The 54,714-nt window shown below is 68.1% G+C and carries 54 protein-coding genes and 1 tRNA gene (1 of these 55 only partly in view); 18 read left to right on the forward strand and 37 right to left on the reverse strand.

From position 1 onward, the window contains the following. From ACK4FB_RS12480 to ACK4FB_RS12500, 5 genes are all read right to left on the reverse strand, one after another. The coding region (locus ACK4FB_RS12480; RefSeq protein ID WP_409752715.1) for an RluA family pseudouridine synthase at positions 1–675 on the reverse strand (675 nt) is incomplete at its 3' end. A 39-nt stretch (positions 676–714) separates the two neighbouring features. After that, on the reverse strand, positions 715–1,167 hold the full coding sequence (locus ACK4FB_RS12485) for a hypothetical protein (protein WP_409752718.1): 453 nt from the start codon (positions 1,165–1,167) through the stop codon (positions 715–717). 63 nt (positions 1,168–1,230) lie between these two features. Next, positions 1,231–2,541 carry a replication-associated recombination protein A gene (locus tag ACK4FB_RS12490; protein ID WP_409752721.1) on the reverse strand — a complete coding sequence of 437 codons (1,311 nt, stop codon included), beginning with the start codon at positions 2,539–2,541 and terminating at the stop codon, positions 1,231–1,233. A gap of 39 nt (positions 2,542–2,580) precedes the next feature. Continuing rightward, positions 2,581–4,020 (reverse strand): Do family serine endopeptidase, encoded by a 1,440-nt coding sequence (locus ACK4FB_RS12495; protein WP_409752724.1) that lies wholly within the window; start codon positions 4,018–4,020, stop codon positions 2,581–2,583. A 119-nt stretch (positions 4,021–4,139) separates the two neighbouring features. After that, positions 4,140–5,360, reverse strand: coding sequence for an ectonucleotide pyrophosphatase/phosphodiesterase (locus ACK4FB_RS12500; RefSeq protein ID WP_409752727.1), 1,221 nt, complete (start codon positions 5,358–5,360; stop codon positions 4,140–4,142). A 99-nt stretch (positions 5,361–5,459) separates the two neighbouring features. Here ACK4FB_RS12500 and ACK4FB_RS12505 point away from each other — a divergent pair, with 99 nt between their 5' ends. The 3 genes from ACK4FB_RS12505 (at position 5,460) to ACK4FB_RS12515 (ending at position 9,223) form a co-directional block, all read left to right on the forward strand. Continuing rightward, entirely contained in the window at positions 5,460–6,365 is a 906-nt protein-coding gene (locus ACK4FB_RS12505; protein WP_409752730.1) for an ABC transporter ATP-binding protein, read from the forward strand. After that, the gene (locus ACK4FB_RS12510) at positions 6,355–7,212 is read left to right on the forward strand and encodes an ABC transporter permease subunit (protein WP_409752733.1); all 858 of its coding nucleotides are present in this window, start codon (positions 6,355–6,357) and stop codon (positions 7,210–7,212) included. Before ACK4FB_RS12505 ends, ACK4FB_RS12510 begins: the two co-directional genes overlap by 11 nt. Before the next feature lie 73 nt (positions 7,213–7,285). Continuing rightward, a complete protein-coding gene (locus ACK4FB_RS12515; RefSeq protein ID WP_409752736.1) occupies positions 7,286–9,223 on the forward strand; it encodes a M61 family metallopeptidase in 1,938 nt (645 codons plus the stop codon). 124 nt (positions 9,224–9,347) lie between these two features. Here the strand turns inward: ACK4FB_RS12515 and ACK4FB_RS12520 are convergent, their stop codons facing one another. The 3 genes from ACK4FB_RS12520 to rpoB form a co-directional block, all read right to left on the reverse strand. After that, positions 9,348–9,698 carry a hypothetical protein gene (locus ACK4FB_RS12520; RefSeq protein ID WP_409752739.1) on the reverse strand — a complete coding sequence of 117 codons (351 nt, stop codon included), beginning with the start codon at positions 9,696–9,698 and terminating at the stop codon, positions 9,348–9,350. A 103-nt stretch (positions 9,699–9,801) separates the two neighbouring features. Further along, positions 9,802–14,004, reverse strand: a complete 4,203-nt coding sequence (gene rpoC, locus ACK4FB_RS12525; RefSeq protein ID WP_409752742.1) for a DNA-directed RNA polymerase subunit beta' — start codon at positions 14,002–14,004, stop codon at positions 9,802–9,804. Positions 14,005–14,137: 133 nt separating this feature from the next. Beyond that, a complete protein-coding gene (gene rpoB, locus ACK4FB_RS12530; RefSeq protein WP_409752745.1) occupies positions 14,138–18,259 on the reverse strand; it encodes a DNA-directed RNA polymerase subunit beta in 4,122 nt (1,373 codons plus the stop codon). A gap of 315 nt (positions 18,260–18,574) precedes the next feature. Here rpoB and ACK4FB_RS12535 point away from each other — a divergent pair, with 315 nt between their 5' ends. Beyond that, a complete protein-coding gene (locus ACK4FB_RS12535) occupies positions 18,575–19,084 on the forward strand; it encodes an FKBP-type peptidyl-prolyl cis-trans isomerase (protein ID WP_409752748.1) in 510 nt (169 codons plus the stop codon). On the opposite strand, the gene ACK4FB_RS12540 is transcribed toward ACK4FB_RS12535, so the two are convergent. The 9 genes from ACK4FB_RS12540 to ACK4FB_RS12580 form a co-directional block, all read right to left on the reverse strand. Next, positions 19,068–19,979: a LysR substrate-binding domain-containing protein gene (locus tag ACK4FB_RS12540; protein WP_409752751.1), complete on the reverse strand. Its 912-nt coding sequence runs from the start codon at positions 19,977–19,979 to the stop codon at positions 19,068–19,070. The two genes, ACK4FB_RS12535 and ACK4FB_RS12540, sit on opposite strands and share 17 nt — an antisense overlap. Positions 19,980–20,231: 252 nt before the next feature. Next, on the reverse strand, positions 20,232–20,651 hold the full coding sequence (gene rplQ, locus ACK4FB_RS12545; protein ID WP_409752754.1) for a 50S ribosomal protein L17: 420 nt from the start codon (positions 20,649–20,651) through the stop codon (positions 20,232–20,234). Positions 20,652–20,706: 55 nt separating this feature from the next. Continuing rightward, the gene (locus ACK4FB_RS12550; RefSeq protein WP_409752757.1) at positions 20,707–21,726 is read right to left on the reverse strand and encodes a DNA-directed RNA polymerase subunit alpha; all 1,020 of its coding nucleotides are present in this window, start codon (positions 21,724–21,726) and stop codon (positions 20,707–20,709) included. Between the two features lie 85 nt (positions 21,727–21,811). Further along, entirely contained in the window at positions 21,812–22,201 is a 390-nt protein-coding gene (gene rpsK, locus ACK4FB_RS12555) for a 30S ribosomal protein S11 (RefSeq protein WP_122468702.1), read from the reverse strand. Between the two features lie 9 nt (positions 22,202–22,210). Then, complete coding sequence (rpsM, locus tag ACK4FB_RS12560) at positions 22,211–22,579, reverse strand: 30S ribosomal protein S13 (RefSeq protein WP_196838680.1); 369 nt, start codon at positions 22,577–22,579, stop codon at positions 22,211–22,213. A 133-nt stretch (positions 22,580–22,712) separates the two neighbouring features. Further along, the gene (locus tag ACK4FB_RS12565) at positions 22,713–23,432 is read right to left on the reverse strand and encodes an energy transducer TonB (RefSeq protein ID WP_409752760.1); all 720 of its coding nucleotides are present in this window, start codon (positions 23,430–23,432) and stop codon (positions 22,713–22,715) included. A gap of 59 nt (positions 23,433–23,491) precedes the next feature. Further along, on the reverse strand, positions 23,492–25,810 hold the full coding sequence (gene clpA / locus ACK4FB_RS12570; protein ID WP_409752762.1) for an ATP-dependent Clp protease ATP-binding subunit ClpA: 2,319 nt from the start codon (positions 25,808–25,810) through the stop codon (positions 23,492–23,494). Positions 25,811–25,822: 12 nt separating this feature from the next. Then, positions 25,823–26,161 (reverse strand): ATP-dependent Clp protease adapter ClpS, encoded by a 339-nt coding sequence (gene clpS, locus ACK4FB_RS12575; RefSeq protein ID WP_409752765.1) that lies wholly within the window; start codon positions 26,159–26,161, stop codon positions 25,823–25,825. A gap of 201 nt (positions 26,162–26,362) precedes the next feature. Then, positions 26,363–26,821, reverse strand: a complete 459-nt coding sequence (locus ACK4FB_RS12580) for a phasin family protein (RefSeq protein ID WP_409752768.1) — start codon at positions 26,819–26,821, stop codon at positions 26,363–26,365. Positions 26,822–27,104: 283 nt separating this feature from the next. Here ACK4FB_RS12580 and ACK4FB_RS12585 point away from each other — a divergent pair, with 283 nt between their 5' ends. Beyond that, entirely contained in the window at positions 27,105–28,502 is a 1,398-nt protein-coding gene (locus tag ACK4FB_RS12585; RefSeq protein ID WP_409752771.1) for a serine hydrolase, read from the forward strand. Here ACK4FB_RS12585 and ACK4FB_RS12590 read toward each other — a convergent pair whose 3' ends face one another. The 3 genes from ACK4FB_RS12590 to ACK4FB_RS12600 all read right to left on the reverse strand — a co-directional run bounded on the left by ACK4FB_RS12590 (position 28,503) and on the right by ACK4FB_RS12600 (position 30,526). Next, complete coding sequence (locus tag ACK4FB_RS12590) at positions 28,503–28,925, reverse strand: molecular chaperone DnaJ (protein ID WP_409752774.1); 423 nt, start codon at positions 28,923–28,925, stop codon at positions 28,503–28,505. It abuts the gene before it with no gap. Between the two features lie 12 nt (positions 28,926–28,937). Further along, complete coding sequence (locus ACK4FB_RS12595) at positions 28,938–29,774, reverse strand: division plane positioning ATPase MipZ (RefSeq protein ID WP_409752777.1); 837 nt, start codon at positions 29,772–29,774, stop codon at positions 28,938–28,940. Between the two features lie 107 nt (positions 29,775–29,881). After that, positions 29,882–30,526, reverse strand: a complete 645-nt coding sequence (locus tag ACK4FB_RS12600; protein WP_409752780.1) for an SPOR domain-containing protein — start codon at positions 30,524–30,526, stop codon at positions 29,882–29,884. Positions 30,527–30,601: 75 nt separating this feature from the next. Here ACK4FB_RS12600 and panC point away from each other — a divergent pair, with 75 nt between their 5' ends. Beyond that, positions 30,602–31,459, forward strand: a complete 858-nt coding sequence (panC, locus tag ACK4FB_RS12605) for a pantoate--beta-alanine ligase (protein WP_409752783.1) — start codon at positions 30,602–30,604, stop codon at positions 31,457–31,459. Positions 31,460–31,487: 28 nt separating this feature from the next. Here panC and ACK4FB_RS12610 read toward each other — a convergent pair whose 3' ends face one another. Next, the gene (locus ACK4FB_RS12610; RefSeq protein WP_409752786.1) at positions 31,488–32,504 is read right to left on the reverse strand and encodes a polyprenyl synthetase family protein; all 1,017 of its coding nucleotides are present in this window, start codon (positions 32,502–32,504) and stop codon (positions 31,488–31,490) included. A gap of 114 nt (positions 32,505–32,618) precedes the next feature. On the opposite strand from ACK4FB_RS12610, the gene ACK4FB_RS12615 reads away from it, so the two are divergent. Continuing rightward, a complete protein-coding gene (locus tag ACK4FB_RS12615) occupies positions 32,619–33,374 on the forward strand; it encodes a tRNA1(Val) (adenine(37)-N6)-methyltransferase (RefSeq protein ID WP_409752789.1) in 756 nt (251 codons plus the stop codon). A gap of 199 nt (positions 33,375–33,573) precedes the next feature. Here the strand turns inward: ACK4FB_RS12615 and ACK4FB_RS12620 are convergent, their stop codons facing one another. The 4 genes from ACK4FB_RS12620 to ACK4FB_RS12635 all read right to left on the reverse strand — a co-directional run bounded on the left by ACK4FB_RS12620 (position 33,574) and on the right by ACK4FB_RS12635 (position 36,753). Then, the gene (locus ACK4FB_RS12620; protein ID WP_409752792.1) at positions 33,574–34,665 is read right to left on the reverse strand and encodes a Glu/Leu/Phe/Val family dehydrogenase; all 1,092 of its coding nucleotides are present in this window, start codon (positions 34,663–34,665) and stop codon (positions 33,574–33,576) included. Between the two features lie 93 nt (positions 34,666–34,758). Further along, on the reverse strand, positions 34,759–35,913 hold the full coding sequence (locus tag ACK4FB_RS12625; RefSeq protein ID WP_409752795.1) for an alpha/beta fold hydrolase: 1,155 nt from the start codon (positions 35,911–35,913) through the stop codon (positions 34,759–34,761). After that, the gene (locus ACK4FB_RS12630) at positions 35,910–36,503 is read right to left on the reverse strand and encodes a uracil-DNA glycosylase family protein (RefSeq protein WP_409752798.1); all 594 of its coding nucleotides are present in this window, start codon (positions 36,501–36,503) and stop codon (positions 35,910–35,912) included. The genes ACK4FB_RS12625 and ACK4FB_RS12630 overlap by 4 nt, the downstream gene beginning before the upstream one ends. Next, positions 36,487–36,753: a DUF3253 domain-containing protein gene (locus ACK4FB_RS12635; protein WP_409752801.1), complete on the reverse strand. Its 267-nt coding sequence runs from the start codon at positions 36,751–36,753 to the stop codon at positions 36,487–36,489. Before ACK4FB_RS12635 ends, ACK4FB_RS12630 begins: the two co-directional genes overlap by 17 nt. Positions 36,754–36,802: 49 nt before the next feature. On the opposite strand from ACK4FB_RS12635, the gene ACK4FB_RS12640 reads away from it, so the two are divergent. After that, positions 36,803–37,237 carry a PaaI family thioesterase gene (locus ACK4FB_RS12640; RefSeq protein ID WP_409752804.1) on the forward strand — a complete coding sequence of 145 codons (435 nt, stop codon included), beginning with the start codon at positions 36,803–36,805 and terminating at the stop codon, positions 37,235–37,237. Between the two features lie 2 nt (positions 37,238–37,239). Here the strand turns inward: ACK4FB_RS12640 and ACK4FB_RS12645 are convergent, their stop codons facing one another. The 4 genes from ACK4FB_RS12645 to ACK4FB_RS12660 form a co-directional block, all read right to left on the reverse strand. After that, entirely contained in the window at positions 37,240–37,617 is a 378-nt protein-coding gene (locus tag ACK4FB_RS12645; RefSeq protein WP_409752807.1) for a type II toxin-antitoxin system VapC family toxin, read from the reverse strand. Then, a complete protein-coding gene (locus ACK4FB_RS12650; RefSeq protein ID WP_409752810.1) occupies positions 37,614–37,904 on the reverse strand; it encodes a type II toxin-antitoxin system Phd/YefM family antitoxin in 291 nt (96 codons plus the stop codon). The genes ACK4FB_RS12645 and ACK4FB_RS12650 overlap by 4 nt, the downstream gene beginning before the upstream one ends. Positions 37,905–37,984: 80 nt before the next feature. Beyond that, entirely contained in the window at positions 37,985–38,602 is a 618-nt protein-coding gene (locus tag ACK4FB_RS12655; RefSeq protein WP_409752812.1) for a glutathione S-transferase family protein, read from the reverse strand. A gap of 32 nt (positions 38,603–38,634) precedes the next feature. Beyond that, positions 38,635–39,909 (reverse strand): NupC/NupG family nucleoside CNT transporter, encoded by a 1,275-nt coding sequence (locus ACK4FB_RS12660; RefSeq protein ID WP_409752815.1) that lies wholly within the window; start codon positions 39,907–39,909, stop codon positions 38,635–38,637. A gap of 127 nt (positions 39,910–40,036) precedes the next feature. Here ACK4FB_RS12660 and ACK4FB_RS12665 point away from each other — a divergent pair, with 127 nt between their 5' ends. Continuing rightward, positions 40,037–41,929 carry a caspase family protein gene (locus ACK4FB_RS12665; protein ID WP_409752817.1) on the forward strand — a complete coding sequence of 631 codons (1,893 nt, stop codon included), beginning with the start codon at positions 40,037–40,039 and terminating at the stop codon, positions 41,927–41,929. A 101-nt stretch (positions 41,930–42,030) separates the two neighbouring features. On the opposite strand, the gene ACK4FB_RS12670 is transcribed toward ACK4FB_RS12665, so the two are convergent. Further along, a complete protein-coding gene (locus ACK4FB_RS12670) occupies positions 42,031–42,636 on the reverse strand; it encodes a hypothetical protein (protein ID WP_409752820.1) in 606 nt (201 codons plus the stop codon). Between the two features lie 190 nt (positions 42,637–42,826). Beyond that, on the reverse strand, positions 42,827–43,732 hold the full coding sequence (locus ACK4FB_RS12675) for a hypothetical protein (RefSeq protein WP_409752823.1): 906 nt from the start codon (positions 43,730–43,732) through the stop codon (positions 42,827–42,829). A gap of 37 nt (positions 43,733–43,769) precedes the next feature. Between ACK4FB_RS12675 and ACK4FB_RS12680 the strand changes: the two genes are divergently transcribed. Next, on the forward strand, positions 43,770–44,357 hold the full coding sequence (locus ACK4FB_RS12680) for a hypothetical protein (RefSeq protein WP_409752826.1): 588 nt from the start codon (positions 43,770–43,772) through the stop codon (positions 44,355–44,357). Between the two features lie 136 nt (positions 44,358–44,493). On the opposite strand, the gene ACK4FB_RS12685 is transcribed toward ACK4FB_RS12680, so the two are convergent. Then, complete coding sequence (locus ACK4FB_RS12685; protein WP_409752830.1) at positions 44,494–45,372, reverse strand: branched-chain amino acid aminotransferase; 879 nt, start codon at positions 45,370–45,372, stop codon at positions 44,494–44,496. 82 nt (positions 45,373–45,454) lie between these two features. Here ACK4FB_RS12685 and ACK4FB_RS12690 point away from each other — a divergent pair, with 82 nt between their 5' ends. From ACK4FB_RS12690 to ACK4FB_RS12700, 3 genes are all read left to right on the forward strand, one after another. Continuing rightward, complete coding sequence (locus ACK4FB_RS12690) at positions 45,455–46,195, forward strand: response regulator (protein WP_409752833.1); 741 nt, start codon at positions 45,455–45,457, stop codon at positions 46,193–46,195. Beyond that, positions 46,195–47,556, forward strand: coding sequence for an ATP-binding protein (locus tag ACK4FB_RS12695; RefSeq protein ID WP_409752836.1), 1,362 nt, complete (start codon positions 46,195–46,197; stop codon positions 47,554–47,556). The genes ACK4FB_RS12690 and ACK4FB_RS12695 overlap by 1 nt, the downstream gene beginning before the upstream one ends. Positions 47,557–47,660: 104 nt before the next feature. Next, positions 47,661–48,146 carry a hypothetical protein gene (locus ACK4FB_RS12700; protein ID WP_409752839.1) on the forward strand — a complete coding sequence of 162 codons (486 nt, stop codon included), beginning with the start codon at positions 47,661–47,663 and terminating at the stop codon, positions 48,144–48,146. Positions 48,147–48,149: 3 nt separating this feature from the next. On the opposite strand, the gene proC is transcribed toward ACK4FB_RS12700, so the two are convergent. From proC to ACK4FB_RS12715, 3 genes are all read right to left on the reverse strand, one after another. Further along, a complete protein-coding gene (gene proC, locus ACK4FB_RS12705; protein WP_409752842.1) occupies positions 48,150–48,953 on the reverse strand; it encodes a pyrroline-5-carboxylate reductase in 804 nt (267 codons plus the stop codon). A gap of 4 nt (positions 48,954–48,957) precedes the next feature. Beyond that, positions 48,958–49,461 (reverse strand): YbjN domain-containing protein, encoded by a 504-nt coding sequence (locus tag ACK4FB_RS12710; protein WP_409752845.1) that lies wholly within the window; start codon positions 49,459–49,461, stop codon positions 48,958–48,960. Positions 49,462–49,555: 94 nt separating this feature from the next. Beyond that, on the reverse strand, positions 49,556–49,846 hold the full coding sequence (locus tag ACK4FB_RS12715; protein ID WP_409752848.1) for an accessory factor UbiK family protein: 291 nt from the start codon (positions 49,844–49,846) through the stop codon (positions 49,556–49,558). A gap of 136 nt (positions 49,847–49,982) precedes the next feature. Between ACK4FB_RS12715 and msrB the strand changes: the two genes are divergently transcribed. Both msrB and ACK4FB_RS12725 read left to right on the forward strand, forming a co-directional pair. Then, positions 49,983–50,468 carry a peptide-methionine (R)-S-oxide reductase MsrB gene (msrB, locus tag ACK4FB_RS12720; RefSeq protein WP_409752851.1) on the forward strand — a complete coding sequence of 162 codons (486 nt, stop codon included), beginning with the start codon at positions 49,983–49,985 and terminating at the stop codon, positions 50,466–50,468. A 51-nt stretch (positions 50,469–50,519) separates the two neighbouring features. Then, a complete protein-coding gene (locus ACK4FB_RS12725; protein ID WP_409752854.1) occupies positions 50,520–51,092 on the forward strand; it encodes a hypothetical protein in 573 nt (190 codons plus the stop codon). Between the two features lie 6 nt (positions 51,093–51,098). Here the strand turns inward: ACK4FB_RS12725 and ACK4FB_RS12730 are convergent, their stop codons facing one another. Next, positions 51,099–51,491 (reverse strand): hypothetical protein, encoded by a 393-nt coding sequence (locus tag ACK4FB_RS12730; RefSeq protein ID WP_409752857.1) that lies wholly within the window; start codon positions 51,489–51,491, stop codon positions 51,099–51,101. A gap of 291 nt (positions 51,492–51,782) precedes the next feature. Then, positions 51,783–51,857, reverse strand: a tRNA-Thr gene (locus ACK4FB_RS12735). Between the two features lie 357 nt (positions 51,858–52,214). Between ACK4FB_RS12735 and ACK4FB_RS12740 the strand changes: the two genes are divergently transcribed. The 3 genes from ACK4FB_RS12740 to ACK4FB_RS12750 all read left to right on the forward strand — a co-directional run. Then, a complete protein-coding gene (locus ACK4FB_RS12740) occupies positions 52,215–52,802 on the forward strand; it encodes a hypothetical protein (RefSeq protein WP_409752860.1) in 588 nt (195 codons plus the stop codon). Between the two features lie 167 nt (positions 52,803–52,969). After that, positions 52,970–54,256 (forward strand): UDP-N-acetylglucosamine 1-carboxyvinyltransferase, encoded by a 1,287-nt coding sequence (gene murA / locus ACK4FB_RS12745; protein ID WP_409752862.1) that lies wholly within the window; start codon positions 52,970–52,972, stop codon positions 54,254–54,256. Continuing rightward, a protein-coding gene (locus tag ACK4FB_RS12750; protein ID WP_409752865.1) for a DUF2948 family protein crosses the window boundary here: on the forward strand, positions 54,246–54,714 show its 5' portion. The gene runs 23 nt beyond the window's last position; the window shows 469 of its 492 coding nt (coding positions 1–469); it begins with the start codon at positions 54,246–54,248; its stop codon lies beyond the right edge, outside the window. Before murA ends, ACK4FB_RS12750 begins: the two co-directional genes overlap by 11 nt.

Raw genomic sequence — 54,714 nt, forward strand, 5'->3', positions numbered from 1 at the left:
TTCGCCTGTGGGGTCTCCGCCTGTGGGGGGGGGGAAGTTCATCTGGGCGGTGTGAAGCACGAGGCGCGGCCCCCCACCGCCCGAGAAGGTCAGGGCCCCGCCATAGCGGACGTCGCCCACCAGCGGCCGCCCGATGTGGGCCATATGCACCCGCAGCTGATGCATGCGCCCGGTCAGGGGCTCCAGCTCGATCAGGGAGCCGTGATCGTTGGCCGAGAGGGTGCGGTAGCGGGTGCGCGACGGCTGGGCCCCGGGCGTGCCCTCCTCCACCACGCGCATGTGGCTTTCGCGGCCCACCTCCTGACGCAGCAGGTGGGGGTCGATCTCGCCGCCGCGCGGGTCGGGCGGGGATTCAACCAGCGCCAGATAGGTCTTGCGGAAACGCTTGGCCTGCAGCGCCTTGCCGAGAAAGGCCGTGGCCGGCTTGGTCTTTCCGGCCAGAATGACGCCGGAGGTGTCCCGGTCCAGCCGATGCACCAGATCCGGCCGCTTGCCGTTGGACCGGGCGAAGGCCCACAGCAGGTCGTCCAGCGTATGGGCCTGAATGCGTCCGCCCTGGCTGGACAGGCCCGAGGGCTTGTCGAAGGCGATCAGGTGCGCGTCCTCGTGGATGACCCACGAGCGGACGGCGGCGATGTCGCCGGGCGACAGGGAAACGGGGGAGCGGTCGGTCACCGCACGTGCATACGCGAACCGTTCTCCCCCGTCAGCCCGTCAGCGCAGCACGCCCTTCCTGCTCATCATCAAGGCGTACCAGATGAAGAAGAGGCAGGCGCCGCCGATGACGACCTGCATCGGCCACATCGACCCCATGGCCTCCAACCCGTCCGACAGGACGAAGGCGTAGACCGCCCCCGCCGCCCAGCCAAGGAAGGAGACAACGAAGACCGGCAGCGCCCATTTGCGGCGCAACAGCAGAAGGACGGCGCCCAGCAGCCCGCCCCAGACCCCGATCGCCCAGGCCGCGTGAGTCCAGGCCGGCATGGCGTCGAAATAGACGACCTGTTCTGCGGTCATGCCCATCTGGGCGAACCAGTCCTCGCGCTGCGTCTGGGTCATGAAATAGTCGAAACAGCCGAAGCCGTTCCACAAGGCCGCCAAGACCCCCACCACCCACAGGTGCCAGGGGGTTCTCGTCGCGGGCGTTGAGCCCATTGCATCGGTCATCATTCCCTCCCACAAGAATTTCCGATGGGCGGACGCTACGCCTATTTCAGAGAACGGCAACGGTTAATCGGCGCCGGACGGTCGCTCCGCGCGCAGCGCCGCCCACCGCTCCAGACGCTCCCTGACCTTCGCCTCGTGGCCCTCGCCCTTCGGCTTGTAGAAGACGCGGCGCTCCATTTCGTCGGGGAAGTAGTCGGCGCCCGAAAAGCCCTCGGGCGTGTCGGGGTCGTACTGGTAGCCCTTGCCGTAGCCCAGGTCCTTCATCAGCTTCGTGGGCGCGTTGCGGATGTGGGCGGGGGGCATGAGGCTGCCGGTTTCGCGGGCGGCTTTCGACGCGGCCTTGTAAGCCTCATAGACGCCGACGGACTTGGGCGCGGTGGCCAGATGGACCACCGCCTGGGCCAAAGCCAGCTCGCCTTCCGGGCTGCCGAGGAAATCGTAGGTGTCCTTGGCGGCGTTGGCGACGAGGATCGACAGAGGGTCCGCCTCGCCGATGTCCTCGACGGCCATGCGCACGATCCGGCGCGCCAGATACAGCGGATCCTCGCCGCCGTTCAGCATCCGCGCCAGCCAGTAGAGCGCGGCGTCCGGGTCAGACCCCCGAACCGATTTATGCAATGCGGATATGAGGTTATAGTGCTCTTCTCGACTTTTGTCGTAGGCGGGCGCGCGCTTCTGCAGGGTGCCCGCCAGGGCCTGCACATCCAGCGGCTCGCCGCCGGCCAGGCCGAACAACACCTCGGACATGGTCAGCAGATAGCGGCCGTCCCCGTCGGCCAGGGCCAGCAGCGCATGGCGCGCTTCGGGGGTCAGGGGCAGGCTTTTCTCCTCCTGCGCCTCCGCGCGCGTCAACAGTTGATCAAGCGCCTCGTCGTCCAGTCGCTTCAGCACGAAAACCTGCGAGCGGGACAACAGCGCGCCGTTCAGTTCGAAGGACGGGTTCTCGGTGGTGGCGCCCACGAGGGTGACGATCCCCTCCTCCACGAAGGGCAGGAAGCCGTCCTGCTGGGCGCGGTTGAAGCGGTGGATCTCGTCCACGAACAGCAGGGTGGACTGACCGGCGGCGCGGCGGCCGCGCGCTGTCTCGAAGGCCTTCTTCAGATCCGCGACCCCGGAGAACACGGCGCTGATCTGCTGGAACTGATAGCCCGCCGCCTGGGCCAGCAGGCGGGCGATGGTGGTCTTGCCGGTGCCCGGCGGGCCCCACAGGATCATGGAGCCCAGACGCCCCGCCTCGACCATGCGGCGGATCGGCCCGGTCTCGCCCAGCAGGTGATCCTGGCCCACCACCTCGTCCAGCGAACGCGGGCGCAGGCGGTCGGCCAGAGGCGCGTCAGGGGGATGGACGCCGGAGGCTTCGAACAGATCGGTCATGTTGGACAGATAGGCGCTGGGCGCCCGTCCGTCATCTGGTCATGCGCCGAAGCGGCCGCTGATGCGCTGGCCGCGCCGTTCGATGGTGACGTCCCAGCGGGTGGCCGCGCCGAGGGCCTGCTGCAAGGCCTCGACCGAGCCGATCTGGCGGCCATTGATCTCGCGCACGATGTCGCCGGGGCGGAAGCCCGCTCGGGCGGCGTAGCCACGGCCGGACAGGCGGGTGACGATCACGCCCTCCCCGGCCGCGAAGGCGTCGCCGCCGATGCGATCGGCCAGGGCGGGCGAATAGGGGGCCACGGTGGCGCCGGCCATCAGACCGCGCTCGATCACCACCTGAGCCGGATCGCGGTCGCCGGGCAGAGGCTGGACCGTGGCGTTCAGGGTCTGGCTGCGGCCGTCGCGCAGGACGGAGATCTGGGCCCTCTCGCCGGGGCGGCGGGACCCCACGCGGAAGTTCAGGCCCGAGGAGTCGTTGATCTCGACGCCGTCCACGGCGGTGATCACGTCACCCTCGCGGATGCCCGCCCGGTCGCCGGGCCCGCCGGGATACAACGAGGTGACCAGCACGCCCTGTGGCCGGCTGAGGCCCAGACTGCGGGCGATCTCGGCGGTGACGGACTCGCTGCGCACGCCCAGCCAGGGACGAATGACCGCCTCGGCGCCGCCAAGCGCGCTCTCCAGCACCTGGCGCACGGTCTGGGCGGGCACGGCGAAGCCCACTCCCGCAGAGGTGCCGGAGCGCGAGAAGATAGCCGTGTTGATGCCGATCAGGTCGCCGTCCATGTCCACCAGCGCGCCGCCGGAGTTGCCCGGATTGATGGCCGCGTCGGTCTGGATGAAGGATGAGGCGTCCGAAATGCCGGTGTTGGTGCGGTTCAGGGCCGAGATAATGCCGTTGGTCACGGTCTGGCCCACGCCGAACGGATTGCCGATGGCCAGCACCAGATCCCCCACCAGATGTTGTTCCTGATCGTCGATGGGCAGGACAGGCAGGCCGCCGTCGACCCCCTCAAGCTGCAACACCGCGATGTCCGACTGCTGGTCGCCGAGCAGGACGCGGGCGCGGAATTCGCGGCGGTCGGCCAGGGTGACGGTGATCCGCTGGGCGCCCTGGATGACGTGGTTGTTGGTCACCACCACCCCGTCCGAACGAACGATGACGCCGGACCCGATGGAGGACGCCTGACGCTGGGACCGGCCGGTGAACATCTCGAAGAACGGGTCGGTGCGGCGGCTGGAGACCGCCGAGATGTTCACGACCGCCGGGCTGGCGGCCGCGGCCACCGGCGCGAACGAGGTCTTCATGGCGTTGGCGTCGCCGGGAACCACCCGCTCGGTGCTGCCAAAGACGTTGGGTTCGGGGAACCCGCCTTCCTGGGCGGAGGTCTGGTCGGCGTTGCCGCAGGCGGCGAGAACCAGCAGGGCGGCGAGAGCGGCGGAAGACAGCTTCATGGTCTGGATCAGGTCAGTTTTCATGTGGGACGTCACGCGGTCAAGGTGACCTCCGATTTGGGACCGGATCAAGGCGCCGCAAGGGGCAGGCCGGAGACGGTCAGCAAACGACCGTTCCGTCGTCCTGCTCTCTCCCCCTCCTGTCAGGGCCGGATCAGCGCCGGCGCCACGTCCTGGAGCGATCCGTCCCCGTCCGGGCCGGCGAGGCCCAGCAAGTGGGCCAGCAGGGGCTGGACGTCCACGGCGTCCATGTCCTGAAGCGTCACGCCGGAACGGACGCCGGGGCCATGGGCGATGAACAGGGCGGCCATCTCGGGCGCGGCGTTGTCATAGCCGTGGGCGCCGCCCTCGCGGCTGATCGGCCGGCTGCGGGTGGCCACAAGCCAGCCGGTGTCCGGCAGGCACAGGATGGCCGGTACGCGCGGATGGCGGCCATAGGCAAGGCGCTCCGGCAGGTCGGCCTTGTTGTAACATTCCATGTTGGCATGGCGACGCACCAGGGCGGCCTGCACCTCGGCCTCGCGGCCCGACGCGGGGTTGAGCCCGGCGAAGGCGCCCGCATGGACCACCTCGACCGCCTCCAGATCGATCAGGTCGTCCAGATAGACGGCGCGATCCGGCGAGGTGGCGGCCATGCCGTGGTCGGCGACGATGACCAGGACCGTGCGATCGGCCAGACCGCGCGCCTCGAGACCCGCGATCAGCCGGGCGATGGAGGCGTCCACCGAGGCGGCGGCTTCCGTCGTCTGGACCGCGTCGGGCCCATGATGGTGGCCGGCCGTGTCGACGATGTCGAAATACAGGGTGGCGAAGTCGGGCCGCTGGTCGCCGGGCAGGTCCAGCCATCCCAGCACCCGGTCCACCCGCGCGTCGCCGGGCAGGGACTGGTCGAAGACGGTCCAGTGGGTCGGACGCACCCCGCGGATCTCGGCCTCCGAGCCCGGCCAGAACATGGTGCCGGTCGTCAGGCCAGCGCGCTCGGCGGTGACCCAGATGGGCTCGCCCTCGTCCCACCAGTCTCCGTTGGTCACCGCCGCCGCGTTACCGAGGGCGAACCGCCCCAGTTCCGCATCCACCATGGTGTTGTTGACGAGGCCGTGGCGGTCAGGATGCAGGCCGGTCACCAGGGTGTAGTGATTGGGGAAGGTGACGCTGGGAAACGACGGGCGCATGGCGGCGAAGGCGCCTTCGGCGCGCAGGCGACTCAGGGTCGGCGTCACGCCCCGCTCCAGATAGTCCGGCCGGAACCCGTCAATGCCCACCAGAATCACCAGCGGCCGGTCCTCGGTCGCCGCGCGCTCGGGCGCCGTGGTGGCGCAGGCAGACAGGGTCAGGGCGAGCAGGATCAGCAGCAGACGGGACATGGGAACTCCGGATACGGGGACGGCCTATTGCCTAATGTTAATCCGTGACAGTCGTCTTACGGCTTGCGGCGAAGCCGCCCACCCCGCAAGCTCGACCTTATGAGCGAACCGGTCATCGAGACACGCGGCCTGTCCAAGGCCTACGGGGCGGTGAAGGCCCTGGACGATTTCAGCCTGACCATCCCGCGCGGCGGGGTCTACGGCGTTCTGGGGCCGAACGGGGCGGGCAAGTCCACACTTTTCCGCATCCTGCTGGGCCTGATCCGGCCGACAGCGGGCGAGGCGCGGATTATGGGCGGGCCGGTCGGCGACGTCCACGCCATGCGGCGCATGGGCTCCATGATCGAGACGCCGCGCTTTCCGCCCTACATGACCGCCCGTCAGGTGCTGGAATGGGTGTCGCTGAGTCATGGGCAGGGCGTGGACCGCGCCGCCATAGGCGCCTGGCTGGAGCGGGTGGGCCTCACCGCCGCCGCCGACCGCAAGGTGCGGGGCTTCTCCGTCGGCATGGCGCAGCGGCTGGGCGTGGCCGCGGCGCTGATGACCCGGCCCGAGCTGATCATTCTTGACGAGCCCACCAGCGGGATGGACCCGCCCGGCATCCAGGAGATGCGCGGCCTGATCCGGTCGCTGGCCGACGATGACGGCGTCACCGTAGTGATCGCCAGCCACCAGTTGGCCGAGGTGCAGAAGCTGTGCGACCGGGTGGCCATCCTGAACAAGGGCCGCTTGTCGGCCGAGGGCGCCGTGGCCGATCTGGTGGCCGGGCGCGAGCGCCTGCGCCTGACCCTGCGGCCCGCCGACGCGGCGCTGGGCCTGCTGGGCATGAAGGGTACGCGCGACGGCGACGCGGTTCTGGCCGCCATCGAGCGGTCCGAGGCCCCCGCCCTGATCCGCGCCCTGGCCGAAAAGGGCGCCGAGATCGAGGAGGCGCGCTGGGTCGGCGCCGATCTGGAGAGCGTCTTCAACCTGTTGACCGTGGAGGATGCGCCCCATGCTGGCTGACGCCATTCGCGCCGAGGGCTACCGGTTCGCCCGCAACCGCAGCGCCGTGTTCTGGAGCGTGCTGTTCGTGCCCATCGCGGCGCTGATCCTCGGGATCGTGGTCAGTTTCGCGGCAAAGAACAATGAAGCAAGACTGGCCGAGGTGACCACCGAGCTGGGAATGATCTCCACGCCCCTGAATCTGGGGGCGGCCCTTCTGGACAACACCGCCTCACTGGCGGGCGGGCCGGTGCTGCTGTTCGTCCTGATCGGGGCGGCGACCCTGTTCGCCGGCGATTACCGGTGGGAGACCTGGCGGCTGATCCGGGCCCGCAACCGGCGGTCCAACCTGATCATGGGCAAGCTGGCGGTCCTCGTCGTCCTGACCTTCGCCGCCATGGCCGCCCTTCTGGTCTTCAGCATGATGGGCGAGCCGATCCGCGCGGCCATCTTCGAGCGCCAGCTCGCCTTCAGCCTCAGCGGCCAGCAGATCGGCGCCTTTCTGGGCCTGTTCGGCCTGGGCTGGCTGCGGGTGGTCCAGTTCGCCATGATCGCCCTGCTGGCCGCCGTGGCGACGCGGTCGCTGCTGGCGGCCCTGTTCATCCCCATGGCGCTGGGCGCAGCCCAGGCGTTCGGCGCGCCGATTCTGGGCGGTCTGGGCTTCATGCCTGACAGCTGGACCGTGCAGCTTCTGCTGCCCGGCCAGGCCTTTGACGCGCTGAAGGGCCTGCTGATCGCCGGGGAGGGCGCACCGGGGGTTCCCGCCGCCCTGCAGGCGAAGGCGTGGATCAGCCTGATCGGTTGGACCGTGCTGCCGCTTCTGGCCGCACTGGCCATTTTCGAGCGCCAGGACCTGTCCAAGGAGTAGCGCCCTTGACGCCGGGGGCCCCGGGCGAAACCCTGTGGCCGGTCGCACCTGGCGGCCTGACCCGGAAAGTTTGATGAAGCGTCTGATCCTGCCCGCCTGCGCCGCCGCCCTGCTGACCGCCCTGCCCGCCGCCGCCCAGGTGGGAACGCCCGCCCTGCCCCGCGACCTGCCGCCCATTCCGGCGTCGGCGGCCCAGCCCTACCCCGGCGTGATCCGGCACCATGTGGACGCCACGGACACCGAGCGGAAGATCATCCGGGTGCGCCAGACCATTCCGGTGGCCCAGGCGGGCCCCATGGTGCTGCTGTATCCCAAATACCTGCCCGGCAACCATGCGCCCACCGGGCCGATCCAGTTGGTGGCCGGGGTGCAGGTCGGCGCGGGCGGCCAGCGCGTGGAGTGGGTGCGCGACCCGCTGGATCCCTACGCCTTTCACATCGAGGTTCCGGCGGGGGTCAGCGAGATCGAGGTCTCTTTCGACTATCTCAGCCAGGTCAGCACCAGCCAGTGGCGGGTGATGATGACCCCCGAGATGCTGAACCTGCAGTTCGAGAAGCTGATGCTCTATCCGGCGGGCTACCAGCACGACGGGATCATGGTGCAGACCACCGTACGCCTTCCGGACGGCTGGAACTATGGCGTGGCGCTGGACACGGAGGCCTTCAGCGGGGGCGAGGCCGTGTTCGCCCCCATCAGCGTGGAGATGCTGGCCGACAGCCCCATGTTCGCCGGGACGCACTATCGGGTGTTCGACCTGGACCCGAACGGCCGCACGCCGGTGAACATGCATGTGATGGCCGACGAAGCTTCAGAACTGGACGCCGTGGAGGAGCGCCTGGCGCCGTTCCGCAATCTGGTGGTCCAGGCGGACCGGCTTTACGGGGTCCGGCCCTTTGACCGGTACGAGTTCCTGGTGGCCGCCACGAGCCGGCTCGGGGGCGTGGGGCTGGAGCATCACCGCTCCTCGGAGAACACGGTCTCGGCGGACTTCTTCTCGAGCTGGGATACGGCTTCCTACGGCAATCGCGAACTGCTGCCCCACGAGTACGCCCACTCCTGGAACGGCAAGTTCAGGCGCCCGGCCGACCAGCTGACGCCGGACCTGAACACGCCTGTGCAGAACAGCCTGCTGTGGATGTACGAGGGCCAGACCCAGTACTGGGGCGCCGTTCTGGCCGCGCGTTCGGAGATCGTGCCGCAGGACCAGGCCCTGGCCAACCTGGCCTGGACCGCCGCCTTCTATGACGCCCAGCGCGGGCGCGAGTGGCGGGCGCTGCAGGACACGGTGAACCAGAACCTGCTGGGCTATCGGTCCTCCACGCCGTGGGCCACCTGGTCGCGCACGGGCGGGGACTATTACCGCGAGGCGCTGCTGATGTGGCTGGACGCCGACACCCTGATCCGCGAGGCCACGCGGGACCGGCGCTCGCTGGACGACTTCGCGCGGGCCTTCTTCGGCATCGAGGACGGGGTGTGGGAGGCGCGGCCCTACACCTTCGACGATGTGGTGACGGCGCTGAACGGGGTCCATCCCCACGACTGGGCCGGGTTCCTGAGGGCGCGGCTGGACGCGGTGGGGCCGGAGGCCGCGGCGCCGCTGGACGGCATCGAGCGGGGCGGATACCGGCTGGTTTTCGTGGAAGCGCCCGATGCGGCCTACCGTCGCGTGCAGCCCCAGTGGGGCCGGGACTTCCTGTTTTCGCTGGGGTTCACCCTGTCCGCATCGAACAGCATCACCAATGTGCTGTGGGACAGCCCGGCCTTCGAGGCGGGCCTGACCCAGGGCTGGGACATCGTGGCGGTCAACGACACGGCGGCCACGCCCGAGCGGCTGCGCGATGCGGTGACGGCGGGCAAGGACGGCGGCCCGATCCGCCTGATCGTCAGGAACGGCGACCGCTTCCGCACGGTGGAGATCCCCTATGCCGGGGGCCTGCGCTATCCGGCGCTGGAGCGGATCGCGGGCACACGGGACCGGCTGGGCGACATCCTGACGCCCCGCCGGCGGTAGGTCGCCGCTTCGGGCCAGCGGATCGCGACCTTCGGATGGGAAGGCGTCGAGCAGGGCTGTTTCGGGATCTTCGCGGGGGTCCGGAGCGCCTGCCGGGCGCGTTTGAGCAGTCCGGCGCGGGGCGTCAGGGCGGATCGGGGCCGGCGCCCGCGCTTTGAACCGGCGCACCCGCAAATGCACGGTGCAATTGGTGCAATTGGTGCAATTCCGGCGCGGCGTTGGCACGGGCCGGTGCGCTCCGCTGCGTCGAGGGAGCTGACGGTTCATGTTCGGCTGTGACGGACGACGCCGGGCCGGGTTCGGGCGGTGCTCCGGCCCTGGCCATCCTCTCCAGCCGGGCATGGACGGACAGCCAGCGCAGGGCCTCGCCCGCACGCCCCGCCCGGATGGCGCGCGCCGCCCCGCGCCACGCCATGGCGAGCATGTCGTGCAGGTCCGGCAGGGGCTCGTCGTCGATCGCCAGGGTCTCGCTCATGACTGACGACCGTAGGGGCGCCCTGCGTCAATCGGGGACGTGGGACAAAAGAAAAGGGCGGCGCCTTTCGGCGCCGCCCTGATCGTTTGAGGCCTCAGGCTGATCAGCCCTCGGTCTTTTCGCCTTCCAGCTCCAGGGCCAGATCGGCCGGCAGCGGCTCGACGGCGTCCTCGCGCTGTTGCGTGAGGACCGCGTCGCGCTCGTTGGCGATCTTCTGAAGCGACCGCAGATAGGCGCCCGTGCCCGCCGGGATCAGGCGACCCACGATCACGTTCTCCTTCAGGCCTTCCAGGGTGTCGACCTTGCCGTTGACCGAGGCGTCGGTCAGCACGCGGGTCGTCTCCTGGAAGGAGGCGGCCGAGATGAAGCTCTTGGTCTGCAGCGAGGCCTTGGTGATGCCCAGCAGAACCGGCTGTGTGGTCGCCGGGCGGCCCTTGCGCTTCAGGGTCTTGGCCTGCTCGATGTCGAACTCGGGACGGTCCATGTGATCGCCCTTGATCAGGCCGGTTTCGCCCGCGTCGAGGATCTCGACCTTCTGCAGCATCTGGCGAACGATCACCTCGATGTGCTTGTCGTTGATCGGCACGCCCTGCAGTCGGTAGACCTCCTGCACCTCGTTGACCAGATACTCGGCCAGCGCCTCGACGCCCTGGATGCGCAGCAGATCGTGCGGATCCGGGTTGCCGTCGATGATGTAGTCGCCCTTCTGGATCAGATCGCCGTCGTGGACGGAGATGTGCTTGCCCTTGGGGATCAGGAACTCGACCGGCTCGCCCTGATTGCCGTCCGCGTCCGGCTCCGGGGTGATCTTGATGCGGCGCTTGTTCTTGTAGTCGCGACCGAATTCGACGCGGCCGTCCATCTCGGCGATGACCGCGCAGTCCTTGGGACGACGGGCCTCGAACAGCTCCGCCACCCGCGGCAGACCGCCGGTGATGTCGCGGGTCTTGGCGCCTTCGGTCGGGATACGGGCGATGATCTCGCCCGGCTTGACCTCGTCGCCGTTGTTGACCGAGAGGATGGCGCCCACGGGCAGCAGGTAGCGGGCGTCGGCACCCGAAGCCAGCTTGGCGTAGGTCTCGCCCTTGATCACGCCCAGGGCCGGACGCAGGTCCGAGCCGCGGGGGCTGGCGCGCCAGTCGGAGACCACGCGCTGGGTGATGCCGGTGGCCTCGTCGGTCTCTTCCTTGACCGACAGGCCGTCGGCCAGATCCTCGAAGCGCACCGCGCCGCCCACCTCGGTGATGATCGGGGTGGTGTAGGGATCCCACTCGGCCAGACGCTGGCCGCGCTTGACCTCGGCGCCGTCCTTGATGCGCAGACGGGCGCCGTAGGGCACCTTGTGGCTTTCGCGATCCTTGCCGTCGACCAGAACGCTGAGCACCACGTTGCGGCTCATGGCCACCAGATCCCCGTGCGCCGCCTTGACGGTGGGGCCGACGATCCGGGCCGTACCGGTGTTGGAGGCCTCCACGAAGGAGGTCTCGGCCACCTGGGCGGTGCCGCCGATGTGGAAGGTCCGCATGGTCAGCTGGGTGCCCGGCTCGCCGATGGACTGGGCCGCGATGACCCCGACCGCCTCGCCGATGTTGACGTTGGTGCCGCGCGCCAGGTCACGGCCGTAGCACATGCCGCAGATGCCGGCGTCGGCTTCACACGTCAGCGCGGAGCGGACCTTGACCGACTGGACGCCGGCGGCCTCGATCTCCTCGATGACCTCCTCCACCAGATAGGTGTCGGCGGGGAACAGCACGGTGTCCGTGCCGGGCTCCTTGATGTCCTCGGCCGCGTAACGGCCCAGCACGCGCTGGCCCAGCGAGACCAGGACGTCGCCGCCTTCGATCACGGCGCGCAGGGTGATACCCCGCGTGGAGCCGCAGTCTTCCTCGGTGACGATGGAATCCTGGGCCACGTCCACCAGACGACGGGTCAGGTAGCCGGAGTTGGCGGTCTTCAGGGCGGTGTCGGCCAGACCCTTACGGGCGCCGTGGGTGGAGTTGAAGTACTCCAGCACGGTCAGGCCTTCCTTGAAGTTCGAGACGATGGGGGTCTCGATGATCTCGCCGGAGGGCTTGGCCATCAGGCCGCGCATGCCGCCCAGCTGCTTCATCTGGGCCTGCGAACCCCGGGCGCCGGAGTTGGCCATCATGTAGACCGAGTTGATCTCGGCGGTGCGGCCGTCGCCCAGCTGCACCGGCAGGGCGATCTCGCCCATCATCTCGTCGGCGACCTTGTCCGTGGCCTTGGCCCAGGCGTCGACGACCTTGTTGTACTTCTCGCCCTTGGTGATCAGGCCGTCGGCGTACTGTTGCTCGTACTCCTCGACCAGGGTGCGGGTGGCCTCGACGATCTCGGTCTTCTTGGCGGGGATCACGATGTCGTCCTTGCCGAACGAGATGCCCGCCTTGGCCGCCTCGCGGAAGCCCAGCTGCATCATGCGGTCCGCGAAGATCACCGTCGCCTTCTGACCGCAGTGGCGATAGACCACGTCGATCAGATTGCCGATTTCCTTCTTGGTGAGGTTCTTCTCCAGAAGGCGGTAGCCCACGTTGGGGTTGCGCGGCAGCAGGGCGGCCAGCTTCATCCGGCCGGGGGTGGTGTCGATGACCTTCGTCACCTCCTTGCCCTCGGCGTCGTGCTCGGTCCAGCGGGCCTTGATCCTGGTGTGCAGGGTCACGACGTCGGCGTCGAGCGCGGCGTCGATCTCGCCGATGTTGGCGAACAGCTTGCCTTCACCCGGCTCGCCGTCCTTGACCAGCGACAGGTAGTACAGGCCCAGGACGATGTCCTGCGACGGCACGATGATCGGCTTGCCGTTGGCGGGGCTGAGGATGTTGTTGGTGGACATCATCAGCACGCGCGCTTCCAGCTGGGCCTCGAGGCTCAGCGGAACGTGCACGGCCATCTGGTCGCCGTCGAAGTCGGCGTTGAAGGCGGCGCAGACCAGCGGGTGCAGCTGGATGGCCTTGCCCTCGATCAGCTTGGGCTCGAACGCCTGGATGCCCAGACGGTGAAGCGTGGGCGCGCGGTTCAGCAGAACCGGGTGCTCGCGGATGACCTCGTCCAGGATGTCCCAGACCGCCGGCTGCTCGCGCTCGACCATGCGCTTGGACTGCTTGACGGTGCCCGACAGGCCCTTGGCGTCCAGACGCGCGTAGATGAACGGCTTGAACAGCTCGAGCGCCATCTTCTTGGGCAGGCCGCACTCGTGCAGCTTCAGGTCCGGTCCCACCACGATGACCGAACGGCCGGAGTAGTCGACCCGCTTGCCCAGCAGGTTCTGGCGGAAGCGGCCCTGCTTGCCCTTCAGCATGTCGGCCAGCGACTTCAGGGGCCGCTTGTTGGCGCCGGTGATGACCCGGCCGCGACGGCCGTTGTCGAACAGGGCGTCGACGGATTCCTGCAGCATCCGCTTCTCGTTGCGGATGATGATGTCCGGCGCGCGAAGCTCCATCAGGCGCTTCAGGCGGTTGTTCCGGTTGATGACCCGGCGATACAGGTCGTTCAGGTCGGACGTGGCGAAGCGGCCGCCGTCCAGGGGCACCAGCGGGCGCAGCTCGGGCGGGATGACCGGCACGATGGTCAGGATCATCCACTCGGGCTTGTTGCCGGACTCGATGAAGGCTTCCAGCAGCTTGAGGCGCTTGGAGGCCTTCTTGGCCTTCAGCTCGCTGGTGGGTTCCGACAGCTCGCCGCGATGCTTTTCGGCCTCGGCGTGCAGGTCGATGCCCATGAGCAGGCCGCGCACGGCCTCGGCGCCGATCTCGGCGGTGAAGCCGTCATCGCCGTACTCTTCCTGGAACTGGTAGTACTCGTCCTCGGTCAGAAGCTGGTTCTGCTTCAGCGGGGTCAGGCCCGGCTCGGTGACGATGTAGTTCTCGAAATACAGGACCCGCTCGACGTCCTTGAGGGCCATGTCCAGCATCAGCGAGATGCGGCTGGGCAGGGACTTCAGGAACCAGATGTGGGCGACCGGGGCGGCCAGCTCGATGTGGCCCATGCGCTCGCGACGGACGCGGGCGAGGGTGACCTCCACGCCGCACTTCTCGCAGATGATGCCCTTGTACTTCATGCGCTTGTACTTGCCGCACAGGCACTCGTAGTCCTTGGTCGGACCGAAGATGCGGGCGCAGAACAGGCCGTCGCGCTCGGGCTTGAACGTGCGGTAGTTGATCGTCTCCGGCTTCTTGATCTCGCCGAACGACCAGGACTTGATCTTCTCCGGCGAGGCCAGGGCGATCTTGATCTGGTCGAAGGTCGGGGTGACCGGGACCGGGTTGAAGATGTTCAGGACTTCCTGGTTCATCTTGTTTTCCTTCTGCGGCGGGGGCCGCGAAAATAAAGAAGAGTGGAGAGTGGCGAGTGGTTAGGGGCGAGTGAGGCCCGAATGGCTGCGGCGACTTCTCGCCACCCGCCACCCGTCACTCGCCACTTCAGACTCAGCTGTTCTCCAGCTCCACGTTCAGACCCAGCGAGCGCATTTCCTTGACGAGCACGTTGAAGCTCTCGGGAATGCCCGCCTCGAAGCTATCGTCGCCGCGGACGATGGCCTCGTAGACCTTGGTACGGCCGGCCACGTCGTCGGACTTCACCGTCAGCATTTCCTGCAGGGTGTAGGCCGCGCCGTAAGCTTCCAGCGCCCACACCTCCATCTCGCCGAAGCGCTGGCCGCCGAACTGGGCCTTGCCGCCCAGCGGTTGCTGGGTGACCAGGCTGTAGGGGCCGATGGAGCGGGCGTGGATCTTGTCGTCCACCAGGTGGTGCAGCTTCAGCATGTAGATGTAGCCGACCGTGACCGGACGCTTGAAGCGCTCGCCGGTCTGGCCGTCGTACAGAACCGACTGGCCCGACCGGTCCAGCCCTGCGTCATCCAGCAGACGCTCGATGTCAGAGATGTTGGCGCCGTCGAAGACGGGTGTGGCGAAGGGAACGCCCTTGGACAGGTTCCGGGCCAGCTCGATGAGCTCGTCCTCGTCCTGCGGCAGGGGGGTGTCCGCGCCGTAGATGTCGGTCAGACGTTCGATCAGGGCCTTCTTCTGCCCGCCGTTCTGGGTCCAGTCCTCGAGCAGACCCTTGATCTGACGACCCAGGCCGGCCGAGGCCCATCCCAGGTGCGTCTCGAAGATCTGGCCGATGTTCATGCGCGAGGGCACGCCCAGCGGGTTCAGAACCACGTCGACCGGCGTGCCGTCCTCAAGGTACGGCATGTCCTCCATGGGCAGGATCTTGGAGATCACGCCCTTGTTGCCGTGGCGGCCGGCCATCTTGTCGCCCGGCTGCAGCTTGCGCTTCACGGCCACGAAGACCTTGACCATCTTCATGACGCCCGGGGGCAGTTCGTCGCCGCGCTGCAGCTTCTCGACCTTGTCCTCGAAGCGGCGATCCAGGGCCTTGCGGGCGTCCTCGAACGACTTCTTCATGGCCTCGAGCTCGCCCTGGGCCTTCTCGTCGTCCATGGCGATCTGCCACCACAGGCCGCGCGACAGCTCGTCGAGCTTGGCCTCGGTGATCTCGCCGCGGCCCAGACCCTTGGGACCGGACACGGCGGTCTTGCCCAGAACCAGCTCCCGCAGGCGCGAGTAGACGTTGCGCTCGAGGATCTTGAGCTCGTCGTCGCGGTCCTTGCCCAGGCGTTCGATTTCCGAACGCTCGATGGCCATGGCGCGCTCGTCCTTGTCGACGCCGTGGCGGTTGAAGACCCGCACGTCGATGATGATGCCGCTGGCGCCCGGCGGCAGGCGCAGGGAGGTGTCGCGCACGTCCGAGGCCTTTTCGCCGAAGATGGCGCGCAGCAGCTTCTCTTCCGGGGTCATCGGACTTTCGCCCTTGGGCGTGACCTTGCCGACCAGGATGTCGCCGGCGTGGACCTCGGCGCCGATGGCCACGATGCCCGCCTCGTCGAGGTTGCGCAGGGCTTCCTCGCCGACGTTGGGGATGTCGCGGGTGATTTCCTCAGGCCCCAGCTTGGTGTCGCGGGCCATGACCTCGAACTCCTCCAGGTGGATGGAGGTGAAGACGTCGTCGCGCACGATGCGCTCGGAGATCAGGATCGAGTCCTCGAAGTTGTAGCCGTTCCAGGGCATGAACGCGACCAGGGCGTTGCGGCCCAGAGCCAGTTCGCCCAGGTCCGTGGACGGGCCGTCGGCGATGACGTCGCCGCTCTTCACCACATCGCCCACGCGCACGATCGGGCGCTGGTTGATGCAGGTGGACTGGTTCGAGCGCTGGAACTTGGACAGGCGGTAGATGTCCACGCCCGAGCGGGCGGCTTCCAGATCCGAAGTGGCGCGCACCACGATGCGGGTGCCGTCGATCTGCTCGACCACGCCGTCGCGGCGGGCCACGACCACGGCGCCGGAATCGCGGGCAACCACATCTTCCATGCCGGTGCCCACCAGCGGGGCGTCGGCCTGCACCAGCGGCACGGCTTGACGCTGCATGTTCGCGCCCATCAGGGCCCGGTTGGCGTCATCGTTTTCCAGGAACGGGATCAGGGCCGCAGCGACCGAAACGACCTGCTTCGGGGACACGTCCATCATGTCGACCGCTTCCCTGGGCAGAAGCTGGGATTCGCCGTTGATCCGGCCGGGGACCAGATCCTCGACGATCTCGCCGTCCTTCAGCGCAATGTTGGCCTGGGCGATGGTGTATTTCGCCTCTTCCATCGCCGAGATGTAGACCACCTCGTCGGTGGTCTTGCCGTCCTTGATGCGGCGGTACGGGCTCTCGATGAAGCCGTACTTGTTGACCCGCGCGTGGGTGGCCAGCGAGTTGATCAGGCCGATGTTCGGGCCTTCCGGCGTTTCGATCGGGCAGATGCGGCCGTAGTGGGTCGGGTGCACGTCGCGGACTTCGAAGCCGGCGCGCTCGCGGGTCAGACCGCCCGGGCCAAGCGCCGACAGGCGACGCTTGTGGGTGATTTCCGACAGCGGGTTGGTCTGGTCCATGAACTGGGACAGCTGCGACGAACCGAAGAACTCGCGCACGGCCGCGGCGGCCGGCTTGGCGTTGATCAGGTCGTGCGGCATGACCGTGTCGATATCGACCGAGGACATGCGCTCCTTGATGGCGCGCTCCATGCGCAGCAGGCCGACGCGGTACTGGTTCTCCAGCAGCTCGCCCACCGAACGGACCCGGCGGTTGCCCAGGTTGTCGATGTCGTCGATCTCGCCGCGGCCGTCCTTCAGGCCCACCAGGATCTGCAGGACCTTGAGCACGTCGTCCTTGCGCAGCACGCGGATCTCGTCGCCCACTTCCGGCGTCTCGAGGCGCATGTTCATCTTCACGCGACCGACCGAGGACAGGTCGTAGCGTTCGGAATCGAAGAACAGGCTGTTGAACATGGCGTCGGCCGCTTCCGGCGTCGGCGGCTCGCCGGGACGCATGACGCGATAGACGTCGAACAGGGCGTCCTCGCGGGCGTCGTTCTTGTCCACCCGCAGGGTGTTGCGCATGTAGGCGCCGACCGTCACGTGGTCGATGTCCAGCACGTCGATGGTGGAGAAGCCGTTCTCTTCCAGCAGCTCGATGGCCGCCTGGTCCAGCTCGTCGCCGGCCTCGACGTAGATCTCGCCGGTTTCCATGTTGACCGCATCGGCGGCCAGGTAGCGGCCCAGCAGGGCGTCGGGCGCCAGCAGCAGGGACTTCAGGCCGCCGTCGGCAAGCTTCTTGGCCTGGCGGGCGCTGACCTTGGTCCCGGCCGGGGCGGCCACTTCGCCGGTGTCGGCGTCGACCAGATCAAATTCGGGCTTAACCCCGCGCCAGCGCTCGGGCTTGTAGGGGGTGACCCAGCCTTCGCCGCGCTTCTCGTAGGGGACGGTTTCGTAGAAGGTCCGCAGGATCTCCTCGCCGTCCATGCCCAGGGCCATCAGGAAGGTGGTGGCCGGCAGCTTGCGGCGACGGTCGATGCGCACATAGACCAGATCCTTGGCGTCGAACTCGAAGTCCAGCCAGGAGCCGCGGTAGGGGATCACGCGGGCGGCGAACAGCAGCTTGCCCGAGGCGTGAGTCTTGCCCTTGTCGTGATCGAAGAAGACGCCCGGCGACCGGTGCATCTGGGAGACGATCACCCGCTCGGTGCCGTTGACGACGAAGGTGCCCTTGCCGGTCATGAGCGGGATATCGCCCATGTAGACGTCCTGCTCCTTGATGTCCTTGACCGAGCGCGCGCCGGTTTCCTCGTCGGTCTCGAACACGATCAGGCGCAGCTTGACCTTCAGCGGCGCGGCGTAGGTCATGTCGCGCTGGATGCATTCCTCGACGTCGTACTTGGGCTCCTCGAACTCGTAGGAGACGTATTCCAGCACGGCGCGTTCGTTGAAGTCCTTGATCGGGAAGACCGACTTGAAGACCGCCTCGATGCCCTCGTCCTTGCGCTGGCCGGGACGGACCTCGCGCTGCAGGAACTGCTCGTAGGACGCCCGCTGAACCTCGATCAGGTTCGGCATCTGCACCGCCTCGGGGATGCGCCCGAAGGACTTGCGGATGCGCTTCTTGCCGGTGAAGGTCTGAGCGGAGGCGATCTGGCCGTTGATGGTCAGGCCGGCGGTGGACTTTGCCATTCGTTTTCCCAATCGCGCGGGCGTGGACCCGCGTCACAATGCAGCGGCCACGGCGACGCCTGTACAGCGACCCGTGACCCGGTTTCTCGGCGTTCACCCTCGGCCCCGAAGAACCAGAACGCCTGAAATTTCAGTGGCTCCCTTGGGGAGGAGCGCGCCTTCGCAATGGTCGGAGGGCGACGGACCATGCCTCGGCGCTTTCGCGCAGCTTCTTTTCGGAATCAGCGGAGCGGGCACATATACTCGCTTTTCGGACGAAATAAAGGCCCTCGCGCCCAGATATCCGCAGATGACGGAATCGGCTAGCGTGATCCCATGAACCGCACCCTCATCCCCCTCGCCGCCCTGACCCTCGCCCTCGCCGCCTGCGCCACGGCGCCCCGGCCCGCGCCGGTCGATCCGGGCCCGCCCTCGCAGGCGCGCTGGGAGGCGGGTCAGGAGGCCTATCTGGCCTGGAGCGGGGCGCGGCGCGGCTGGGCCGCCACGGAAAGCGGCCTGCAGCACCGGCGCGAAGGGCGCGCCAATCCCGACGGCGCCATGCCGGGACCGACCGACACGGTGCGCGTCCACTATGAGGGGACCTTCATCGATGGGCGGGTGTTCGACAGCTCCTACGAGCGGGGCGAGCCGATCGAATTCCCGCTCAATCGCGTCATCCCCGGCTGGACCGAGGGCCTGCAGCTGATGCGGGTCGGTGAGACGTTCAACTTCGTCATTCCGGCCGACCTGGCCTATGGCGCGCGCGGCGCGGGCGGCGGCGAAATCCCGCCGAACTCGGCCCTGCTGTTCAAGGTCGAACTGCTTGAGGTCACGCCGGCGCGATAGGGTCCGGCGGCGCCGGGGTCGCGGCGCCTTCGACGATCAGCCAGTCCTGAAAGGCGTCCATGGCCGCGTCGGCGCGGCCTGGCGGGCGCAGGAAGACGAAGGACGCGGGGCGCGAGATGAAGCCGAACGGCGCGGCCAGGCGGCCGGCGGCGATATCCGGCGCTCCGAAGCTCCACGGAATGACGGCCGCGCCCAGCCCGGCCGCAGCCGCCTCGATCAGGGAATGGTTGTGGCCGAACTCGCGCTCGGCGGCGGGCGGCGGCAGGTCCAGCCGGTTCGCGGCGGCCCACGTTCGCCAGCCCTCGCGGTAGGTTGTGGCGTAGAGGCGCGGCATACGGAACAGGGCGGCGAGGGTCAGGTCCGCCCCGGCCAGGCCCGCCGCGACCACCGGGCCGTGGTTGTTGGGCAGAAAGGCGGTTCTGGCCTCGAACGCCGGGTCATCGTGGTCGACGATGCGGATGGCGCCGTCGCAGGCGTGGTGGCGGAAATCCACCGACCCATGGGATTCAGAGACCCGCACCTTCAGGTCGGGATGCTGCTCGACGAAGCGGGACAGGCGCGGGATCAGCCATTTCATGGCGAAGGTGCCCAGGCACGCGATCTCGATCTCGCGGCGGGCGCCCGGCCCTGACCGCGCGGCGGCCACGGCCTGGGCCATGCCGTCGAAGGGGGCCTTCAGGCCATCGGCGAGAACACGCCCGGCGGCCGTCAGCTGGAGACGGTTGCGGGGACCCTCGACCAGCACCACGCCCAGCTGATCCTGAAGCTGTTTTACCTGCCGGCTCACCGCGCCGTGGGTGACGCACAGCTCGTCGGCGGCCGTCGTCATGGAGCCGTGACGGGCGAAGGCCTCGAAGGCGCGCAGGGCGTTGAGCGGCGGAAGCGGGCGGCGCATGTGACGAAACCTCACAAGGAAGCTTCGCTTAAATCGATTGGCCGTCGGGGGCAATCGACGCTTCATCCTGACCGATGAACCGGAAAGACAGACCCCCCCTGCCCCCGCCGCGCCGGATCACGCCCGGATACGTCCTCGCCGTCGCCGCCGTCTGGACGGCGGTGCTTTATGCGCTGATGGGCGGCGGATAGAAAAAGGGCGGCGGACCTGAAGCCCGCCGCCCTGAATTCAAACCAGATCAGAAGGGACCGATCAGTCCTCGGAGTCGTCGGCGGCCGAGTAGACCGGACCGGAGTCCAGACCCTTGGCGTCCACGTCGCGGTCGACGAACTCGATCACGGCCATGGCGGCGTTGTCGCCGTGGCGGAAGCCGGCCTTCATGATGCGGATGTAGCCGCCCGGACGCTCGGCGTAACGACCGCCGATGGTGTCGAACAGCTTGCCGACCTGGGTCACGTCGCGGACCTGGCTGATGGCCTGACGACGTGCGGCCAGATCACCCTTCTTGGCCAGGGTGACCAGCTTCTCCACGTAGGGACGAAGCTCCTTGGCCTTGGGCAAGGTCGTCGTGATCTGCTCGTGCTTGATCAGCGACGCAGCCATGTTGGCCAGCATGGCCTGGCGGTGGCTGGCCGTGCGGCCGAGCTTACGATGAGCGGCGCCGTGGCGCATTGGGGTCTCTCCTCAGTCAGACCGGGCGTCAACGCCGCCCCGGCCCTTTAGCAACCTAGATCTGGTCTTCGAACTTCTTGGCGAGTTCCTCGATGTTCTCCGGCGGCCAGTTCGGCACATCCATGCCGAGCGACAGGCTCATCGAAGCGAGGACTTCCTTGATTTCATTCAGCGACTTGCGGCCGAAGTTCGGGGTGCGAAGCATTTCGCCCTCGGTCTTCTGGATCAGGTCGCCGATGTAGACGATGTTGTCGTTCTTCAGGCAGTTGGCCGAACGGACCGACAGCTCCAGCTCGTCCACCTTCTTCAGCAGGGCCGGGTTGAAGGGCAGGTCGGGCTTGCCGTCCGCAGCCTCGACCGCCGCCTTGGGCTCGTCGAAGGTGATGAAGATCTGCAGCTGGTCCTGAAGGATGCGGGCGGCGTAGGCCACGGCGTCCACCGGCGACACCGCGCCGTTGGTCTCCACTTCCATGATCAGCTTGTCGTAGTCCAGCGACTGGCCCTGACGGGTCGGCTCGACCCGGTAGGCGACGCGCTTGACCGGCGAATAGAGGGCATCCACCGAAATCAGCCCGATGGGGGCGTCTTCCGGACGGTTGAACTCGGCGGCCACATAGCCCTTGCCGTTCTGGACCGTCAGTTCCATGCGCACCGAGGCGCCGTCGTCCAGGGTGCAGAGCACGTGGTCGGGGTTCAGCACCTCGATGTCCGCCGGAGCGTCGATCTGGGCGGCGGTCACCGGGCCGGGGCCGTCAGCCTTCAGCGTCATGCGCTTGGGGCCTTCGGCGTGCAGGCGCAGGGCCAGCTGCTTGATGTTCAGGACGATGTCCACGACATCCTCGCGAACGCCTTCCAGCGACGAGAACTCGTGCACCACGCCGTCGATCTGGATGGCGGTCACGGCGGCGCCTTGCAGCGACGACAGCAGCACGCGGCGCAGGGCGTTGCCCAGGGTCACGCCGAAGCCGCGCTCGAGCGGTTCCGCCACCAGCCGCGCCTTGCGCTGCGGATCGCCGCCCGCGTCGATCTGCGGCTTTTCGGGACGGATCAGCTCTTGCCAGTTTCTTTCGATCATCGATGTCCCTCGAACGGGTTTCGCCGGGCCCGCGTCCAGCGTTCTGGACGCCAGGACCGGCGTAGGAATGGGGTCGGCGGCAGGCTTAGACGCGGCGGCGCTTGGGCGGGCGGCATCCGTTGTGCGGCATCGGGGTGACGTCGCGGATGGTGGTGATGGTCATGCCCGCGGCCTGCAGGGCGCGCAGGGCCGACTCACGGCCGGAGCCGGGGCCCGAGACGTTGACTTCCAGGGTCTTGACGCCGTGCTCGCCAGCCTTCTTGGCCGCGTCCTCGGCGGCCATCTGGGCGGCGTACGGGGTCGACTTGCGCGAACCCTTGAAGCCCATGTGGCCGGCCGACGACCAGGAGATGGCGTTCCCCTGCGCGTCGGTGATGGTCACCATGGTGTTGTTGAAGCTGGCGTTCACGTGGGCGACGCCGGAAGTGATGTTCTTGCGCTCGCGCTTCTTTACGCGACCCGGTTCCTTGGCCATGTGTCTGTCTTACTTCTTCTTGCCGGCGATCGGCTTGGCGGGGCCCTTGCGGGTGCGGGCGTTGGTGTGGGTGCGCTGGCCGCGGACCGGCAGGCCCTTGCGGTGACGCAGCCCGCGGTAGCAGGCCAGGTCCATCAGGCGCTTGATGTTCATGGACGTCTCGCGGCGCAGGTCGCCCTCGACCATGAAGTCGCTGTCGATCGCTTCACGGATCTGGAGCACCTCGGCGTCGGTCAGCTCGTTGACCCGGCGCGCGGGCTCGATGCCGACCTTGGCGGTGATGTCCCTGGCCGACTTCGGGCCAATGCCATGAATGTACTGAAGCGCGATCTCAACGCGCTTGTTCGTCGGAATGTTGACGCCTGCGATACGGGCCACGTTGTCGATCTCTCCAATACGCGTCGCAGACGCGAAGAACGCTCCGGTCGACAGACCAGGAGCGCGCTGCGCGTCTTTCGCGGAAGACGGGCCTTATACAGGGGATTCAGATTGCGTCAATGGGTGGGCGCGCTCAGCGGCGCGGCCGGCCGAAGTCGACGCCCACGACGACCCGCTGACCTTCAACAGGTCTACCGCCCTGCGTCGGGGGACGAAAGCGGAAATAGCGGGAGACGACGAGCCCTGCGTCGCCGAAGCCCCGCCCGGGCGGGTCCTCGCTGACCACGCGGCACTGGTCCAGATACTGGTCCAGGCGGATGATGCAGGACAGGCTGACCCGGCCATAGACGCTGCGCGCGCCGGGCGGATGGACGGCCTGGATCTGGCCCAGGGTGGGTCCCCGCACGATCTGCGCCGGGCCGCTGCCCGAGCCGGGACCGTCGCCCGCGCCGGTTCCCGTGCCCCGCCCCGTCCCCTGCCCGCCCTGGCCCATGCCGGGCTCCGGGCTTTCGGTCGGGGCGATGCCGATGTTGAGCGCGGGTTCGGGCGCCTGTTCGATGGGCGCGATGATCTCGGGCGGATCAGGCGGCGGGTTCGGTGGCGTGTGGACGATGGACGGCGCGGCCGGGGCCCCGCCCCCCGCCTCGGGCGACGGGTCCAGCGGCGGGATCTCGGGTTCCGGCTCCAGCGGCGGGACCAGAAAGACCTCGATGGGCGGCGGCGGCGGATCGGGCGGCTGGGGCTGGGACCGGCTCAGCACCGCCATCAGGGCGACGTGGGCCAGGCCCACGCCCAGCACCGCGCCCAGCTTGCGCACCCGCTTCCGATCCAGCCGCCAGTCGATGCCCGTCACGCCGCCTCCGTCATCTCACACGGAGACTAACGCTCAAGCTTCGACTTCGATCAGCCGCCCTACTCCACCGCCTCGGTCTTTTCGCCGGCCTTGCGCTTGGCCGGGCCCGCCTCGGCCGTGGTGATGTCGAAGGCGATCTTGCCGTCCTTCAGGGTCACCTTCACATGGCCCCCGCGCATCAGGCGTCCGAACAGGATGTCGTCGGCCAGGGGCTTCTTGATGGAGTCCTGGATGACGCGGGCCAGGGGGCGCGCGCCGTACAGTTCGTCGAAGCCGTTCTGGGCCAGCCAGTCCGTGGCCTCCTCGGTCAGTTCGATGGTGATGTTGCGGTCCGCCAGCTGGGCTTCCAGCTGCAGCACGAACTTGGTCACCACCTGACGGATGACGTCCTGACCCAGCGGCTTGAACGCCACGATGGCGTCCAGACGGTTGCGGAACTCGGGCGTGAACAGGCGCTGGATGGCCTTGTCGTCCTCGCCCTCCACCTTGCCGCGGCCGAAGCCGATCGAGGCCCGCGCGTTGTCGGCGGCCCCCGCATTGGTGGTCATGATCAGAACCACATTGCGGAAGTCGACCTTCTTGCCCACCGCGTCGGTCAGCATGCCGTGGTCCATGACCTGGAGCAGGATGTTGTAGACGTCGGGGTGCGCCTTCTCGATCTCGTCCAGCAGGACCACCGCGTGGGGATGCTGGTCCACCGCGTCGGTGAGCAGGCCGCCCTGGTCGTGGCCCACATAGCCCGGAGGCGCCCCGATCAGGCGGCTGACGGTGTGGCGCTCCATGTATTCGGACATGTCGAAGCGCAGCATCTCGATGCCCAGCGTCCCCGCCAGCTGCTTGGCCGCCTCGGTCTTGCCGACCCCGGTGGGGCCGCTGAACAGATAGCTGCCGATGGGCTTGTTTGGATCGCGCAGGCCGGCGCGGGCCAGCTTCATGGCCGTGGCCAGTTGCTCGATGGCCTGATCCTGACCGAACACCGCGCGCTGCAGGTCGATGTGCAGGTTCTTGAGCGCCTCGGTGTCGGACTTGGACACCGACTTGGCCGGGATGCGGGCCATCTTGGATACGACGGCCTCGATCTCCTTCTGGCCGATGGTCTTCTTGCGCTTGGACTCCGACAACAGCATCTGGCTGGCGCCCGCCTCGTCGATCACGTCGATGGCCTTGTCCGGCAGTTTGCGGTCGGTCATGTAGCGGGCCGACAGTTCCACCGCCGAGCGGATCGCCGCATCGGTGTAGCGCAGCTTGTGGAAGGTCTCGTAGTAGCTCTTGAGGCCCTTCAGGATCTTGATGGTGTCGTCCACCGTCGGCTCGTTCACATCGATCTTCTGGAACCGGCGCACCAGGGCGCGGTCCTTCTCGAAGTGCTGGCGATACTCCTTGTAGGTGGTGGAGCCCATGCAGCGCAGGCTGCCCGAGGCGAGCGCCGGCTTCAGCAGGTTGGACGCATCCATCGCCCCGCCCGAGGTGGCGCCGGCGCCGATCACCGTGTGGATTTCGTCGATGAACAGGATGGAGTCCGGATGGTTCTCCAGTTCCTTGACCACCTGCTTCAGCCGCTCCTCGAAGTCGCCGCGATAGCGGGTGCCGGCCAGCAGCGCGCCCATGTCGAGCGAGAAGATGACAGCGTTCTTGAGGACGTCGGGCACTTCTTTGTTGACGATCTTGAGCGCCAGCCCTTCGGCGATGGCGGTCTTGCCCACGCCGGGGTCGCCCACCAGCAGCGGGTTGTTCTTGGTGCGGCGGCACAGGATCTGGATCGAGCGCTCCACCTCGGCGTGACGGCCGATGAGAGGGTCGATCTTCCCTTCCTTCGACTTCTCGTTGAGGTTGACGCAATAGGCGTCGAGCGCCTCGCCGCCCTGTTTGACCACGGCGGCTTCCTCGCCCTCTTCGGCCGACGGACCGCCACGATTTGGCTTGGCTTCGGACGCGCCCGCCTTCTTGGCGATGCCGTGAGCGATGTAGTTGACCGCGTCATAGCGGGTCATGTCCTGCTCCTGCAGGAAATAGGCGGCGTGGCTCTCACGCTCGGAGAAGATGGCCACCAGCACATTGGCGCCGGTGACTTCCTCGCGGCCCGACGACTGGACATGGATGACCGCGCGCTGGATCACGCGCTGGAAGCCGGCCGTGGGCTTGGCGTCCTCGCCCATGGAGGTGGCCAGGGCCGCCAGGTCGGTGTCCACATACAGGGCGAGCGCGGTCTTCAGGCTGACCAGGTCGACGTTGCAGGCGGCCATGACGGCGCCCGCTTCGGGGTCGTCGACAAGCGCCAGCAGAAGGTGCTCCAGCGTGGCGTATTCGTGCCGGCGCTCATTGGCGTAGGCGACCGCCCGGTGCAGGGTTTCTTCGAGGTGGCGCGAAAATGAGGGCAACAGGGGTTCCTCTCAGTCCTTTTCCATTGTGCATTGCAGCGGGTGCTGATGCCGGCGGGCGGTCTCCACCACCTGGGCGACCTTGGTTTCGGCCACTTCGTAGGTGAACACCCCGCAAACGCCCACGCCATGCTGATGCACATGCAGCATGATGCGGGTGGCGTCCTCGCGCGACTTGGCGAAGAACCGCTCCAGCACGTAGATGACGAACTCCATCGGCGTGTAGTCGTCGTTCAGGATCAGAACGCGATACAGCGACGGCTTTTGCAGCTTGGGCCGGGTTTCGGTGACGACGGCCGTGCCGTAGCCGCCCCCGCCTGTCTGTCCCTGATCCGTTTTTCTCGACGGCATGCTGTTCCGCTGTCTCTACGCTTCAATCCCGGAGCAAGGACTCGGTCCTGCTCACCCTGGATTAGATATGGAAAGTCGGGGCTTTTAAAAGGGGCGGTCGATCACGCTTGCGCGCGATCCCCGGACTTGAGGGGGTTCCGGGCACGAAAAAGGGCCCGGAGCAGCGCCCCGGACCCTCTCCGATCTCAGCAGGCGTATGGCTTAGCGCGCGGCCTGGAAGGTCTCGACGGTCGCGGTGACGCGCTCGTTGATGGGCTTGAAGGCGTCCTTGACCGAAGCGGTGTACAGTTCGGTGGTCTTGTTGAAAGCGCCCAGCCAGGCTTCGACCGAGGTCTTGGCGAAGGCGGTCTGCAGTTCAACCATTTCCTGGACCGAACGGGCCTGGGTCAGGGACTGGGCGGCGGCGACGCCGTCTTCCCAGGACTTCTTCGAGTAGGCCAGGGTCTGCTGGCTGATGGCCTCGGCGCCCTTCTGGGCGGCGGTGGCGCTTTCGACCATGGCTTCGAGGTTCTTCTTGCTGTGCGCGTTGAGTTCGCTCATGCCCGCGACGCTCTTCTCGATGCTGTCACGGAAAACCTTGGCGCCGGCGGCCTGGGTCTTCTCGGCCTTGGCGCTGGCCTGGTCGATGGTCTTCTTCACGGTTTCGGCGGTGTCGGCCATGGTCATGCTCCTGAACGGTCTGGGCGGTGAATCCCGCGCCATGATTTTTCTCGCCTGGGGAGAATCCCGAGCGACGCGCGTCTTATGACGCAGGTGCGAGAAAGGGTCAACCATCTTTTGTGCAGCGCACAATGAACTTTTCTTGACGCTTTCGCTCACGGCCGTTCAAAATTGCGTTTGCCGGTTGTTTACCACGCCGAAACCCTGAGCAAGCATGATAGCGTTTTGGTGCGTGGCGATACGGGGGCGGCGATCGCGCGTGAGTAAAGAGGCTATCGGGTCAATGACAGCATTCACACGACAAGCTGGCGGACGATGGGCCGGCCGACGCCACCTCGTCCTTGTACAGGCGCTTCTGTTCGGCTTCGTCCTGGTCGCGGCCGGGTTGACCCCCACGCCCGGCGCGGCGCCCCTGGTGGCCCAGTCGGGCGAGAACACCCGCTACGCCGCCATCGTGGTGGACGCGGAATCCGGCGAGGTGCTGTTCGCCCGGCGCGCCGACAATCCGCGCTATCCCGCCTCCATCACCAAGGTCATGACCCTCTATATGACGTTCGAGGCGCTGTCCGACGGACGGATCAAGCTGGACGACATGATCACCGTGTCGCCGCGCGCCGCCTCGCAGCCGCCGTCGAAACTGGGCCTGGCCGCAGGTCAGCGCATTTCCGTGGACGACGCCATCCGCTCGCTGGCGGTGCGTTCCGCCAACGATATGGCCATGGCCCTCGCCGAACATGTGGGGGGATCGGAGGCGCGCTTCGCGGCCATGTCCACCCTGCGAGCGCAGGAACTGGGCATGACCCAGAGCCGGTTCGTGAATCCCCACGGCCTGCCCGACAGCCGCCAGATTTCCTCCGCCCGCGACCTGGCCATCCTCAGCCGCGCGGTGATGCGCGACTACCCGCAGTACTACCACTATTTCGGGCAACACCACTGGGTCTACAACGGTCGGCAGTACGGCAACACCAACGGGTTGCTGCACTCGGGCAACGGCTATGATGGCATCAAGACCGGCTTCACCAATGCTTCGGGCTACAATCTGGCGGCGTCAGCGGTGCGGGACGGACGGCGGATCATCACCGTGGTGCTTGGCGGACGCTCCAGCCGGTCGCGCAACGATCACGTGGCGGAGCTGATGAACACCGGCTTCGAGGTCGAGCGGCGCCGGGCGTCCGGCGAATCCATCCAGGTGGCCCAGACCTTCTTTGAATCCCGCGGCTACGGCGTCGGCAGCGCCGCGTCCGGACCGGTCCAGTACGCCTCGGTCGAGACCTTCGGCAGCGACACCCAGCCGGAATCGACCACGGCGGTGGCCTTCACCTCGGCCCCCGCGAACACCGCCGGCGTCACCGCCAGCCCCAGCTTCACCGCCGCCCTCAACGGCGCGCCCTCTCAGCAGGCGGCCCTGCGGCCTGCGCGCGAAGCCGCCGCTCCCGCCAGCCAGTCCGGGACCTGGGCCGTGCAGGTGGGCGCCTTCCGGGACCGCACCGTGGCCGACAACTGGCTGACCGAGGTCAATCGCCGCTTCCGCACCCAGTTCAACGGGGCCGAACGCGCCGTCCAGACCGCCGGGGAATGGTATCGCAGTCGCTTCACCGGCCTGACCGAGGACAGCGCGCGCGCCGCCTGCGCCGCCCTGGCCGAGCGCCGCGTCACCTGCATGGTGGTCCGGCCGGACTGATCAGCCCTTCAGCAGGCGATCCCGGGCCGCGTTCAGGCGCGACGCCAGACCTTCGGTGCCGCCCTGATCGGGGTGGGCGCGGGCCATCAGACGTTTCCAGGCGGTGTTGATCTGATCCGTCGTTGCATCAGGGGCCACGCCCAGGGTGTCGCGGGCTTCTTTCACGCTCATGCCGGACTCGACCGAGCGGACGACGGCGCGGATGCGGGAGGCGAAGGCCAGATAAAGGCCCGCCGCGATCAGGGCCCCGCCAATCAGCCAGGCGCCGCGCGCCAGCGCCAGGACGCCGCCGCCCAGACACGCCGCCGCGACAAGGGTGGCCGACACCCGCCACTGGCCCCTGCCCGGCCGCTCGGTCTGACGGCCCAGACGGACCAGCGCCCACAGGGCGACGCCCCCGACCACCAGCCAGATCAGGCCCATGACATCATCGGATCAGGCCGCGTCATCAAGGCGCGCGCCCTCTGCCAGACCCAGGGCCAGCATCAGGCTGCGCAGTTCCTGACGGGCCGAGACGTGGGCCAGGGCCATCTCCACCGGTTGCACCTGTTCGGACAGGTCGGCGACCGTCAGACCGAACGGAAACAGCTCGCGGTAGATGACCCGGTCGCGCAGGCCTGGCCCCATGCGGAAGCCCACCCGCTTGGCCAGTTTGGCCATGCGTTCCTCGAGGCGGCGGCGGTTGCGGGCCTCGAACACGGCCAGACGGTTGGTCACCACCACCCAGTCGATGGTCCCGGTCTGACCCTTGGCGGCGTTGGCGATGGCGCGCTGCTTGCGGGCCTCCCACACGGTCTCGGAATAGATGGACGGCTTCAGCAGATCGAGGGTCACCGGGTCCACGTGGCCCAGCAGGTCGAAGTCTACAAAGCTGTCGTTCATGGGGGTGACGATCAGGTCGGCCCGGCCGTGGGCGGCGCGGGACAGAACCGTGTCGCCGCCCGGGGTGTCTATGACGATGTATTCCGCCGACTGCGCCGCCTGGAACGCCGCCTCGAAGCGAGCCATCTGCTCGTCGTCGCCCGCGCGGGCCAGGGCGGCGCCGTCGCCCAGATCGGCCATGACGGGCTCGGGCAGAATCTGGTTGTTGGCGGCCAGCCAGGAGCGGCGGCTGGCGAAGAACCGGGCCAGCGACTTCTGCCGCAGGTCCAGATCGATGACCGCCACCTGGCGGCCCGCCTCCAGCAGGGCGGCGACGATATGGATGGCCAGGGTGGACTTGCCCGCCCCGCCCTTTTCGTTGCCGACGACGATGACCTTCGCCTCAGACATGTTTGCTCACAGCCCCATGAGCCGCGAATCCATGCGCGGCGGAACTGTCAGAGTCAGGGCTGGGAAGCCGAAGGTCAACGAAGCGGAGAGACGCGCCTGTGGAGCGCTCAGGCGCGTCCGGCGGCGGCGCACCAGGGATCGCTCACCTGGGCCGCCCGGCAGATCTCTGCCGCGGTGTCGGCCGGGGCGCCGACCTTGAGGCGCACCAGTTCGCGCCCGTTTACGGTCACCGGCTCGAACCGGGGCGTCAGACCTTCAAGGGCGGCGCGGGCGGCCCCGGTGCTGAAGCGGGTCCAGGCCTCGCGGGCCGAAGCCTCGCTGTGGAAGGCGCCCAGCTGGATCACCGCGCCGGGGCGAACCGGGGTGGAAACGGCGGGGCGCAAGTGGTCGGAGACGGCGCGGCTGACCTGATCGCTGGCCGCCTGGACGATGGCGGGCGCGGCGGCCTCGGCCACGGCCGGCGCCGCGGCCTCGATGACGCCGCGCAGGCCGCCGTCACGGGCGTCCCAAAGGGCGTGGGGGTCCAGCACCTCGACCCGGAGGGCCTGACGCAGACCAGCGGTCTCGGCCCGGGCGGGCGCGACCGGCGCACCGGGCGCGTCCTGCGAGGCATGGGTCGACAGCCGGATATCGGCCACGCGCTCGGCCATGGCCTCGAAACGGTTGGGTTGATCCTCGACCATGCCGCAGGCGCCCAGCGAAAGGATCGCTGCGCCCATCAGCCCTTTACGGAACAGGTCGGTCGGCGTCATAAGCGCCACCCTAGCGGACGGCTCTCAAGACGCCGTTGAAAGACACGCTTAATCGGAGAGGTTAACGCGTAAACCATGACCGCCGTCCCCGAACTCATACTGACACGCACAGTGGCCGACCTGCGTGAACAGGTCGCCGCCTTGCGTAACGCGGGAAAACGCATCGGGTTCGTTCCCACCATGGGCGCCCTGCACGAGGGGCATCTGGCGCTGGTGGCCGAGGCCCGGCGGCTGAGCGACGCGGTGGTCGCCAGCGTGTTCGTCAATCCGACCCAGTTCGCAGCGCACGAGGATCTGGGGACCTATCCCCGGCAGGAGGCGCGCGACGCCGAACTGCTGGCCGGCGCCGGCTGTTCGATCCTGTTCGCGCCCGACGCGGCCGGGATGTACCCGGACGGCTTCGCCACCTCGGTGCAGGTGGGCGGGCCCAGCGCGGGGCTGGAGACCGACTTCCGCCCCCACTTCTTCGGCGGCGTCGCCGTGGTGGTGGCCAAGCTGCTGAACCAGGTCCAGGCGGGCGTGGCCGTGTTCGGCGAGAAGGATTACCAGCAGTTGATGGTGGTCCGGCGCATGGCCCGCGATCTGGACATCCCGACGGCGATCGTCGGCGCGCCCACGGTACGGGACGACCACGGCCTGGCCCTGTCCTCGCGCAACGCCTACCTGTCCGCCGAGGAACTGGCGGTGGCCCGGCGGCTGAATAATTTTCTCAGCTGGGGAGCTGAAGGCGCCGCAGCCGGTGGGCCGATTGAATGCATAGAGGCTGACGTCGCCAGCGGCCTTATTGAGGCCGGGTTCGCGAAGGTGGACTATGTGGCCATCCGCCATGCGGAGACCCTCGCGCCGTTCAGCGGCGTCGTGGACGGCCCCGCCCGAATCCTGGCGGCGGCGTGGCTGGGCAAGACCCGGCTGATCGACAACATGGCGGTCTGACCGCCGTCGTCCTCGCGGAGAAGCCCCGTCAGGCCGCGCGGCTGACGGCGAAATCGGCCAGCGAGGCCAACGCCCGGCGCCATTCGGTGTCCGGCAGCACATCCAGCGCGGCCTTGGCCCGGTCCGACCATGCGGCCGCCTCATCGAGCGTGGCGCTCAGGGCGCCGCTGGCCACGATCAGTTCGCGGGCGCGGCGGAAATCCTCTTCAGTCTGCTCGCGGCGGTCTACGGTGCGGGTCCAGAAGGCCGCCTCGGCCGCGCCGGTGCGCTCCATGGCGATCAGCAGGGGCAGGGTCACCTTGGCCTCCCGGAAGTCATCGCCGGCGTTCTTGCCCAGGGTCTCCGAGGCGCCGCCGTAGTCCAGGGCGTCGTCGGCCAGCTGGAACGCCACGCCCAGGGCCATGCCGTAGTCGCGCAGCGCCGTCACCTGGGGGTCGCCGGCCCCGGCGCCCAGGGCGCCCGATTCAGCGGCGGCGGCGAACAGTTCGGCGGTCTTGGCCTGGATGATCTTGAGATAGGTGTCGCGGTCCAGGGTGATGTCGTGGGCGCGGGTCAGCTGCAGCACCTCGCCCTCGGCGATGACCCCCGCGGCGCGGGCCAGCACGCCCAGGGCGCGCATGTTGTCGGTCTCCACCATCAGCTCGAAGGCGCGGGCGAACAGGAAATCGCCCACCAGAACGCTGGACGCCGCGCCCCAGATCAGGTGCGCCGCCACCTTGCCACGGCGCAGCTCGGATCCGTCCACCACGTCATCGTGCAGCAAGGTCGCCGTATGGATGAACTCCACCGCCGCCGCCAGGCTGACCGCCGCCTCCACCGGCCCGCCCGTCGCCCGCGCGGCGGCCACGGTCAGCAGGGGACGCAGACGCTTGCCGCCCGCCGCCACCAGATGCTCCGCCAGCAGCGGAATGACCGGCACGTCGGACTGCATGCGTTCGATGATCAGGGCGTCCACCCGCCCCATGTCGGCCTCGGCCAGGCGGACCAGCGGCGCCACGTCGCCTTTGGGGCGCGCCGGAACGGACAGGGCGGAGGTTGCGTCCAAGGCGAAGGCTCTTTCCATACGCGCCGGGCGGTCCCGGCCTTAAAATCGAGGCGCCGACTTGCCCCGCTTCGTCGCGGCGCACAATGGTGAGGGGGCCATCAGGGGTCAAGAAGCGTGAACGCCACACCCGAACAGATCGACGTGACCGAAAACGCCCTGCTGGACGGGCGCGTGCGCCTGCGCCAGCCCGCGCGGGGCTACCGGGCCGGCATGGACGCCGCCCTGCTGGCCGCCGCCTGCCCCGCCCGGCCCGGCGAGCGGGTGCTGGAGGCCGGCTGCGGCGCGGGCGCGGTGCTGATGCAGATCGCCGCCCGGCGGCCGGGCGTGACGCTGGCGGGACTGGAGCGGGATGCGGCCATGGCCGGGCTGGCGGCGGACAACGCCGCGCTGAACGGCTGGGGCGAGCGGATCGCAGTGCATCAGGGCGACGTGGCCGCCGGGTTCCGGGCGCTGGGGCTGGAGCCCTTCGACTGGGCGGTCAGCAATCCGCCCTTCTTCGACGACCCCGCCGCCTTGCGCGCCCCCGCCCCCGGCAAGCGCGGCGCCTGGATGGCCGACGACGGACTGGCGGCCTGGACCGGTTTCCTGCTCAAGTCCGTGAAGGAAGGCGGCCGCATCGTCATGATCCACCGCGCCGATCGGCTGGCGGACCTGCTGGCCCTGCTGGGGGACAAGGCGGGCTCGATCGCGGTGCGCCCGGTGCACCCCTACGCCGACGAACCGGCAAAACGGGTGCTGGTTCACGCCATCAAGACCGGCCGCGCGCCCCTGCGCCTGCTGCCGCCCGTGATCCTGCACGACCGCGACGGGGCGAAGCACTCGGCCGAGGCGGAAGCGATCCTGCGGGGGGAGGCGGAGATCGGGTGGTGACAACGTCCCTGTCCCGATGGGAGAGGGCTGCGCGCAGCGGAATGCGAAGCAGGCCGCTTCTTCGCGCGCAGGGTGAGGGTCGAACGCATGGGGTCAGGCTATCCGACCCTCATCCCCCGCGCGCAGAACCGTCCCCCGGAACAAGTCCGGGGTCCGGTGCGCGGGTTCCCCCTTCTCCCAATGGGAGAAGGTCAGGGCCTTACGCCGCCTTGCGCTGCGCCTCTTTTTCGTCCCTCGCCGCATTGATCCGCGCCTCGGCGATGGCGTCGGCGATCTCGTGGGTCGGGCGCTTTTCGGCGTCGGAGCGCTCCAGCACCTCCTCCAGCGTCTGCATCAGCCGGTCCAGCTTGCCCTCAACCCACTCGGGGTCATACGAGCCGCCGGTTTCGCGGGCGCGCATCTCGGAGGCCACATTGATGATGCCGCCGCCGTTGACCACGTAGTCGGGGGCGTACAGCACGCCCCGGCGGAACAGCTCGTGGCCGATTTCCGGCGTCGCCAGCTGGTTGTTGGCCGCGCCCACCACCGCCCGGGCCGTGATCCGGTCCAGCGTCTTCTCATTCAGCGTCGCGCCCAGGGCGCACGGGGCATAGATGTCGGCCTGCACATCATAGATGGCGTCCGGCGCCACGATCTCGGCATGGGTGCGGGCCGCGACCTCTTCCAGCGCCTGGGTGTTCACGTCGGTGATGATCAGCTTCGCCCCGGCCTTCGCCAGCTTGTCAGCCAGATAGCCGCCCACATGACCCACGCCCTGCACCGCCACCGTCAGGCCGGTCAGGTCGTCCTGCTTCCACAGGCGGCGCGCGGCCACCAGGGTGGAGCGGTAGACCCCCTCGGCGGTTACGGGGCTGGGGTCGCCCGACCCCTCCTTGCCGCCGGACAGGCCGACCACATAGGCGGTCTCCTTGCGGGCCTCGGCGATGTCCGCCACCGACACGCCCACGTCCTCGGCCGAATAGTAGGTTCCGCCCAGGGTGTTCAGCGCGCGGCCGAAGGCGCGGAACAGTTCCGGCGTCTTCTGGGTGCGGCTGTCGCCCATGATGACCGACTTGCCGCCGCCCATATCCAGATCGGCCACGGCGTTCTTGTAGCTCATGCCGCGCGACAGACGCAGAACGTCCTCCAGCGCCTCGGCCGAGGAGCCGTAGTTCCACATGCGGCAGCCGCCCACCGCCGGGCCCCGCGCGGTGGAGTGCACCGCGACAATGGCCTTGAGGCCGGTTTTCTCGTCAAAGAAGGCGTGGACGCCTTCGTGTTGTGCGAAAGACGGCGAATCGAAAAGCGTCATGCCCTGAACTGAGCCTTCCCTGAGCAGTTTTTTGTGCGCGGCAGATACGCCGCCTGCTCTTGCCGGGCAAGCATGACGGTTTCGAGGCGGCGACTATTCGGCGGGAACCGCCGGGGCGCCCGACGGGAACGGCGCGGCGGGGTCGCGCAGGAAGGACTCCACGTCCCCATAGACGCGCAGGGCCTGCCGGTCCCGGTTCAACAGGTGCCAGCCGTCTGCGTAGAAGGCCGTGCGCAGGTTGGGCGCGTCCCCTGCCCGCTCCAGCGCCAGCGCCATGGGGTCGGCCTCGATGATCTGGTCGTTGGCCCCATAGAACAGGGCCGTGGGCGCGCGGGTGCGGCCCAGATCGCGGCTTGCCGTCTCCATCAGATCCACCAGACCCGACAACGCGTCGAACCGGGTGGCGAAGATCATGTCCGGGTCGCGGCCCATGCGCAGCAGCTCCACCAGATTGTCCGAGGCGCGGATGTCTCGGACGGCCCAGTCGGGCGGCTCCAGCGCGGTGGAGCCCATCAGGCGCGCGGCGGCCCACAGGCTGGCGCGATAGCTGAGCGGCTGGCTGGACCAGCCCCACACCGCCGGGGCCAGCAGCACCAGCCGGTCGGCGGCAGGCGGGCGCTCCGACGCGAAGGCGGCGACGGCCACGGCCCCGCCCATGCTCTCCCCCGCCACGGCGATGATCGCGTTCGGGTGCCGGGCGCGGACCAGGGCTGTCACCGTGCGCAGGTCCTCGGTCATCAGGTCCTGCCCGGCCCAGACCCCGCGCCCGGGCGCCCGGCCGAAGCCGCGCTGGTCATAGGCGTAGGTGGCGACGCCCTGTTCCGCCCAGTGCGGCCCGGCCAGATGGAAGGAGGCCTTGTGATCGTTCATGCCGTGCAGGGCCACCACCACCGCCCACGGCTCGGCCTCGGGCAGCCAGCGCAGCATGGGCAGGCGGGCGCCGTCCTGAACCACGAAGGCGTCCGGCTCGATGGCGGGCCCGGCGAAGCCCGGCGTCGGGGTCAGGGGCTGCTGGACCGTCGGCGCGCAGGCGGAAAGCAGGAGAAAAAAGCCCAGTGCGAGACCCTTCTCCCATCGGGAGAAGGGGGAACCCGCGCATTTGAGCGCAGCGAAAACCCTGTGCGCGGGGGATGAGGGGTTACGGCGCCAGGGACGGTTCCACCGAACCCCCTCACCCTCCCGCCGCTTCGCGTCGGGCCCCTCCTTCACCCCACGGGAGAGGGGCTGTACATCCAGAGCCTTCATCATTTCAGCATAGCCCGCACCCGCTCGCGCAGATACGGCACCACCTCCGCCTCGAACCACGGATTGCGCCGCAGCCAGGCGGTGTTGCGCCAGGACGGGTGCGGCATCGGCAGGACGTCCGGCAGATACTCCCGCCACGCCGCCACGGTCGCGGTCATGGTCGGCTTCATGCGGTCGGCCAGCGCCCAGGCCTGGGCGTGCCCGCCCACCAGCAGGGTCAGTTCCATGCGCGGCAGGGCGTCCAGCAGGCGCGGCCGCCAAAGCTGGGCGCAGCGCTTGGGCGGCGGATGATCCCCGCCCCCGACCGCCGTGCCGGGATAGCAGAAGGCCTGGGCCGCCACGCCGATGCGCGGATCGCCGTAGAAGGTTTCGGAATCCACCCCCATCCAGTCGCGCAGCCGGTCGCCGGACGCGTCGGTGAACGGCGCGCCGCTCTCATGCACCCGCCGCCCCGGCGCCTGGCCGCAGATCAGCAAGCGCGTCTCGGGCGCCACCATCACCACCGGCCGGGGCTCATGCGCCAGCTCGCCCGCGCAGGCGCGGCAGGCGCGGATCTCGGCCAGGAGAGCGTTCAGGTCAGGCGGGGTCATCATCTCCAGGGGCGTCCGGCAGCTTCAGCCGGATAACGCCCTTGAAGGCGTTCGGATCGACGGGCTTGCCCTTCTTGGTGATGATCAGGCGGCCTTCGCGGGCCAGGCCCACGACCACGCCGCGCACCTTGGGCAGCATCCGCTGCCATTGCTCGGGCTGCAGTTCCTTGGCCACGTCGGACGGCTCGATGGACTTTCCGGGCGCCAGCCGGTTCAGGTGATCGAAAATGGCGCTCTCGATTGGATCGGTCATCGGGCCTATATGCTGCGCTGCAAAAGATATTTCGAGTCGGAGATTGAGGATGGTCGAGAAGATCACGGTGAGCGAGGGCGAATTCGCGGGCTGGCAGACCTATGACCTGCACGGCACCTTCGATCAGGTGGTGGGGCCCTTCTATTTCAAGCCGGACCCTGACGGCCAGATGCGCTGCGCCTTTCGGGCCGAACCCAAGCACATGAACGCCGGCGGGCGCATGCACGGCGGCTGCCTGATGACCTTCGCCGACATCGCCCTGTTCCAGACGGCCTATCAGGAGATGGAGGGCAAGTCCGGGGTGACGGTGCAGCTGGACTCCACCTTCATCGACGGCGCCCATGTGGGCGAACTGGTGGAGGCCACCGGGGAGGTGGTGCGCGCGGGCGGCTCGCTGATCTTCGTCCGCGGCCAGATCCAGACCGGCGACCGGACCCTGATGACCTTCTCCGGCGTGATCAAGAAGTTCACGCCGCGGGGCTGAGGTCAGGCGCGCATCACCGGGACTTGATAGTCCGCCAGCAGGCGGTCGCTCGTCATCAGAACCAGCTTTTCCTCGAGCGCTTGTGCAACCAGCAGCCGGTCAAAAGGATCACGGTGGATGCGTGGCAGGGTTCTGAGCCGCCACGCATGATGTCTGGTCACATCGAAGATTTCGCAGCCCAGGTCCGCCAGCACTTCTGGCAGGTCATAGTCGATAACGAGCTTGCCCGTTGAAACCTTGATGGCGGCCTCCAGAATGGAAACCGCGCTGACAATCAGGGTGTTAGCCGGGTCTTCGAGGGCTTCCCGCGCCGTGCGTGAGAGTCGCGCGGGATCGTCCAACATCCACAGGACGACGTTCGTATCCAGCAGCAGCCTCACTCTTCGGCCACGCCCCGCAGAGCCTCCACCGCCGGCTCCTCGCCATAGAAGAGCCGCTCAATCTCGGCGTTGGTTTCCGGGCTATCCCAGTCAGGCGCGAAGGTGATCTTTCCCCGCATGGCCCCGAGAATTCGGCGACGGTCCTGCGGCTTCGCGGTCTCGATCGGCTCAAGGCGCACAAGCGGCTTTCCCGCCTTGGCGATGATGACCTCCTCGCCGGCGACGGCCCGCTCGATCAGCTTCGACAGGTTGGTCTTGGCGTCGTGGATGTTCGCGGTGACGGCCATGCAAATAAGCTAACCCGGCTAAGGCAATTTTGCAAGCACTGGTTGTAGGGCCCCGATCAGCAAGCGGCGCGGCCCGTCGCCTATAGCCCCGCCTTCGCCGCCGGGCGGGCGCGACAGGCCTCGAGCCAGCGGTTGAAGTGGGCGTACTCTTCGGGCGGCCGGTATTTGATCAGGCGCCCGAAATCCACGCCGGTCGCCGCCACGATGTCGGCGATGGTGAAGCGGTCCGCGGCGATGAACTCCCCCTCGGCCAGCCGGCGGTCCAGCACCTTCATGTAGCGTTCGGCGCTGTCGCGGTTGTAGGCGGCCACCTCGGGCTTGGGCTCTTCCAGCGCGGCCAGCGCCGGATGGGTGAAGCGCACCGTCAGCATCATCGGCGTGGAGAGATACATCTCCACCCGCCGGGTCCACATCTCGATGACCGCCTGCTCCTTCGCGTCGCGCCCGAACAGGTTCGGCTCGGGATAGAGCGCCTCCAGATAGCGGCAGATGGCCAGGGATTCGGAAATGCAGGTCCCGTCGTCCAGCTCCAGCGCCGGCACGTGCGGCGCGCCCACCTTGTCGCGGTACTCGGCCGTGCGGTGCTGCCCCGCCAGCAGGTCCACCTGCACGATCTCGACGTCCTCGACGCCCTTTTCCGCCATCAGCCAGCGGACGCGGCGCGGGTTGGGCGCGCGTTGGGTGTCATAGAGCTTCATGGGTCGCCCTCCGGTTCGTTTCTTTTCGAAACCTAACCGGTGAAGATGCTGTCCGGCAAGGCGCCGACCACCGAGGTGGTGACCAGCGTCGCGAGGAACCCGCCCATCAGCGCCTTCCAGACCAGACCCAGCACCATCTCGCGCCGCTCGGGGATCAGGATGGACAGGCCGGTGACCGAAATCCCCACCGAGCCGATGTTGGCGAAGCCGCACAGGGCATAGGTCATCAGGCGGCGGGTGCGCTCGCTGATCTCGCCGTCCGGAATGGCGCCCAGCTCGATGAAGGCCACGAACTCGGTCAGGGTCAGCTTGACCCCCAGCAGCCAGCCGGCGGTTCCCGCCTCGCTCCACTGCACCCCGGTCGCCCACGCCAGCGGCGCGAAGGCGAAGCCCAGCAGGCGCTCCACCGTCACCGGCTCGCCGAACAGCCACAGCCCGCCCACCATCATGTTGACCAGGGTCATCAGGGCCACGAACACGATCAGGATGGCCGAGATGTTGAGCACCACCATCAGGCCGTCGGCCGTGCCCTTGGAGATGGCGTCGATGGCGCTGTCGTACTTCAGGGCCGAGTCATATTCGGCGTAGGCGCCGCCCTCCCCCGGCTTTTCCGGCACCAGAATGCGGGCCAGCAGCACCCCGGCGGGAGCCGAGACGATGGACGCCACCAGCACGTGCCCCGCCGCATTGGGCAGCACCGGCGCCAGAATGGTGGCGTAGGCCACCATGGTCGAGCCCGCCACGGTGGAGAAGCCCACCGTCATCAGCAGGAAGATCTCCGACCGGGTCAGCTTGTCCAGATAGGCGCGGATGACGATGGGGCTCTCGATCATGCCCAGGAAGATGTTGGACGCCACCGCCAGCGCCGAGGCGCCCCCCAGCCCCATGGACTTCTGGAACAGCAGGCCGAAGCCTTGCGTGATCCACTTCAGGATTTTCCAGTGCCACAACAGGGCCGACAGGGCCGAGATCACCAGAATCAGCGGCAGCACCTGGAAGGCGAAGACGAACAGCGCCCCCTGGTTCTCCACCGAATAGGGCTGATCCCCCCCGGCCAGATAGCCGAAGATGAACTGGGCCCCGCGCCGGGTGGCCGCCGCCAGCCCCTCCACCGCGCCGGAGATCACCGCCAGCCCGATATCCGCGCCCGGCACCCCGAACACGAACAGGATGATGGCCGTCTGGACCGCCACGGCCCCCAGCGCCAGCTTCCACGGAAAGGCCCGCCGGTTCTCCGACAGGGCCCAGCACAGGCCGATGATGACCGCCAGACCGATCAGGCTCTGGGCGTTGAGAAGGGTGAACATGCAAGGATCCCCGCCGGCGACCGGCCCTTTTCGCCCTTAGACGCAACAGGGGAGAGCTTGACAAGACCACGGCGCCAGATTGCAAGGGATGAAGCGGCGGGGCCGCATCGATCATCCCGGAGGGGACATGCGGCTGACCGCCATTCTCGTCGCCGTCACGGCGGCGCTGTGCCTGACCGCGTGCAGCGGGCCCGAGCCCTTCGGCGACGGCGGTCCCATCACGCCGGATCAGGCCGTGCGCGGCGCCCTCGAGGCCGACGACGACCGCCTCGAGACCGGCGAGCACACCGACGTCTGGACCTTCCCCGCCGCGCGGGGCGAGCGATATCTGGCGACGCTGGAGTCCGGCGATTTCGACCCCTATCTGATCGTTCGCGGCGCCGGCGTCAGCCTCGAGAACGACGACTCCGGCCGCGCCACCCGCGACAGCCTGGTCGACTTCATCGCCGCAGAGGACGGCGAGGTCTCGGTCACGGTCACCAGCTATGCGGCGGGCGAGACCGGCGATTATCGCCTGCGCGTCCGGCGCATCCGGGACCAGGGCGAGCCCCGGCCACAGTCCCTGCGCCTTGGCCGGTCGCAGAGCGGCGCGCTGGAGGCCGGCGGGCCGCGCCGGGAGTCCGGTCAGTATGTGGCCATCCATGAGTTCCAGGGCGTGTCCGGCCAGGTGGTGGACATCCGCCTGACCTCGGACGATTTCGACCCCTATCTGGAAATTTCGGGGCCGGACGGGTTCACCGACGCCAATGACGACGACCCGGAAAACGACCTGAACAGCCGCATCGTGGCCGCCCTGCCCGCCGACGGGACGTACCGCATCACGGTCACCAGCTATGCGCCCGGACAGATCGGCCGCTATCAGCTGACCGCCGCGACCGCCGACGCGGCCACCGCCGCCGGCTGGTCCAGCGGCATGGAGGCGGCGGCCGGCTCGCGCCTGTCCATGGGCGACACCATCCGCGGCGCCCTCGCCGACGGCGACGAGCAGCTGGAGTCCGGCGAATATGTGGACGGCTACCGCTTCATCGGCGCGCGCGGTCAGCGGGTGCGGATCGACGCGACCTCCACCGACTTCGACACCTATCTTATGCTGACCCTGCCCGACGGCGGCCAGCGCGAGAACGACGACGGGCCGGACGGGACCGACGCCCGCATGGACGAGGTCCTGCCCGCCGACGGCGAATACGTCATCCGCGTCACCAGCTATGAGCCCGGCGAAACCGGGGCCTATCGCCTGTCGCTGTCCGCCGGTCAGGAGTCCGCGCGTCAGCAGGGCGTGCAGGCGGGCCAGCGGGTCTTCGCCGTCATGGTCGGGGTGTCGGACTATGGCGGAACCACATCCAACCTGCCCTACACCGACGAGGACGCCGTCAATCTGGAGGCCGAGCTGCGCCGTCAGGGCGTGCTCAACCCCGCCAGCGTGCTTCTGACCAACGCCCAGGCCACCCGCGCCTCGGTCACGTCGGCCATCCAGAGAGTGGCGGCCCGGGCCGGGCCCGACGACGTGTTCCTGTTCTTCTTCTCGGGCCACGGGGTCCAGCATCCCACCACCTCGGACCGCGAGCTGGACGGCCAGAGCGAGCATCTGGTCCTGCGCGACGGCGAGATCAGCGACGTGGAGCTGGCGCGGATGCTGGGCAATGTGCGCGCGCGGCTGTCGTTGGTGGTGCTGGACGCCTGTTTCAGCGGCGGCTTCGCCCGCGAGGTGGTCAACCGGCCCGGCGTCATGGGCGTGTTCAGCTCTGAGGAAGACCTGACCAGCATGGTGGCCGACCGCTTCCAGGCCGGCGGCTACCTGTCGCACTTCCTGCGCACCGGCCTGGCGGGCCGCGCCGACGAGAACGGCGACCGTCTGGTCACCGCCGGCGAACTGGCCACCTACCTGCGCCGCCAGTTCCGCTCCGAGGTGCACGGCGTCGAGGCCGAAACCCGCGACGGCCAGCGCAACTACCAGAACCTGGTCATCGACCGCGGCGGCGTGCAGGTGGACGACGTGGTCATCCGGCTGGCGGGGGCGTGAGGCGGGGGGCTGTGGGGTAGTTGAGGTCGAAGGTCCGCTCTGCAGCAGTATCTGCCAAGGGCGGCCATGTCCGCGACATTAGCGTTTGGGCCGCCGACAACCTAGAGGTGCGAAGACCAGTGCTGCTCTGAGACGATAGCCACGGGTCGTCCCGCATCCCGCCACTCACTGGCCTTCAAAATCTTGGTACCGAAGGAGGAGTGCTTCCACGAGTCGGTAGCGTAGGCGCCAACCACCAGCACGTTGGTCTTCTGCGTCAGTGATCCGGCTGAACCGCCGCGCTCGGAGATTGCTCGCTCGCAGTCTTTCCGCTGCCCAAAGATGAAGGTTCCCGTGAAGCAGTAGACTTGGCTTTCGAACCGTAGCTGTGGAGCCGGATCGCATAGCGGCAAGGATGCAGGCTTCATGACCTCGCCCAGTTCAAAATCGCGGTTCGAAAGGCTGTTCAGCGTATCGAGAAGGGTGCTCTTCTCCTCCTCATCGACAACACCGTCAGCGAGGACCGCGTTGATGCGATTGTACAAGGTGCGGATCAGGGGTTGCTGGCTAATGGCGAGGTTCGCTGCCAACCACTTCTGCAGGAACTCAACCTCGCTGTGGTTCAAATCACCGTCCGCCGCCAGCCCGCGCGCCAAGCCGATGAGCTCATCGATTTGGCGGGACGTGATCCGATCATCACCGAGCCTATTGAGAATGGCCTCTTCCATGCGGCGCCCCCGACATCTACCCCATCCAAGCTAACAGAGAGCCATTAGCGCAGTACTGCAACCCATGTTCGGTTGCCCGCCGCTTCGGCGGCTACGACGGTGACGTGATTCAGGAGCGGTCTTCACCGACCAATCCAGAGTCGTGCATTTAATGGACGAGCGTTTCAAAACGGCAGAGCCGCGATGGTCGTCAACGTGGCGATCGGCGCGCCGGTCGCCTCTTCTCGTCAATTTGGGTGACGTCTGTCCTCACCGGGTAGCTGGCGTCCGTGTAGCTAAGCAGTAGTGGCGGGAAAGGCAGAATGTCCAGTTCCTTGCCTAGCTCGGCCGGTGTCAGGACGCGGGTTTTCAAGTTCTTGATGACCGGATGTCGGGCCTGCGCCCGCATCGCACGGATGAGCCGGTGGTCCATGGTCAGGAAGCACAGCATCTCGTGAACTTCGGCCGTCCGGATGTGCCAGGCATCCTGAGAGTTCTTAGCGCCTAGAACTTCCAGCAACGCGCGGTAGAGAGGGTCATCAGACGCAGCCAACCGCTCTTGCTGGATGTCGCGAGGGCTGCGCCGAGGCTCGATGGCAGAGCCGAAGATGCCATCCCAGTGGCGCCCATCGACGCTCTCTAACTCGCCGCCTCCGAACAGATTGTGATCGAACATACCCGTCGCTCGGAAACGGGCTGGAGGATGGGCCTCTCGCTCAGCCATCAACTCCGCCGAGGTCCGCAGTCTCAGCGATCCGAGCTTTCCGAGGTAGGCCAACCCGGGAAGGAACAGGATGTCCGAGTAAGCGGCCACGTCGGACTCAAACCGGTGGACCGGGACCCTGGCCATATAGCCCGTGTTGATCGGAACGACTCCGCCCCAAAGACTCTCGCCGGTGTCGATCCAGACCGTCTCATGCGTGACAGCGTGGTGGAGCACGCTGCTGTCTACGAGGACCAAAGGGGCGTTGCCGGCCAGTGACTTTCGCGCCTGCCACGTGCTCCAGTGCAGTAGCCGCTGCGCGATACCCGGTAGATATTTGAACCGAAGATGCTCGCTCTTGGCCTTCATCCATCGGACGCGGCGTGCGTAGAGGCGCTTGATCCACTTGAGCATCACGAGAGAGTGCCAGATTTTTTTAGGATCGTCGCCGATGACCAGCCTGATGATTGACCAAGACCGCCTGCCCATGGCGTGGCCAGCCCACCGACAAAGCGAGGTGTTTTGGTCAGCACTCGGTCGCGCTGTCGCCTCCTTCGGGTTCCTCGAATGGACTCTCCGCCGAGCAATCTTCGCGTTGACTGGTGATCATCTCGCGCCGACCGATGAAGTCGAACTTCGACAAGCGATGGCGGACTGGAACGATCGGCTAACGAAGGTCTCGACCTCCACGCTCGTCGCGTTGGCCAAGGCCTTCGAGACGGCAGCGCAAGAACACGGCCGTGCCGATATGGCATACGTGTCCGCGTTGGTCCGCGACATCAAGGAAGCCGCAGACGTGCGCAATGCGATCTGCCACGCTAGTTGGAACCCAATCAGTGCTGACTCTGCGCAGCCGTTGTACATCGCCGCCGTTGTAGGGGGGATGAAGGAGCCGAGCGTCTTCGAGACCTCAGTGGACGTGGCTTGGCTCAATCAGGTCCAGCGCCACGCAGCGGCTTTGGCCTGCTCGACCATGGACGTGGTGACGACGCTGGGGCTGGCCTTCCCGGGAGCCGTTGTCGAGGCGAATCGCTATTGATCTGGCGCTGGCGCATCTAACCACCGGCGCGCTGCTCCTCAGATTCACAACCTGATGCCATAAGCGGACGCAACCGCTGCTTGGTGCGAGATCATCGCCCCAGTTCACAACCTCCGCTACCCAGCAGCCCGTCTCCCTACCCCTGACGCCGCACCAGCCGTCCATAGTCCTCCATCAACCCCAGGCTCAGTTCGCCCGGCGTGAACCCATACTCGCCGATCTGGCCCACCGGCGTCACCTCCGCCGCCGTGCCGGTGACGAAGCACTCGGTGAAGCCGGACAGCTCCTCGGGGCGGATGTGGCGCACCACCACCTCGATGCCCTTGGCCGCCGCCAGATCGATCACCGTGCGGCGGGTGATGCCGTCGAGGATGGCGTCGGTGGGCGGGGTGTGCAGCACGCCGTCCTGCACGAAGAACACATTGGCGCCGGTGGCCTCGGCCACATAGCCGCGCCAGTCCAGCATCATGGCGTCGGAGAAGCCGTTCTTCTCGGCCGCCATCTTGGACAGGGTGCAGATCATGTACAGGCCCGCCGCCTTGGCCGCCGAGGGGGCGGTGGCCGGGTCGGGGCGGCGCCACTTGGCCCACTCCAGCCGGATGCCCTTCGCCTTGGTCTCGGCGTCGAAATAGCTGGGCCATTCCCAGGCGGCGATGGCCACGCGGGTCTTGTTGGGGAAGGCCGAGACGCTCAGCTGCTCGGGACCGCGGAAAGCCACGGCGCGGATGTAGCAGTCGGTAAAGCCCATCTTCGCGCAGGTGGCGCGCTTGGCTTCGTCCAGATCGGCGACGCTGAACGGAATCTCGAAGTCCAGCATGCCGGCGGATCGATGCAGACGCTCGGAATGCTCTGTGATCTTGAAGATTTCCCCGTCATACATACGCTCGCCTTCAAACACGGAAGAGGCGTAGTGTAGGCCGTGGGTCAGAACGTGCGTCTTCGCTTCCCGCCAGGGCACGAAGTCGCCGTCCATCCAGATCCAGCCGTCACGATCGTCGAAGGGAACGAACGTCATTGAACAAATTCTCCTGCACCGATTCCCCGTTTAGAACGGGCGCGGCCGCCCAGGTCAACGCCCCGCCGCCGGGAGGTGTTCAATGAGCGGGCCGGATTCACGCGCGGCAAGCGGACGGTCGGGGCCCGTAGCGGCGCCGGGCGAAGGCCGTCACCTGCTGGTGGTGGACGACGACGACCGCATCCGCGAACTGCTGAAGGAATATCTGGCGCGCGAGGGATTCCGCGTCACCGGCGCGGCGCACGCCGCCGCCGCGCGGCGGCTGATGGAGCTGCTGGAGTTCGATCTGGTGGTGCTGGACATCATGATGCCGGGCGAGGACGGCCTGTCCCTGACCAGCTGGGTGCGGTCCAAGGCGGCCACCTCCAGCACCCCGGTGCTGCTGCTCACCGCGCGCGGCGACGCCGATGACCGCATCGAGGGCCTGTCGCGCGGCGCGGACGACTACATGTCCAAGCCCTTCGATCCGCGCGAACTGCGCCTGCGCATCGACGCCATCCTGCGCCGGACGGGCCCCAAGCCCATCGGGCCGAAGGAAATCCATCTGGGCGACGCCCTGTTCGACATGGAGCGGCTGGAACTGACCCGCGACGGCCAGCCCCAGCGCCTGACCGAGGCCGAGGCCCAGTTGCTCAAGACCTTGGCCCAGAGCGCCCACGCCCCGGTCGAGCGCATGCAGCTGGCCTCCGACACCGCCGACATCACCGGCCGCGCCGTGGACGTGCAGGTGACCCGCCTGCGCCGCAAGCTGGAGAAGGACCCCAAGAACCCCCGCTACCTGCAGACGGTGCGCGGCGTCGGCTACATGCTGGCGCCGGACTGATGAGCCTCGCCGGCCATTCCTGGCGCTACTGGCCCCGGTTCTGGGCGCGGTTCCTCAGGCGGCGGCTGCCCACCTCCCTCTGGGGGCGTTCGCTGCTGATCATCATCCTGCCGGTGTTCCTGATGCAAGTGGCGGTGACCTGGGCCTTCTTCGACGCCCACTGGCAGACCGTCACCGCGCGCCTGTCCGAGGGTCTGGCCGGCGAGATCGCCTGGGCGGTTGAAAGCTACGCCGACGACCCCTCCCCCTCGAACCTGGCGACCATCGCCGACCGGGCGGAGCGGTCGATGCAGCTGTCCATCGCCCTGCAGGAGGGCCGGACCCTGCCCGACAGCCGGGACTCCAGCGTCTTCGGCGTGGTCGACCGCACCCTGGACGAGGCCCTGGACTCCCGGCTGGACGACCCGTTCTGGTTCAGCACCACCCGCTATCCGGCCTATGTGGACATCCAGGTCCAGCAGCCCCAGGGCGTGCTGCGCATCATCGCCCCCCGCGAGCGGGCCGTGGCGACCCAGGGGCACATCTTCGTGCTGTGGCTGACCCTGGCCACGGTGCTGCTGATGTCGGTGGCCATCCTGTTCATCCGCAACCAGGTGCGCGCCATCGAGCGGCTGTCCGAGGCCGCCGAGGATTTCGGGCGCGGCATCGACGCCCCGCGCTTCCGCCCGTCCGGCGCGCGCGAGGTGCGCTCGGCCGCCCGCGCCTTCATGGACATGCGCGAGCGCATCCAGCGCCACATCGAACAGCGCACCGTGCTGCTGGCCTCGGTCAGCCACGACCTGCGCACGCCCCTGACCCGCCTCCGTCTGGAGCTGGCCCTGGCCGACCAGAACCGGCGCACCCAGGCCATGCTGGGCGATCTGGACGAGATGGAGCACATGATCGACGAGTATCTGGCCTTCGCCCGCGGCGAGGCCGGCGAGGCGTCCCGGTCCATCGACCTGAAGGCCCTGCTGGACAACATCGGCGCCCAGGTCCGGAAGCGCGGGGCCAGGGTGTCGATCGTCGCCCCGGACGGCCCGGTGCAGGCCCGGGTGCGCCCCCTGGCCTTTCGCCGCGCCCTGACCAATCTGGCCGGCAACGCCGCCGACCACGGCGGGCGGGTGCGGCTGTCCCTGACCCCCGCCGGCGACGGCGTCGAGATCGCTGTGGAGGACGACGGCCCCGGCATCCCCGAGGCTCAGCACGAGGACGCCTTCCGCCCGTTCTCGCGCCTGGACGACGCCCGCAACCAGAACACCAAGGGGGTCGGCCTGGGCCTGGCCATCGCCCGCGACGTGGCCCGCAGCCACGGCGGCGACATCACCCTGGGCGCCAGCGATCTGGGCGGTCTGAAAGCCGTGATCCGCCTGCCCGGCTGACCGGCCGGTGATCACAAGGTCGTGCTCACCCTCTGGTCAAACTGTCGCATTGAGGCCATGTTTCTCGGTGGAGCCTGCATCCGGGGCTCTTCAGGAGGCTTACCATGCGTACGATTTCCTTCCTCGCCGCCGCGGGCGCCGCGGTGACCCTGGCCGGCGCCGCCTATGCACAGCCCGCCGAGATCACGGTCACGATTGGAAGCGACCTTGATCGCGAAGCCTCCCGAAACCTGGGACAGGCCGAGGTTGTCCAGCGCGCGCGCGTGCTTGAGCACCGTCTGGCCCGGGAACTGGCGTCCAACCCCGCCTATGACGGCGCACGTATCAATCTGGTGCTGGTGGACCTGGCCCCCAACCGGCCGACGCAGCAGCGACTGAGGAACACGCCCGGCCTGGATTTCATCAACAGTTTCAGTGTCGGCGGCGCTGCAATCGAAGGCGAGATCACCACCGCGGACGGTCAGGTCCGTCCGGTCCGGTACGACTGGTACAGCCACAACATTCGTGACGCGCGGTATCAGAGCACCTGGCACGATGCCGACCGCGCCTTCATGCGTTTCTCGCGTCAGTTGTCAGACGGCCAGCTGTAAGAATCAGCTTCGGGACAGCGCCGCCGCCCGGGCGACCGCGGCGGCGGCGGCTTCCGAGACCAGCCGCTCCAGCGCGCCATCCTGCGCAAACACGTCCAGCGCGGCCCGTGTGGTGCCGCCCGGCGACGCCACCCGCGCGATGAGGTCCTCGGCCCGCGCGCCGTCCTGTTTCATGGCCGCGGCGGCGGACACCAGCGTCCCGGACGCCAGGGCTTCGGCCTGATCGGGCGACAGCCCCTGCTCCACCCCGGCCTTGGTCAGGGCGTCCACAAAGGCGAAGAAATAGGCCTGACCAGAGCCGGACACGGCGGTGGCGGCGTCCATCAGCCCCTCGTCGCCCAGCCCCACCACCTTGGCCACCGGCGCGAACAGACCGCGCACCCTGTCCAGATCCGCATCGCTCTGCGCCCAGATGGAGGCCACGCCCTCGCCCACCGCCATGCTGGTGGTGGGCATGACCCGCGCCACCGGCCGCGGCGCGAAGCCCGCCGACAGGTCCGGGGCCCGCACGCCCGCCATCATGGAGATGATCAGGGCGTCCGGGGCCAGCTTTCCGTCAAGATCGGCCGCCACCTGCCGCCACATGGCCGGCTTCACGCCCAGGATCACCCGGTCGGCGCGGGCCAGCACCTCGTCGTCCGGATTGATCACGGCGCCCTTGTCGCGCGCGGCCTCGGCCACGGTCTTGGAAGACGGGGTGACGATGATCAGCTGGCGCGGGTCCAGCCCGCCGGTCTTCAGCCACCCTTCCACCAGCGACGACCCCAGTCGTCCGCAGCCCACGAGAATGACAGGTCGATCCGTCAAGGCCTCAGGCGGTTCCCGCGGTTTCAAACAGGCAGGCGTCGATGGCGTCGCGCGGGGAGCTGCCCCCGCGGATCAGATAGTCGAACGCCGGGAAATAGCGGTCCGCGGCGTCGATGGCCGCGTCGATCATGGACGCCGCCTGGGCCAGGGTCGGCCGCTCGCCGTGCGGCAGGGCCAGGGCATGGCGGAACACGATCTCGCCGTCCTCGCTCCACACCTCGAAATGCCCCAGCCAGACCCGCTGGTTCAACAGCGACGCCAGCTCGAAGGCCGCCGGGCGGCGCGTCTTCGGCGCCCGGATGTCCAGCGAACAGCTCAGTTGCAGACAGTCGCCCTCGGGCCGCCAGGCGAACCACAGCTCGTAGTCCTTCCAGTCGCCCGCCAGGGCGAAGGCCAGGTCGCCCTGGTCCGTGCGGTCGAACGGCAGGTTCTCGGCCGTCAGCACATGCTCCACCACGTCGAGCGGGTCGTACGGGATTTCGACCTCGTCGGGGGTCAGTGCGTCCATGAAGCAGTCCGGTCCCTCGCCGAGGGCGTGAGTGTGTCGAGACGGAGCGACTCACGCCCCATGCACGGACGGTAGGCGTGTTCGCAGATTCGGCTCAACCGGCTGCGTCCTGTGGGCGAGCCCCGGCTGTGGACGTTCCCTTTCCAGGCGTCTTTACGGCTGTTTTCGCGGGCTTTTTCAGCTCGGCGACTTCGGCGCGCAGGGCGGCGATCTCGGCCTTCAGCGCGTCGAACTCGTCGCGGCGCACCAGATCCATGTCCGCCACGAAGCGGTCGGCCTGCGCCCGCCAGGCGGCCCTGGCCTCCTCGCCCGCCGCCTGGGCCAGGCCCATGGCGCCGGTGGTCAGCTTGGCGAATTCATCGAGAAACGGATTGCGGGTCTGCATGGGACTGTCCTGGCGACTCAAAGGGCGCGGCGCGCCCGTTAACTTTCCGCCCGACATGGTGAATGAAACCTTTCGATCCAAGGGATGATGGCCGGAAGCTGTTGGAATCCGGCCCAGGCGCCCCCATTTTGGTCCCATGACCGATCAGACCCCTCGCCGCTCCGCCTCCGGCTTCGACCTGACCCCGCCGAGCTCCACACAGCTGGCCATCCTCGAGCACGACCTGAACGACGAGGAGCGGCGCGTGCTGCTGAACCACGGCACCGAGGCGCCGTTCTGCGGAACCCTGCTGGCGGAAAAGCGCGCGGGCGTCTTCTGCTGCCGTCTGTGCGGCCTGCCCCTTTTCCAGACAAAGACCAAATTCGAAAGCGGCACCGGCTGGCCCAGCTTCAACACGCCTTATGACCCCGACCACGTGGCGGCGATCACGGATACGTCCTTCGGCATGGTGCGGGTCGAGACGCGCTGCGCCCGCTGCGACAGCCACCAGGGCCACGTGTTCCCCGACGGCCCGCCGCCCACCGGCGACCGCTACTGCATCAATTCTGCGGCCCTCAGCTTCACCCCGGACGGCGAGCCCCTGCCCGATCCGCTGGGGCGCGGCGATCATCTGCCCGGGTGACACGACCCCGCCGCATTCAGCCGTCAGCGTGACGGCACTGGAGTAAAAGCCATGATCCTGACCGCCCTCGCCGTTCTGGTCCTGTCCGACCAGCCCATCGCCACGGCCGGCCGCGCCCAGGGTCATGTGCAGGCCCCCTCCGTGGCCGCGGAGCCCGTCGCGCCCTCGATCACCGGGGCCCGGGCCATGAGCACCGACGAGCAGATCGCCGCCTGGATCGGCGCCTCCCCCGGGGTGCAAATGGACCGGGGCGAGGGCCCGCTGGACTACGACGCCCCCTTCGAACCCGAGCGCCGCATCCGGGGCGAGGTCAGCGCGGCCATCGGCTCCCACGGCTACCAGGCCTTCGGCGTCGGCGTCTCCATCCCCATCGGAGAAAGCGGCCTGATCAGCCTGCACTACAGCGAGAGCGAGGGCCGGTTCGGCGGCTACAGCCCATATGGCTACGGGCCATATTCTGATCACCGCTATGACGGCTATGGCATCCACTCCAGGTCCCGGCTCGGCGCCGGCGAGCCCTGGAACGTCTGGGGCGACGACGAGCTGACCAGTCGGGCGCTGCGGACGCGGGGCGTTACCGCCATCCCCGACGCTCAGCGCTGGTCAACACAAAGAGACCGTTGATTTCTTCTAATCGCGTGAAGGGAAAGCCCAGCGCTCAAGACGCCCCTCTTCCTGAATCGTGACGCCCGGCATGGCGCCCCGGCAGAAGGGGACGATATGTGGCAACCGGCTGACCTGACGGACCATCCCTTCAAGCGCTGCGATCTCCGGGTCGCGGAGGGCGTGGCCGTTCAGCGTTGCAAAAACCGTCGGCTCGGCGAATTCGCGCCCATAGTCATTGGTTGCTGAGGAAACTGACACAACAACCACTGCAGCGTTCCCATTACATGACCATGCCAGATTGACGCTGGTAGAGCCAGGGGCGGTGTAGAAGACCTCAGTCGCGATTATCGGCTCCAGAGCTGCGGGTTCCTGGCCTGCAAGGGAAGCCAGCAGACTGACAAGCAGATCAGATATCATCACAGCCGCTCCCGTCCACGGTATCGTGGCTCACATCCCAAACCTCGGCGGACTTATCACGTTCATAGCCACCTTCACCCTGATTTGGGTTAGAGCTGACCCGGCAGGGTGAACAAAATTCCACGAACATTCGGGAGGTTGGCGCCGCATCAAGGCGCATCGCGGAGCCGGGCGCGCAATCGGCTCACCCTGCTACCGGGCTTCGAAAGCGGCTTCGCCAGCTTCAGCTACAATGATCCAAACCGGTAATGCAAAAAGACCCGGACGAAAGTCCGGGCCTCTTGCTTCAGATGGTGCCGCCGGGGGGAATCGAACCCACGACCTCAGCCTTACCAAGGATGCGCTCTACCACTGAGCTACGGCGGCGAAATCTGAGGAAGCGGCCGTATAGCCAATACGTTCGCCCGATGCAAAGGCCAAAACGCCTCTTGATCGCATTCCTGCATCCGGCCTTTATCGCCCGGTGAAAAGCCCGCCCGACACGCCGTTGCAAAAGCCCCCGACGCCCGCCGAGAAAGCGAAGGCGGAGCGGGCCGCGCGTCTGGCCGCCGCCCTGCGGACGAATCTCCGCCGTCGCAAGGCGCCGCCGCCTTCGCCCGCTGACCCGGACTGATTCCTCATCGGCGGGATGCGCCTGCGTCCCGGATTGACGCAGGCGGGCGCCACGCTGGCGTCATGCAGGATGTTCATACCCCAGCCGCCACAGTTCCCGCCGGTCATCGCATGCGCTCGCCCGAGACCTGGGAGTCCGCCCGCGCCGCCTATCTGGCGGGCGAAAGCGCCCAGTCGGTCTGCGAACGTTTCGACCTGGGCCTGTCCGCCTTCCGCGATCGCGCGCGCCGAGAGGGCTGGCGCCGCGCCGACGCGCCCGATCCCGATCCGGCCGCAGACGACGACCTCTTCGACGACCCGGCGCCCCTGCCTTCGCGCGAAGAGATGATGGACACGCTCTGGCGCATCGCCGCGCGGGCCCTCCGGCGCGGCCGCACCGCCGAGGCCCACCGCTGCCTGGCCGCGCACGCGCGCCTCGCCGAACAGGCCCGCGCCGATCGGCGGGCGGAACAGCACGCCGAAGCCGAGGCGAAGACCGTCGAACACCGGGGCGCGGTCCAGCGCATCCGCGCCATCGGTCATGCCGCCCGCGACGTGCGGGACGCTGCCTTGGACCGGGCCCGCGAGGCAGAGCGGGAATTGCACCAATTGCACCAATTGCACCGTGATTCCGGCGAGGTCCCGGCCACCGAGCCCCCCGACCGCCCACTCACCCGCGCTGAACGCCGCCGCCTGGAGAAAATGAAGCGAAAGCGATGAAGTGAGTCACCTCTGATCGATGCATGGGAATACGCCGGGTCAAAACCGGCGGCCCGACGGTTCAAGGTGTGTGACAGTCCGTTCTCGCCCCTTTCAACCGGCGCGCGAGACAGGCTAGATACCGCCCCCGCTTCGCCCGCGCCGGGCGCAGCCTCGACAGAGACCCCATGGACCGCATCGCCATCACCGGCGGCGCCCGGCTGAACGGATCCATTCCGGTCAGCGGCGCCAAGAACTCCGCCATCAAGCTGATGGCCGCATCGCTGCTGACCGACCAGCCGCTGCGCCTGACCAACATGCCGCGCCTGGCCGACACCCGGTTCCTGGGCGAACTGCTGAGCGGGCTGGGCGTCAGCGTCACCGAGCAGGACGGTCCCGACGGCGGCGAAACCGTGCTGCACGCCGCCGAGATCACCTCGACCTTCGCGCCCTACGAACTGGTCCGCCAGATGCGGGCGTCGTTCAATGTGCTGGGGCCGCTGCTGGCCCGCACAGGCCATGCCCGGGTCAGCCTGCCGGGCGGCTGCACCATCGGCGCGCGGCCGGTGGACCTGCACCTTCAGGCCCTGACTGCGCTCGGCGCCGTCATCGAGCTTGAGGAAGGCTATGTCTCGGCCCAGGCGCCGACCGGCCTGCGCGGCGCCGAGATCACCTTCCCCTTCATCTCCGTGGGCGCCACCGAGCACGCCTTGCTGGCCGCCGTGCTGGCGCAGGGGACGACCGTCCTGAACAATGCGGCGCGCGAGCCGGAGATCGGCGACCTGGCCCACTGCCTCAACGCCATGGGCGCGAAGGTGGAGGGCATCGACACCCACACCCTCACCATCACCGGCGTCGGCTCTCTTTCGGGCGCCGACTGGAGCGTCATTCCCGATCGCATCGAGGCGGGCACCTATGCGACCGCCGCCGCCATGACCGGCGGCGACGTGACCCTGACGAAGCTTCGGCCCGCCCTGCTGTCGGCCCTGACCGAAAAACTGCGCCTGGCCGGCGTGACGGTGGACGAGACGCCGGACGGCCTGCGCATCCGGCGCGATGGCGGACGCCTCCAGCCGGTCAATGTGACCACCGAGGTCTATCCCGGCTTCGCCACCGACCTGCAGGCCCAGTTCATGGCCCTGATGACCCTGGCCGACGGCGAGAGCGTCATCTCCGAGACCATCTTCGAGAACCGCTTCATGCATGTGCCCGAGCTGATGCGCCTGGGCGCCGACATCTCGGTGCACGGCGGCGAGGCCCGGGTTCGGGGCGTTCAGGCCCTGCACGGCGCCGAGGTCATGGCCACCGACCTGCGCGCTTCGGTCAGCCTGGTGATCGCGGGTCTGGCCGCGGAGGGTGAAACCACCATCGGCCGGGTCTATCATCTGGATCGCGGCTTCGAACGGCTTGAGGAAAAGCTGGGGGCCTGCGGCGCCGAGGTGCGACGTCTGAAAGGCGATGAGGATGGACACTGAGACCCCCGCCGTCGATGCGGACCTGAACCAGGACAAGACCACGGAGGACAAGGGCCCGCCCCTGCCGCCCCTGCGTCTGCTGGCCGAGGATCATGAGGATCTGCTGATCATCTCGGCGGCGCTGCAGGACGCCATCCTGACGCCGGGCGACATCCTGTGGGAAAGCGCGGCCCGGCGACTGACCATCACCCTGCGCCGGTTCTGCTGGGAATGCGGCGGCACGCGGGTCCAGGCGGCGCTGCAGTTCGGCGACGTCATGGCGGTGAAGAGCCGCGACATGCCCCGCGCCCCCGAGATCCCGCTGGAGTTGCTGGCCATGGACTTCATGCCGGGCGAGGCGCCGGGCGGGCGGATCATCATGATGTTCGCCGGCGGCGGCGACCTGCGCGTGGACGTGGAGTGCATGAACGCGGTCCTGGCCGACATCTCCGAACGCTGGCGCGCCAGGCGGGCGCCCC

Source organism: Brevundimonas sp., assembly GCF_046299535.1.
Taxonomy (GTDB): Bacteria; Pseudomonadota; Alphaproteobacteria; order Caulobacterales; family Caulobacteraceae; genus Brevundimonas.

Bases quoted from the DNA above. Each gene is read 5' to 3' on its own strand.
- ACK4FB_RS12700 (WP_409752839.1), top strand. From the start codon at position 47,661: ATGCGTACGATTTCCTTCCTCGCCGCCGCGGGCGCCGCGGTGACCCTG.
- ACK4FB_RS12675 (WP_409752823.1), bottom strand. From the start codon at position 43,732: ATGCTCAAGTGGATCAAGCGCCTCTACGCACGCCGCGTCCGATGGATG.
- ACK4FB_RS12600 (WP_409752780.1), bottom strand. From the start codon at position 30,526: ATGACGCCGACCGACCTGTTCCGTAAAGGGCTGATGGGCGCAGCGATC.
- ACK4FB_RS12650 (WP_409752810.1), bottom strand. From the start codon at position 37,904: ATGGCCGTCACCGCGAACATCCACGACGCCAAGACCAACCTGTCGAAG.
- clpS (WP_409752765.1), bottom strand. From the start codon at position 26,161: ATGCCGTCGAGAAAAACGGATCAGGGACAGACAGGCGGGGGCGGCTAC.
- rplQ (WP_409752754.1), bottom strand. From the start codon at position 20,651: ATGCGCCACGGCGCCGCTCATCGTAAGCTCGGCCGCACGGCCAGCCAC.
- ACK4FB_RS12640 (WP_409752804.1), top strand. From the start codon at position 36,803: ATGGTCGAGAAGATCACGGTGAGCGAGGGCGAATTCGCGGGCTGGCAG.
- ACK4FB_RS12730 (WP_409752857.1), bottom strand. From the start codon at position 51,491: ATGATATCTGATCTGCTTGTCAGTCTGCTGGCTTCCCTTGCAGGCCAG.
- ACK4FB_RS12485 (WP_409752718.1), bottom strand. From the start codon at position 1,167: ATGACCGATGCAATGGGCTCAACGCCCGCGACGAGAACCCCCTGGCAC.
- ACK4FB_RS12495 (WP_409752724.1), bottom strand. From the start codon at position 4,020: ATGAAAACTGACCTGATCCAGACCATGAAGCTGTCTTCCGCCGCTCTC.
- ACK4FB_RS12685 (WP_409752830.1), bottom strand. From the start codon at position 45,372: ATGACGTTCGTTCCCTTCGACGATCGTGACGGCTGGATCTGGATGGAC.
- ACK4FB_RS12655 (WP_409752812.1), bottom strand. From the start codon at position 38,602: ATGAAGCTCTATGACACCCAACGCGCGCCCAACCCGCGCCGCGTCCGC.
- ACK4FB_RS12535 (WP_409752748.1), top strand. From the start codon at position 18,575: ATGAACCGCACCCTCATCCCCCTCGCCGCCCTGACCCTCGCCCTCGCC.
- ACK4FB_RS12585 (WP_409752771.1), top strand. From the start codon at position 27,105: ATGACAGCATTCACACGACAAGCTGGCGGACGATGGGCCGGCCGACGC.
- murA (WP_409752862.1), top strand. From the start codon at position 52,970: ATGGACCGCATCGCCATCACCGGCGGCGCCCGGCTGAACGGATCCATT.
- ACK4FB_RS12630 (WP_409752798.1), bottom strand. From the start codon at position 36,503: ATGATGACCCCGCCTGACCTGAACGCTCTCCTGGCCGAGATCCGCGCC.
- ACK4FB_RS12505 (WP_409752730.1), top strand. From the start codon at position 5,460: ATGAGCGAACCGGTCATCGAGACACGCGGCCTGTCCAAGGCCTACGGG.
- ACK4FB_RS12510 (WP_409752733.1), top strand. From the start codon at position 6,355: ATGCTGGCTGACGCCATTCGCGCCGAGGGCTACCGGTTCGCCCGCAAC.
- ACK4FB_RS12710 (WP_409752845.1), bottom strand. From the start codon at position 49,461: ATGGACGCACTGACCCCCGACGAGGTCGAAATCCCGTACGACCCGCTC.
- ACK4FB_RS12680 (WP_409752826.1), top strand. From the start codon at position 43,770: ATGACCAGCCTGATGATTGACCAAGACCGCCTGCCCATGGCGTGGCCA.
- ACK4FB_RS12550 (WP_409752757.1), bottom strand. From the start codon at position 21,726: ATGATCGAAAGAAACTGGCAAGAGCTGATCCGTCCCGAAAAGCCGCAG.
- msrB (WP_409752851.1), top strand. From the start codon at position 49,983: ATGACCGATCAGACCCCTCGCCGCTCCGCCTCCGGCTTCGACCTGACC.
- rpoC (WP_409752742.1), bottom strand. From the start codon at position 14,004: ATGAACCAGGAAGTCCTGAACATCTTCAACCCGGTCCCGGTCACCCCG.
- ACK4FB_RS12490 (WP_409752721.1), bottom strand. From the start codon at position 2,541: ATGACCGATCTGTTCGAAGCCTCCGGCGTCCATCCCCCTGACGCGCCT.
- ACK4FB_RS12690 (WP_409752833.1), top strand. From the start codon at position 45,455: ATGAGCGGGCCGGATTCACGCGCGGCAAGCGGACGGTCGGGGCCCGTA.
- ACK4FB_RS12670 (WP_409752820.1), bottom strand. From the start codon at position 42,636: ATGGAAGAGGCCATTCTCAATAGGCTCGGTGATGATCGGATCACGTCC.
- ACK4FB_RS12660 (WP_409752815.1), bottom strand. From the start codon at position 39,909: ATGTTCACCCTTCTCAACGCCCAGAGCCTGATCGGTCTGGCGGTCATC.
- rpoB (WP_409752745.1), bottom strand. From the start codon at position 18,259: ATGGCAAAGTCCACCGCCGGCCTGACCATCAACGGCCAGATCGCCTCC.
- ACK4FB_RS12695 (WP_409752836.1), top strand. From the start codon at position 46,195: ATGAGCCTCGCCGGCCATTCCTGGCGCTACTGGCCCCGGTTCTGGGCG.
- ACK4FB_RS12500 (WP_409752727.1), bottom strand. From the start codon at position 5,360: ATGTCCCGTCTGCTGCTGATCCTGCTCGCCCTGACCCTGTCTGCCTGC.
- ACK4FB_RS12665 (WP_409752817.1), top strand. From the start codon at position 40,037: ATGCGGCTGACCGCCATTCTCGTCGCCGTCACGGCGGCGCTGTGCCTG.
- ACK4FB_RS12590 (WP_409752774.1), bottom strand. From the start codon at position 28,925: ATGGGCCTGATCTGGCTGGTGGTCGGGGGCGTCGCCCTGTGGGCGCTG.
- ACK4FB_RS12635 (WP_409752801.1), bottom strand. From the start codon at position 36,753: ATGACCGATCCAATCGAGAGCGCCATTTTCGATCACCTGAACCGGCTG.
- ACK4FB_RS12595 (WP_409752777.1), bottom strand. From the start codon at position 29,774: ATGTCTGAGGCGAAGGTCATCGTCGTCGGCAACGAAAAGGGCGGGGCG.
- ACK4FB_RS12580 (WP_409752768.1), bottom strand. From the start codon at position 26,821: ATGGCCGACACCGCCGAAACCGTGAAGAAGACCATCGACCAGGCCAGC.
- ACK4FB_RS12715 (WP_409752848.1), bottom strand. From the start codon at position 49,846: ATGCAGACCCGCAATCCGTTTCTCGATGAATTCGCCAAGCTGACCACC.
- ACK4FB_RS12725 (WP_409752854.1), top strand. From the start codon at position 50,520: ATGATCCTGACCGCCCTCGCCGTTCTGGTCCTGTCCGACCAGCCCATC.
- ACK4FB_RS12625 (WP_409752795.1), bottom strand. From the start codon at position 35,913: ATGATGAAGGCTCTGGATGTACAGCCCCTCTCCCGTGGGGTGAAGGAG.
- ACK4FB_RS12740 (WP_409752860.1), top strand. From the start codon at position 52,215: ATGCGCTCGCCCGAGACCTGGGAGTCCGCCCGCGCCGCCTATCTGGCG.
- ACK4FB_RS12520 (WP_409752739.1), bottom strand. From the start codon at position 9,698: ATGAGCGAGACCCTGGCGATCGACGACGAGCCCCTGCCGGACCTGCAC.
- ACK4FB_RS12620 (WP_409752792.1), bottom strand. From the start codon at position 34,665: ATGACGCTTTTCGATTCGCCGTCTTTCGCACAACACGAAGGCGTCCAC.
- ACK4FB_RS12515 (WP_409752736.1), top strand. From the start codon at position 7,286: ATGAAGCGTCTGATCCTGCCCGCCTGCGCCGCCGCCCTGCTGACCGCC.
- ACK4FB_RS12540 (WP_409752751.1), bottom strand. From the start codon at position 19,979: ATGCGCCGCCCGCTTCCGCCGCTCAACGCCCTGCGCGCCTTCGAGGCC.
- panC (WP_409752783.1), top strand. From the start codon at position 30,602: ATGACCGCCGTCCCCGAACTCATACTGACACGCACAGTGGCCGACCTG.
- rpsK (WP_122468702.1), bottom strand. From the start codon at position 22,201: ATGGCCAAGGAACCGGGTCGCGTAAAGAAGCGCGAGCGCAAGAACATC.